47 protein-coding genes (2 of these 47 running past the window's edge) are annotated in these 56,706 nt (G+C 74.4%); 23 read left to right on the plus strand and 24 right to left on the minus strand.

The features are described from left to right. The 3 genes from ACFVU3_RS07505 to ACFVU3_RS07515 all read right to left on the minus strand — a co-directional run. Positions 1–407: the 5' portion of a GNAT family N-acetyltransferase gene (locus ACFVU3_RS07505; RefSeq protein ID WP_390064529.1), read on the minus strand. Its footprint begins 163 nt before the window's first position; only the first 407 of its 570 coding nucleotides appear in the window; it begins with the start codon at positions 405–407; the stop codon falls past the left edge of the window. A 252-nt stretch (positions 408–659) separates the two neighbouring features. Further along, positions 660–1,952: a GAF domain-containing protein gene (locus ACFVU3_RS07510; protein ID WP_390064530.1), complete on the minus strand. Its 1,293-nt coding sequence runs from the start codon at positions 1,950–1,952 to the stop codon at positions 660–662. A gap of 481 nt (positions 1,953–2,433) precedes the next feature. Continuing rightward, on the minus strand, positions 2,434–4,071 hold the full coding sequence (locus ACFVU3_RS07515; protein ID WP_390064532.1) for an acyl-CoA dehydrogenase family protein: 1,638 nt from the start codon (positions 4,069–4,071) through the stop codon (positions 2,434–2,436). 17 nt (positions 4,072–4,088) lie between these two features. Between ACFVU3_RS07515 and ACFVU3_RS07520 the strand changes: the two genes are divergently transcribed. Continuing rightward, positions 4,089–5,213: a YihY/virulence factor BrkB family protein gene (locus ACFVU3_RS07520; protein ID WP_390064533.1), complete on the plus strand. Its 1,125-nt coding sequence runs from the start codon at positions 4,089–4,091 to the stop codon at positions 5,211–5,213. 122 nt (positions 5,214–5,335) lie between these two features. Continuing rightward, on the plus strand, positions 5,336–6,091 hold the full coding sequence (locus ACFVU3_RS07525) for a helix-turn-helix domain-containing protein (RefSeq protein ID WP_390064534.1): 756 nt from the start codon (positions 5,336–5,338) through the stop codon (positions 6,089–6,091). Here ACFVU3_RS07525 and ACFVU3_RS07530 read toward each other — a convergent pair. Both ACFVU3_RS07530 and ACFVU3_RS07535 read right to left on the minus strand, forming a co-directional pair. After that, on the minus strand, positions 6,031–6,450 hold the full coding sequence (locus tag ACFVU3_RS07530; RefSeq protein ID WP_390064535.1) for a VOC family protein: 420 nt from the start codon (positions 6,448–6,450) through the stop codon (positions 6,031–6,033). The genes ACFVU3_RS07525 and ACFVU3_RS07530 overlap by 61 nt on opposite strands. An 18-nt stretch (positions 6,451–6,468) precedes the next feature. Further along, positions 6,469–8,409, minus strand: coding sequence for a BTAD domain-containing putative transcriptional regulator (locus tag ACFVU3_RS07535; RefSeq protein WP_390064536.1), 1,941 nt, complete (start codon positions 8,407–8,409; stop codon positions 6,469–6,471). A 241-nt stretch (positions 8,410–8,650) separates the two neighbouring features. Here ACFVU3_RS07535 and ACFVU3_RS07540 point away from each other — a divergent pair, with 241 nt between their 5' ends. The 3 genes from ACFVU3_RS07540 (at position 8,651) to ACFVU3_RS07550 (ending at position 11,930) form a co-directional block, all read left to right on the plus strand. Beyond that, a complete protein-coding gene (locus ACFVU3_RS07540; RefSeq protein WP_390064537.1) occupies positions 8,651–9,112 on the plus strand; it encodes a phospholipase in 462 nt (153 codons plus the stop codon). A 229-nt stretch (positions 9,113–9,341) separates the two neighbouring features. Further along, positions 9,342–10,499, plus strand: coding sequence for a ribosome small subunit-dependent GTPase A (gene rsgA / locus ACFVU3_RS07545; RefSeq protein WP_390064539.1), 1,158 nt, complete (start codon positions 9,342–9,344; stop codon positions 10,497–10,499). 66 nt (positions 10,500–10,565) lie between these two features. Continuing rightward, complete coding sequence (locus tag ACFVU3_RS07550; protein ID WP_390064541.1) at positions 10,566–11,930, plus strand: AlkA N-terminal domain-containing protein; 1,365 nt, start codon at positions 10,566–10,568, stop codon at positions 11,928–11,930. A 24-nt stretch (positions 11,931–11,954) separates the two neighbouring features. Here the strand turns inward: ACFVU3_RS07550 and ACFVU3_RS07555 are convergent, their stop codons facing one another. Both ACFVU3_RS07555 and ACFVU3_RS07560 read right to left on the minus strand, forming a co-directional pair. Beyond that, positions 11,955–12,437 (minus strand): DUF456 domain-containing protein, encoded by a 483-nt coding sequence (locus ACFVU3_RS07555; protein WP_390064542.1) that lies wholly within the window; start codon positions 12,435–12,437, stop codon positions 11,955–11,957. Positions 12,438–12,629: 192 nt separating this feature from the next. Then, entirely contained in the window at positions 12,630–13,610 is a 981-nt protein-coding gene (locus tag ACFVU3_RS07560; protein WP_390064544.1) for a helix-turn-helix domain-containing protein, read from the minus strand. A gap of 232 nt (positions 13,611–13,842) precedes the next feature. On the opposite strand from ACFVU3_RS07560, the gene ACFVU3_RS07565 reads away from it, so the two are divergent. The 4 genes from ACFVU3_RS07565 to ACFVU3_RS07580 all read left to right on the plus strand — a co-directional run bounded on the left by ACFVU3_RS07565 (position 13,843) and on the right by ACFVU3_RS07580 (position 21,591). Then, positions 13,843–17,613, plus strand: coding sequence for a S8 family serine peptidase (locus tag ACFVU3_RS07565; RefSeq protein ID WP_390064546.1), 3,771 nt, complete (start codon positions 13,843–13,845; stop codon positions 17,611–17,613). Between the two features lie 123 nt (positions 17,614–17,736). Next, positions 17,737–19,332 (plus strand): protein phosphatase 2C domain-containing protein, encoded by a 1,596-nt coding sequence (locus ACFVU3_RS07570; protein WP_390064548.1) that lies wholly within the window; start codon positions 17,737–17,739, stop codon positions 19,330–19,332. Between the two features lie 27 nt (positions 19,333–19,359). Then, positions 19,360–21,102 carry a pyruvate dehydrogenase gene (locus ACFVU3_RS07575; protein ID WP_390064550.1) on the plus strand — a complete coding sequence of 581 codons (1,743 nt, stop codon included), beginning with the start codon at positions 19,360–19,362 and terminating at the stop codon, positions 21,100–21,102. Positions 21,103–21,186: 84 nt separating this feature from the next. Then, positions 21,187–21,591: an ATP-binding protein gene (locus tag ACFVU3_RS07580; RefSeq protein WP_390064551.1), complete on the plus strand. Its 405-nt coding sequence runs from the start codon at positions 21,187–21,189 to the stop codon at positions 21,589–21,591. Between the two features lie 34 nt (positions 21,592–21,625). Here the strand turns inward: ACFVU3_RS07580 and ACFVU3_RS07585 are convergent, their stop codons facing one another. Together ACFVU3_RS07585 and ACFVU3_RS07590 are read right to left on the minus strand one after the other, a co-directional pair. After that, positions 21,626–22,717 (minus strand): DUF2637 domain-containing protein, encoded by a 1,092-nt coding sequence (locus ACFVU3_RS07585; protein WP_390064552.1) that lies wholly within the window; start codon positions 22,715–22,717, stop codon positions 21,626–21,628. A 213-nt stretch (positions 22,718–22,930) separates the two neighbouring features. Then, positions 22,931–23,800, minus strand: a complete 870-nt coding sequence (locus ACFVU3_RS07590; RefSeq protein ID WP_390064554.1) for a (2Fe-2S)-binding protein — start codon at positions 23,798–23,800, stop codon at positions 22,931–22,933. 194 nt (positions 23,801–23,994) lie between these two features. Here ACFVU3_RS07590 and ACFVU3_RS07595 point away from each other — a divergent pair, with 194 nt between their 5' ends. The 3 genes from ACFVU3_RS07595 to ACFVU3_RS07605 all read left to right on the plus strand — a co-directional run bounded on the left by ACFVU3_RS07595 (position 23,995) and on the right by ACFVU3_RS07605 (position 27,355). Next, positions 23,995–24,933 (plus strand): GntR family transcriptional regulator, encoded by a 939-nt coding sequence (locus ACFVU3_RS07595; protein WP_390064556.1) that lies wholly within the window; start codon positions 23,995–23,997, stop codon positions 24,931–24,933. A gap of 56 nt (positions 24,934–24,989) precedes the next feature. Further along, positions 24,990–25,619, plus strand: coding sequence for a hypothetical protein (locus ACFVU3_RS07600; RefSeq protein ID WP_390064558.1), 630 nt, complete (start codon positions 24,990–24,992; stop codon positions 25,617–25,619). Between the two features lie 107 nt (positions 25,620–25,726). Beyond that, positions 25,727–27,355 carry an AAA family ATPase gene (locus tag ACFVU3_RS07605; protein WP_390064560.1) on the plus strand — a complete coding sequence of 543 codons (1,629 nt, stop codon included), beginning with the start codon at positions 25,727–25,729 and terminating at the stop codon, positions 27,353–27,355. A 73-nt stretch (positions 27,356–27,428) separates the two neighbouring features. On the opposite strand, the gene ACFVU3_RS07610 is transcribed toward ACFVU3_RS07605, so the two are convergent. Both ACFVU3_RS07610 and ACFVU3_RS07615 read right to left on the minus strand, forming a co-directional pair. Beyond that, positions 27,429–28,232: a hypothetical protein gene (locus tag ACFVU3_RS07610; protein ID WP_390064562.1), complete on the minus strand. Its 804-nt coding sequence runs from the start codon at positions 28,230–28,232 to the stop codon at positions 27,429–27,431. A 307-nt stretch (positions 28,233–28,539) separates the two neighbouring features. After that, the gene (locus ACFVU3_RS07615; protein ID WP_390064564.1) at positions 28,540–30,234 is read right to left on the minus strand and encodes a PucR family transcriptional regulator; all 1,695 of its coding nucleotides are present in this window, start codon (positions 30,232–30,234) and stop codon (positions 28,540–28,542) included. A gap of 311 nt (positions 30,235–30,545) precedes the next feature. Between ACFVU3_RS07615 and ACFVU3_RS07620 the strand changes: the two genes are divergently transcribed. The 5 genes from ACFVU3_RS07620 to ACFVU3_RS07640 all read left to right on the plus strand — a co-directional run bounded on the left by ACFVU3_RS07620 (position 30,546) and on the right by ACFVU3_RS07640 (position 37,325). Beyond that, positions 30,546–31,436 carry an FAD binding domain-containing protein gene (locus ACFVU3_RS07620; RefSeq protein ID WP_390064566.1) on the plus strand — a complete coding sequence of 297 codons (891 nt, stop codon included), beginning with the start codon at positions 30,546–30,548 and terminating at the stop codon, positions 31,434–31,436. 2 nt (positions 31,437–31,438) lie between these two features. After that, on the plus strand, positions 31,439–32,026 hold the full coding sequence (locus ACFVU3_RS07625) for a (2Fe-2S)-binding protein (RefSeq protein ID WP_390064567.1): 588 nt from the start codon (positions 31,439–31,441) through the stop codon (positions 32,024–32,026). A gap of 2 nt (positions 32,027–32,028) precedes the next feature. Then, the gene (gene pucD, locus ACFVU3_RS07630; RefSeq protein WP_390064569.1) at positions 32,029–34,434 is read left to right on the plus strand and encodes a xanthine dehydrogenase subunit D; all 2,406 of its coding nucleotides are present in this window, start codon (positions 32,029–32,031) and stop codon (positions 34,432–34,434) included. A 240-nt stretch (positions 34,435–34,674) separates the two neighbouring features. Beyond that, positions 34,675–36,147, plus strand: a complete 1,473-nt coding sequence (locus ACFVU3_RS07635; RefSeq protein WP_390064571.1) for an NCS2 family permease — start codon at positions 34,675–34,677, stop codon at positions 36,145–36,147. Positions 36,148–36,185: 38 nt separating this feature from the next. Beyond that, entirely contained in the window at positions 36,186–37,325 is a 1,140-nt protein-coding gene (locus tag ACFVU3_RS07640) for an XdhC family protein (RefSeq protein WP_390064573.1), read from the plus strand. A 37-nt stretch (positions 37,326–37,362) separates the two neighbouring features. On the opposite strand, the gene ACFVU3_RS07645 is transcribed toward ACFVU3_RS07640, so the two are convergent. The 3 genes from ACFVU3_RS07645 to ACFVU3_RS07655 form a co-directional block, all read right to left on the minus strand. Continuing rightward, positions 37,363–38,430 carry an SCO7460 family lipoprotein gene (locus ACFVU3_RS07645; RefSeq protein ID WP_390064575.1) on the minus strand — a complete coding sequence of 356 codons (1,068 nt, stop codon included), beginning with the start codon at positions 38,428–38,430 and terminating at the stop codon, positions 37,363–37,365. A gap of 288 nt (positions 38,431–38,718) precedes the next feature. Next, the gene (locus ACFVU3_RS07650; RefSeq protein ID WP_390064577.1) at positions 38,719–40,032 is read right to left on the minus strand and encodes an ROK family protein; all 1,314 of its coding nucleotides are present in this window, start codon (positions 40,030–40,032) and stop codon (positions 38,719–38,721) included. A gap of 74 nt (positions 40,033–40,106) precedes the next feature. Beyond that, complete coding sequence (locus tag ACFVU3_RS07655) at positions 40,107–40,712, minus strand: TetR/AcrR family transcriptional regulator (protein WP_390064579.1); 606 nt, start codon at positions 40,710–40,712, stop codon at positions 40,107–40,109. A gap of 116 nt (positions 40,713–40,828) precedes the next feature. Between ACFVU3_RS07655 and ACFVU3_RS07660 the strand changes: the two genes are divergently transcribed. Further along, a complete protein-coding gene (locus tag ACFVU3_RS07660; protein WP_390064581.1) occupies positions 40,829–41,983 on the plus strand; it encodes an acyl-CoA dehydrogenase family protein in 1,155 nt (384 codons plus the stop codon). A 7-nt stretch (positions 41,984–41,990) separates the two neighbouring features. On the opposite strand, the gene ACFVU3_RS07665 is transcribed toward ACFVU3_RS07660, so the two are convergent. Further along, on the minus strand, positions 41,991–43,424 hold the full coding sequence (locus ACFVU3_RS07665) for a serine/threonine-protein kinase (RefSeq protein ID WP_390064583.1): 1,434 nt from the start codon (positions 43,422–43,424) through the stop codon (positions 41,991–41,993). 245 nt (positions 43,425–43,669) lie between these two features. Beyond that, positions 43,670–44,230 carry a heme-binding protein gene (locus ACFVU3_RS07670; RefSeq protein WP_390064585.1) on the minus strand — a complete coding sequence of 187 codons (561 nt, stop codon included), beginning with the start codon at positions 44,228–44,230 and terminating at the stop codon, positions 43,670–43,672. A gap of 330 nt (positions 44,231–44,560) precedes the next feature. Between ACFVU3_RS07670 and ACFVU3_RS07675 the strand changes: the two genes are divergently transcribed. The 3 genes from ACFVU3_RS07675 (at position 44,561) to ACFVU3_RS07685 (ending at position 46,661) form a co-directional block, all read left to right on the plus strand. After that, positions 44,561–45,322: an SDR family NAD(P)-dependent oxidoreductase gene (locus ACFVU3_RS07675; protein WP_390064586.1), complete on the plus strand. Its 762-nt coding sequence runs from the start codon at positions 44,561–44,563 to the stop codon at positions 45,320–45,322. A gap of 86 nt (positions 45,323–45,408) precedes the next feature. Further along, positions 45,409–46,137 carry a TetR family transcriptional regulator gene (locus tag ACFVU3_RS07680; protein ID WP_390064588.1) on the plus strand — a complete coding sequence of 243 codons (729 nt, stop codon included), beginning with the start codon at positions 45,409–45,411 and terminating at the stop codon, positions 46,135–46,137. A gap of 140 nt (positions 46,138–46,277) precedes the next feature. Further along, positions 46,278–46,661, plus strand: coding sequence for a hypothetical protein (locus ACFVU3_RS07685; protein ID WP_355739780.1), 384 nt, complete (start codon positions 46,278–46,280; stop codon positions 46,659–46,661). A 74-nt stretch (positions 46,662–46,735) separates the two neighbouring features. Here the strand turns inward: ACFVU3_RS07685 and ACFVU3_RS07690 are convergent, their stop codons facing one another. The 3 genes from ACFVU3_RS07690 to ACFVU3_RS07700 are packed head-to-tail and all read right to left on the minus strand — an operon-like array spanning position 46,736 to position 49,700. Then, positions 46,736–47,692 (minus strand): electron transfer flavoprotein subunit alpha/FixB family protein, encoded by a 957-nt coding sequence (locus tag ACFVU3_RS07690; RefSeq protein ID WP_390064590.1) that lies wholly within the window; start codon positions 47,690–47,692, stop codon positions 46,736–46,738. Between the two features lie 33 nt (positions 47,693–47,725). Further along, on the minus strand, positions 47,726–48,514 hold the full coding sequence (locus ACFVU3_RS07695) for an electron transfer flavoprotein subunit beta/FixA family protein (RefSeq protein ID WP_390064592.1): 789 nt from the start codon (positions 48,512–48,514) through the stop codon (positions 47,726–47,728). Positions 48,515–48,542: 28 nt separating this feature from the next. Beyond that, positions 48,543–49,700 carry an acyl-CoA dehydrogenase family protein gene (locus ACFVU3_RS07700; RefSeq protein WP_390064594.1) on the minus strand — a complete coding sequence of 386 codons (1,158 nt, stop codon included), beginning with the start codon at positions 49,698–49,700 and terminating at the stop codon, positions 48,543–48,545. 126 nt (positions 49,701–49,826) lie between these two features. On the opposite strand from ACFVU3_RS07700, the gene ACFVU3_RS07705 reads away from it, so the two are divergent. After that, a complete protein-coding gene (locus ACFVU3_RS07705; RefSeq protein WP_390064596.1) occupies positions 49,827–51,158 on the plus strand; it encodes a UDP-glucose dehydrogenase family protein in 1,332 nt (443 codons plus the stop codon). A 74-nt stretch (positions 51,159–51,232) separates the two neighbouring features. On the opposite strand, the gene ACFVU3_RS07710 is transcribed toward ACFVU3_RS07705, so the two are convergent. The 4 genes from ACFVU3_RS07710 to ACFVU3_RS07725 all read right to left on the minus strand — a co-directional run bounded on the left by ACFVU3_RS07710 (position 51,233) and on the right by ACFVU3_RS07725 (position 55,133). Then, positions 51,233–52,156 (minus strand): membrane dipeptidase, encoded by a 924-nt coding sequence (locus ACFVU3_RS07710; RefSeq protein WP_390064598.1) that lies wholly within the window; start codon positions 52,154–52,156, stop codon positions 51,233–51,235. Between the two features lie 127 nt (positions 52,157–52,283). After that, on the minus strand, positions 52,284–53,480 hold the full coding sequence (locus tag ACFVU3_RS07715; RefSeq protein WP_390064599.1) for a dipeptidase: 1,197 nt from the start codon (positions 53,478–53,480) through the stop codon (positions 52,284–52,286). Continuing rightward, positions 53,477–53,974, minus strand: coding sequence for a 5-(carboxyamino)imidazole ribonucleotide mutase (gene purE, locus ACFVU3_RS07720; RefSeq protein WP_390064903.1), 498 nt, complete (start codon positions 53,972–53,974; stop codon positions 53,477–53,479). The genes ACFVU3_RS07715 and purE overlap by 4 nt, the downstream gene beginning before the upstream one ends. Positions 53,975–53,993: 19 nt before the next feature. Further along, the gene (locus ACFVU3_RS07725) at positions 53,994–55,133 is read right to left on the minus strand and encodes a 5-(carboxyamino)imidazole ribonucleotide synthase (RefSeq protein WP_390064600.1); all 1,140 of its coding nucleotides are present in this window, start codon (positions 55,131–55,133) and stop codon (positions 53,994–53,996) included. A 184-nt stretch (positions 55,134–55,317) separates the two neighbouring features. Here ACFVU3_RS07725 and ACFVU3_RS07730 point away from each other — a divergent pair, with 184 nt between their 5' ends. After that, complete coding sequence (locus tag ACFVU3_RS07730) at positions 55,318–55,845, plus strand: GtrA family protein (RefSeq protein ID WP_390064601.1); 528 nt, start codon at positions 55,318–55,320, stop codon at positions 55,843–55,845. Positions 55,846–55,995: 150 nt separating this feature from the next. Here the strand turns inward: ACFVU3_RS07730 and ACFVU3_RS07735 are convergent, their stop codons facing one another. Beyond that, positions 55,996–56,706: the 3' portion of an ATP-binding protein gene (locus ACFVU3_RS07735; RefSeq protein ID WP_390064603.1), read on the minus strand. It continues 561 nt past the right edge of the window; the window shows 711 of its 1,272 coding nt (coding positions 562–1,272); its start codon lies beyond the right edge, outside the window; it ends in the stop codon at positions 55,996–55,998.

Raw genomic sequence — 56,706 nt, forward strand, 5'->3', positions numbered from 1 at the left:
GGCCAGCGCTCGGCCAGGTCCCAGGCGCGCCGGATGCCCTCGGAGAGCAGGTGGCCGCCGATGCCGCGGCCCCGGAAGGCGGCGATCAGGCCGAAGTAGATGATCTCGACGACCCCGTCGTCCTGCGGGTCGAACTCCACGTACCCGGCCGGCGTCCCCCGGTCGTACGCCACCCAGATCTCGGCGCCCGGCTTCTCCGCGATCTCCTTCCACTGCGCGTAGTCGAGCGGGAGCCGGTCGGCCCAGTGGATGTCGCCGCCGACCGCGGTGTAGAGGTAGCGGCTGAACTCGGGGGAGGGGACCTCGGCCCGGCGGACGACGATGTCGTCGCCCTCGGGGACCCGCGCCGGACGCAGGTCGTCGGGCGAGGTCTGTTCCAGGGACCAGGTGGTGAGAGTGATGCTCATGCTCTTATCGCATCATGCGGAGCGCCGGATTCCCAGGCCGGGCGGGGGTGGGCCCCGTCTCGCCGGGCCGGGGCGGACGCGGTGTCCGGCATGTGGACAGGCGGGGGGGGGCGGCCGGACCCGGGGGTGCGGGAACCGGCCGTCGGGCCTCGGACTCGGGAGCCGGTCGCCCGGGAGCCGGCCGCTCCGGACCCGGGAACCGTTCGCCCGGAGCCGGCCGCCCGGGGCATCGGCCCGCGCGGACCCGGACGGTCAGACCCGGCTGGCCGAGCGGATCGCCGGGGCCGTCGAGTGCGGGAGGAGGTCGCCCGGGCTCTTCGGGCGCCGTACCTCCACCGCGATCTCCTCACGGAAGCGGTACGGGCGGTGCGCCAGGACGCCGGCCAGGGTGCGGCGTACCCGGGACATCTCGGCGCGGACCGTCACCGTCCTCGTCCGGTCCCCGAACACGTCCTGCGCCAGATCGGCCGCCGTCCGCCCGTCCGGATGCAGCGCCAGGAGATAGAGGAGTTCCGCGTGGCGCGGGCTCAGCTCCTGCTGCCAGCTCCCGGCCGCTCCGGAGACCGCCACGGTCCAGCGGCGCGGCCGGCGCAGGTCGAGGACCACCCGGCTCGCCGCCCCCGACTCCGCACCGGCCGGCGCGGTGTCCTCCTCCACCCGCAGCAGCCAGCCGCCGGGCAGCGGCTCCACCGCGCACAGGCCCAGCGAGGGCAGCCACACCCGGCCGGCGCCGAACGACTTCGGCAGCGTGATCCGGTCCATCGGGGCGAGCCCGGTCACCGCGGCCGTCCACCCGTGGGCGTCGACCGCGACGGCCCGGCCGCCCACACGGCACAGGATCGGCGCGGCCACCGCCCGCAGCCGCTCGACCGTGCCCCGGTGCCGCTCGCGCATCTCGGCCTCGGCGAGCCGGGCGACCGAGCCCACCAGGGCCAGCATCGAGGGGTGGAAGGTGGAGGCCGGCCCGCTCACGTCCAGCACGCCGAGCAGCCGCTGGTCGCGCGGGTCGTGGACGGGCGCGGCGGCGCAGGTCCAGTTGTGCAGCGCGTGCACGTAGTGCTCGGCGGAGTGGACCTGCACCGCCCGGTGGGTGGCGAGCGCGGTGCCGACCGCGTTGGTGCCGGTGGTGTGCTCCGTCCAGGCCGCCCCCTCCTCCAGGCAGATCCCGTTCGCGTGCCGCATCACCGAGGGGTGGCCCTCCCGCCACAGCACCCGGCCGTGCTCGTCGGTGACCACCATGATCTGGAGCGAGGCGTCGGCGATCCCGGCCAGGCCGGAGCTCAGGGTCTGCATCACCTCGGCCAGCAGGGTGCTCCGCCGCCGCTGCTCCAGCTCGTCGCGGCGCAGCAGCACGCTGCTGGTGCCCTGGTCGGGGTCGAGGCCGAGCCGGGCCATCCGCCGCCAGGAGGCGTCGATCTCCGGGCGGGGCGCGATCGGGGGCGTCCGTCCGGCCAGCGTCTCCTCACGGACGCGGTGGAGCAGCCGGGCCGCCTGGACGGCGTCCATGGTGGCCAGCCGCTTCATGTCGAGCCGCGTGTTGTTCATCGGTCCCTCCCCGCCACCCGGTGTGCTGTATCGGTTCTGCAGTGTCCGGGCGGATGACCGGAGTGTCGTGAGCGCCGTCCGGCCCGTCCGAATTGTCGCCCCGGGCCGTGGGTCGCAGTGTCGCGGGTCCATCGTGCCGTCCGGAAGCCCTCCACGGAGCCCGGTTCGGGTAATCCTGCAACCCTTTGCAACTCTGGCCCCGCCCCGGCCCGGTGCGTGAGGGTGGTGACGGCGGGTGGTGGTGCCGTGTCGGCGCAGCACCACCCCCGCCTTCCGCGCGTGCCGACCCCGCGCCCCGCCCCGCGGGCCGCCGGGTCCACCCCTGGTACGCGCGGCACAGCCTCCCGCACCCACGTGCCCCCGCCGCCCGCCCGCGGCGAACACCGCCCGCGCCCGCGGCGAACACCGCCGTGACGCAGGGAATCCGCCCGCGGCGCGGCGCACACCTGACGCGCCGCCCCCGCCGCGGGACCCCCCGCCCTCACACCACCGGCCGGGCCCGCTCCACCACCGCGCGCAGGTCCAGGGTGTGCGGCAGGGTGCCGAAGGCCGAGCCCGCGTCGCCGCCCAGCCGCCCCGCGCAGAACGCGTCCGCGACCTCCGGCGGCGCCCAGCGCACCAGCAGCGCGCCCTGGAGGACCAGGGCCATCCGCTCCGCGAGCCGCCGGGCCCGCGCCTCGACGCCCTCCAGATCGGCCAGCTCCGTGAGCAGGCCCCGGATCGCCCGGTCGAGCCGCGGGTCCGCGCCGCGCGCCTCCCCGACCTCCCGCAGGTACGCGTCCAGCGCCGCCGGCTCCGTCCGCAGCGCCCGCAGCACGTCCAGCGCCTGGATGTTCCCCGCGCCCTCCCACACCGAGTTCAGCGGCGACTCGCGCAGCAGCCTCGGCAGCCCGGACTCCTCCACGTACCCGTTCCCGCCCAGGCACTCCAGCGCCTCGGCCACCAACGGCACGCACCGCTTCGTCACCCAGTACTTGGCCGCCGGGACCGCGATCCGCAGCAGCGCCAGGTCCCGCTCCGTACCGGAGTCGTACGCCGCCGCCAGCCGCATCCCGAGGACGGTCGCCGCCTCCGACTCCACGGCGAGGTCCGCCAGCACGTTCCGCATCAGCGGCTTGTCGGCGAGGAGACCGCCGAAGGCCGAGCGGTACGAGGCGTGGTGCACGGCCTGCGCCACCGCCTGCCGCATCAGCGCCGCCGACCCCAGCACGCAGTCCAGCCGGGTCGCCGCCACCATCCCCATGACCGTCCGCAGCCCGCGCCCCTCCTCGCCGACCCGGCGCGCCCACGTCGTCCCGTCGAACTCCACCTCCGCCGAGGCGTTCGACCGGTTCCCGAGCTTGTCCTTGAGCCGCTGGAGCGCGAACGCGTTGCGCGAGCCGTCGTCCAGGACCCGGGGCACCAGGAAACACGTCAGGCCGCCGGGCGCCTGCGCGAGCACCAGGAACGCGTCCGACATCGGCGCCGAACAGAACCACTTGTGCCCCGTCAGCACGTACTCGCCGGAGGCCGCCAGCGGCCGCGCGGACGTCGTGTTCGCCCGTACGTCGCTCCCGCCCTGCTTCTCCGTCATCCCCATCCCCAGCAGCACCCCCGCCTTCGAGGCGGCCGGCCGCAGCTCCCGCTCGTACACCCGGGAGACCGCCGGCGGCTCCCAGACCGCCGCCAGCTCCGGCTCGGCCCGCAGCGCCGGCACCGCCGCGTGGGTCATCGACAGCGGACAGCCGTGCCCGGCCTCCGCCTGCGTGGCCACCAGGAAGGCGGCCGCCCGCCGCACGTGCCCGCCCGGCCGCCCCCACGCGTCCGTCAGCCCCGCCGCCACGCCCTTGCCGAGCAGCCGGTGCCAGGCCGGATGGAACTCCACCTCGTCGATCCGGTGCCCGTACCGGTCGTGCGTCCGCAGCCGCGGCGGGAAGGCGTTCGCCTGCTCCCCCCACTCCCGCACCTGCTCCGAACCCGAGGCCCGGCCCAGCGCGCGCAGCTCCTCCGCGGCCCCGTCGAGGAGGCCGGCGGGCAGGTGGCGGCCGACCGCCTCGGCCAGGGCACGGTCGGACGTGAAGACGTCGTACCCCACCAGGGGCGGAGCCTGGTTGGTCACTGTGTGGGAGGCCGCTTCCATGCCGATACGGTAAGCAGGTGCAGGCAGCAAGCGAAACACCCGAACGGCCGGAGCGGCGACCCTGGAGCAGGCTCCACCGGGCCCGCGTCCTCTACCGCAACGTCTCCAAGCGGAAGATGGTCTGGCTGCTCCTCAAGGACACCGTGAACTCGTGCATCGAGTACCGGATCCTCGGGCTCGCCGCCGAGGCGGCCTTCTTCACCCTGCTCTCCCTGCCACCCCTGCTGCTCGGACTCATCGCCCTCCTCGGCTACGCCGACGACTGGACCAACACCGACACCGTCGCCAGCATCCAGGAGAACATCCTCCGCGCCGCCGGAACGGTCCTCTCCGACCGGGGCGTCGACGAGATCGCACAGCCGATCCTCGACGACATCACCCACGCGAAACGGCCCGAACTCGTCTCCCTCGGCTTCGCCATCGCCCTGTGGTCAGGCTCCCGCGCGGTGAACGTCTTCATCGACACCATCACCGTCATGTACGGCCTCGACGGGCACCGCGGCATCGTGAAGACCCGGCTGCTCGCCTTCCTGCTCTACATCGTGGCGCTGATCATCGGGGCGGTGGTGCTGCCCCTCGCGGTCGTCGGCCCCGACCGGGTCGTCGAACTCGTCACCTGGGGCACCGACGTCGTTGCCGTCCTCTACTGGCCGGCCGTCATCCTGCTCTCCGTCGCCTTCCTCACCACGCTCTACCACGTCTCCGTGCCCGTCAGATCGCCGTGGATCGAGGACATCCCGGGCGCGCTCGTCGCCCTCGCGATGTGGGCGTTCGGCAGCTTCCTGCTGCGGATCTACCTGACGAGCCAGGTCGAGGGACCGACCATCTACGGCTCGCTCGCCGCACCCATCGCCATCCTCCTCTGGATCGGCGTCTCCGCCTTCGCCGTCCTGGTCGGCGCCGCCGTGAACGCGGCCATCGACCGCGTCTGGCCGTCCGTCGCCACCGCCGCCGCCCGCGAGGCCAACGAACGCGCCCGCGCCGTCCAGGCCGCCGAGCTCGTCGCCCGGATCCGCGCGGAGGCCGAGGAGGTCGACGAGGACGACCCCGACATGCCGTCCGAGTTCCCCGAGCGCTGGTCCAGGTTCCTCCCCCCGGACGACGTGAAGGCCCGCCTCCACACGGGCTGGGAGAAGGAGTGAACGGCACCGGCGTCCGGCCCGCCCCGACGCACGGGCCCCGGAGGCCCGGCCCCGGGTCCCGCCCGGAAGGCCCCGTCCGGCGCGGACGGCGCCACGCCCCGCACAGGATCTAGCCTGGACGGGTGTACGAGGAACGCCCCGCCCGGCTCGACGGCGCCGTCCTGTGGACCCGGACGGCGCCCGCCCCCGTCGTCTCCGGCGCCCTCGTCGTCCCCGACGGCTGCATGGACCTGATCTGGGCCGACGGCCGGCTCCTCGTCGCGGGCGCCGACACGCGCGCGTACCGCTCGGAAGAGGCCGTCGCCCGGTACGCGGGGCTGCGCTTCGCGCCCGGCGACGCCCCGCACCTCCTCGGCGTCCCGGCCCGCGACCTGCGCGACCGCCGGGTCGACCTCGCCGACCTGTGGGGCGCGGGACCCGCCCGCCGCCTCGCCGCGCGGATCGGCGGGGCACCCGACCCGGCCGCCGCCCTGGAGGCGTACGCGCTCCACCGCGCGGCCGGCACCGGACCGCCCGACCCGCTGCTCCGCGCGGTCGCCGCCCGGCTCGGCGCGGGCCGCCCGGTCGGCGAGACCGCCGACGCCCTCGGCCTCGGCGTCCGCCGCCTCCACCGGCTCTCCCTGGACGCCTTCGGCTACGGCCCCCAGACCCTGGCCCGCGTCCTCCGCCTCCAGCGCGCCCTGGCCCTGCTCCGCGCCGGCCTCCGGCCCGCCGAGGCCGCCACCCGCGCCGGGTACACGGACCAGGCCCACCTCACCCGCGACACCCGCGCCCTGGCGGGCACGACACCGGGGGCCTACGCGCGCGTGGCGGCGGATCAGGAGCCGCCGGGGGCCCTGGAGTCGATCGAGACGTCGGCGAACAGCGAGATCCCGTAACCGTCCGGATCGGTCACGACCGCGTACCGCTGCCCCCACACCGCGTCCCACGGCTCCAGGTGTCCCGCGTACCCGGCCCCCGTGAGCTCCGCGTACACCGCGTCCACGTCCTCCGCCGCGTCGCACCGGAACGCCAGCTCGCCCCGGCTCCCCTCCGTCCGCCGGAACGACGGATCGAAGGACCGCACGGACTCCTCCGTGTCCCACGCGAGCCGCAGCCCCCCGGGCAGCACCGCCTCCACGTGCGGCGCCCCCTCCGCCCCCTCCGGGAAGTCGAGACCCAGCCGGCGGTAGAAGGCGAGCGAGGCGGCCATGTCGGCGACCACCAGTCCGATGAGATCGAGTCGAGGTGTCTTCATGCCCCCGACGCTAGAGGCTCACCAGGACCGCGTCTTGTACGGATCGGACACCGGGGGCAGCGGGGGAGGGCCGGAGCGGGAGGTCCGGGCGGGGCGCTGTATCGGCAGGGACTGGAGGTGGAGCAGAAGAAGGGGATGGAACCGGAAGGTCGTGACGGGCGGGCCGTCCAGCGCGACGGGCGGTGCGGGGAGCGGTTCCAGGAGACAGGCGTCGGCGAGACGCTCGACCAGGTCCTCGGCCCGGGGGACGGGCAGGCCGAGGGCCGCCGCGGCGGAGTCCGGGGTGAAGGGGCGCGGCCCGAGCGCGGTGAGACGGGTCAGCACCTCGCGGCTCTCGGTGTCGGTGCGCCGCAGCAGGCGCGCCAGGGCACCGGCCACGTCCAGGCGCCCGAAGGCGAGTTCGGCGAGCCGGGTCGGCTCCGCGGCCAGCCGCTGCGCGAGGCGGGCCACCGACCAGTGCGGGCGGGCGGCGAGACGGGCCCCGGCGATCCGCAGCGCGAGCGGCAGCCCGGCGCAGAGGTCCACGATCCGTTCCGCCGCGGCCGGCTCGGCGGTGGTGCGGGCCCGGCCGGCCGTCGCGGTCAGCAGCGCGAGCGACTCGGCGCGGTTCATGGGCGCGAGGGCGAGGACCGTGGGGCCGGTCTCCGCGGCGAGGTGGACGTGGCCCGTGACCAGCACCGCGCAGCGCGGCCCGGCCGGCAGGAGCGGAGCGAGCGCGGCGTGCTCGGAGGCGTTGTCCAGCAGGACCAGGAGCCGGCGGTCCGCCGTGCGGGTGCGGTAGATCCGGACGAGCTCCCCCAGGTCGTCGACGGCGGAGTCGGGCGGCTCGGTGCCGAGAGCGCGGAGGAACCGTACGAGGACGTCGCGCGGATCCTCGGGGGTTCCGTACGGCCCGGTGAGGTCGGCGTACAGCTGCCCGTCGGGGAAGGCGTCACGGGCCGCGTGCAGGGCGTGCACCGCGAGAGCCGTCTTGCCGACGCCCGCCATGCCGGTGATCAGACAGCGGCGCGGTCCCGCGGCGGCGGGGCGGGCGGCGAGCAGGCGGCCCAGCACGGCCCGCTCACGGGAGCGCCCCGTGAAGCAGGGGGTGTCGGGAGGCGGCATGAACGGCGGCGCGGCGCCGGGCGCCCCGCCGGCGGCCCGGCGGGGCGCCCGCGCGGCGGCCGGGGCGGGAACCGATGCCTTCGCCGCGCCCGCCGAGGCGCGCTCCGCGGGCGGCGGGGCGAGGTCCAGCGTGGCGCACAGCAGGGCCTGATGCGCGGCCTTCAGCCCATGGCCGGGGTCGACGCCCAGCTCGTCGGCGAGCACCGCCCGGCCCTCGTCGAAGACCTGGAGCGCCTCGGCCTGCCGCCCGCACCGGTAGAGGGCGGTCATCAGCTGGGCCCGCATCCGCTCGCGGAGCGGGAAGTCGGCGACCAGCCGGGTCAGCTCGGCGACGATCCGCTGATGCCGGCCCAGGGCGAGATCGGCCTCGATCCGGTTCTCCAGGGTGGCGGCGCGCTCCTCCTCCCAGTGCGGGACCTCCTCCTCCGCGAGGAACTCGGTGACGTTCACCAGCACGGGTCCCCGCCATAAGTCCAGCGCGTCACGCAGGAGGGTGGCGGCCTCCGCGTGCCGGTGCTCCTGGAGGGCCTGCCGGCCGAGGCGGTCGAGGCGTTCGTACTCCAGGACGTCGACGCGGCTGTCGCCGGTCCGGATGGCGTACCCCGGCGCACGCCGCTCCAGGGTGACCTCGGGGTCCAGCAGCTTGCGCAGCCGGGAGACGTACGTATAGATCTGCGCGCTCATCGTGGCCGGCGGCTCCGCTCCCCACAGCAGCCGGCTCAGCCGGGCGTCCGGGACGACCTGCCCGCGGGCCAGCAGCAGGGCGGCGAGGAGGGTGTGCGTCTTCGTGCCCGAGAGGGCGACACGCCGGCCGTCCCGGGTGGCCTCGACCGGGCCGAGCAGCTGGAAGTCCATGGGTTCCTCTCGACGGCGGACTCGGGGCTGTGGAAACCACCTTGGCCGAACGGCCCGCCCCTCCGACGCCGAACCGATCGGCATCCTCCCGGCAACCGGCACCGGCAACCGGCAACGCGGCGACCGGCCGCGGCGTAGAGATTCCGTACAGCTGCGTCAGGGATCCGCTATATCCCGGCCCACCAGTCTCGGGGCATCGGCGCCGGGAGATCCCCGGTCCGCTCTCCGGGGAGGACCCCTGATGCGCAGTCGACTCACCGCTGTGACGGCCACCGTCGTGGCCGGAATCGTCGCCCTTGCCACGCCGGCCGCCGCCGCGCCGGCCGACAAGCCGCAGGTGCTGAGCAGCTGGACGCAGACGAGCGCCACGAGCTACAACTCCTGGGCTTCCGCCCGCGCCAACCAGGGCAGCTGGTCCGCCTACGGGTTCGACTGGTCCACGGACTACTGCTCGTCCTCCCCGGACAACCCCTTCGGGTTCCCGTTCCAGATGTCCTGCGCCCGCCACGACTTCGGCTACCGCAACTACAAGCAGGCCGGGACCTTCAGCGCGAACAAGGCGCGGCTCGACGACGCCTTCTACGCCGACCTCAAGCGCGTGTGTACCCGCTACTCGGGCCTGACCCGCACGTCGTGCGACTCCACCGCCTGGACCTACTACCAGGCCGTGAAGGCGTTCGGGAGCAGCCCGGCCATCGGTTAATCCGGTGGTGCCGTCCTCGGGAGCGGGCTAGTGTGCTGCTCATCCGCTCCCGAGGGGCGGTGTCGGTTCGTCGAGAAGAAGCCGGAGGTGAGGACATTGATGACTGTCACGGTGACGGGCTCTGCCCGCATTCAGGAGTTCATCGTTCCCACTTCCGTGGTCTCCGGCTGACACCTTCCACCCTCGCGCGCCGCGCGCGCGGCCGGGGCCACCCTGTGAAGGGTTCCCCTTGTCTTTCTCGCGTTCCTCCGTTTCCCCCCGCTCCACTCTCTCCGCTCTCTCCACCTCCGCCGGCTCCGCCGGCCTCTCCGTCCTCGACGCCCATGGCTGGGACGCCGACTGGGCCGAGAGCTTCGCGCCGTACGCCGCCCAGGGGCTCGTCCCCGGTCGGGTCGTGCGGGTCGACCGCGGCCAGTGCGACGTGGCGACGCCCGACGGCACCGTCCGGGCCGACACCGCGTTCGTGACCCCGCACGATCCGCTGCGGGTCGTCTGCACCGGCGACTGGGTCGCCGTCGACGCCGAGGGCGTGAGCGACCCCCGGTACGTGCGGACGCTGCTGCCGCGGCGGACCGCGTTCGCCCGGTCCACCTCGTCCAAGCGGTCCGAGGGGCAGATCCTCGCGGCCAACGTCGACCACGCCGTCATCACCGTCTCGCTCGCCGTCGAGCTGGACCTCGGACGGATCGAGCGGTTCCTCGCCCTCGCGTGGGAGTCCGGCGCCCGGCCGACCGTCGTCCTGTCCAAGGCCGACCTGGTGCCCGACCCGGTCGTCCTCTCCCACCTGGTGGAGGACGTCCAGGGCGCCGCGCCCGGCGTCGAGGTGCTGCCGCTCAGCTCGGCCAGCGGGGACGGCGTCGACGTCCTCAAGGCCGTCGTCTCCGGCGGCACCACCGTCCTCCTCGGCGTCTCCGGCGCCGGGAAGTCCACCCTCGCCAACGCCCTCGTCGGCGAGGACGTCATGACCGTGCAGGCGGCCCGTGACGTGGACGGCAAGGGCCGGCACACCACCACCACCCGCAACCTCTTCGTGCTGCCCGGCGGCGGTGTCCTCATCGACACCCCCGGCCTGCGCGGCGTCGGGCTGTGGGACGCGGAGGCCGGCGTCGGCCAGACCTTCGCGGAGATCGAGGCGCTGGCCGCCGACTGCCGCTTCCACGACTGCTCCCACGAGTCCGAGCCGGGCTGCGCGGTCGTGGCGGCCCTCGACGAGGGCACGCTCTCGGTGCGCCGGCTGGAGAGCTACCGCAAGCTCCTCCGCGAGAACCAGCGCCTGGTCGCCAAGACCGACGCCCGGCTGCGCAACGAGATCCGCAAGGACTGGAAGCGCAAGGGCGCCGAGGGACGGGCGCAGATGGCCTTCAAGCGCGAGGGCCGGCTGCGGTAGCGGCACCGGCGGCGCCGTGTCCGAATCCCGCCAGTGCGCGGCGGTTCGCCGCCGCACACTGGAGACATGACGGACGACGAGGGGGACACCCTCTACCAGGCGGTGAGCAGCAGGGACGCGCGGTTCGACGGCGCGTTCTTCTTCGCCGTGCGGACCACCGGCATCTACTGCCGGCCCAGCTGCCCCGCCGTCACCCCCAAGCGGCGGAACGTCGCCTTCTTCCCGACGGCGGCCGCCGCCCAGGGGCACGGCTTCCGGGCCTGCCGCCGCTGCCGGCCCGACGCGGTGCCCGGATCCGCGGCGTGGAACGTCCGCGCCGACGTCGTCGGCCGGGCGGTGCGGATGATCGGCGACGGCGTCGTGGACCGTGAGGGCGTGCCCGGCCTCGCCGTCCGCCTCGGCTACAGCACCCGCCAGGTCCAGCGCCAGCTCACCGCCGAGCTGGGCGCGGGACCGGTGGCGCTGGCCCGCGCGCAGCGGGCCCACACCGCCCGCGTGCTGCTCCAGACCACCACGCTGCCGGTGACCGAGATCGGCTTCGCGGCCGGTTTCAGCAGCGTCCGGCAGTTCAACGACACCATCCGGGCCGTCTACGCCCGCACCCCGACCGAGCTGCGCGCCGAGGCGGACGGGCGGTCCGGACCGCGGGCCGCGCCGGCCACCGGCGTACCGCTGCGGCTCGCGTACCGGGGGCCGTACGCCGCCGCCGAGGTCTTCGACCTGCTGGCCGCCGAGGCCCTGCCGGGCGTCGAGGAGGTCACCGGGCCGCGCGGCGGCCGCACCTACCGGCGGACCCTGCGGCTGCCGTACGGACCCGGGGTCGTCGCCGTCCGCGAGCGGGCGCCCGGCCGCTGGCTGGAGGCCCGGTTGCACCTCGCCGAGCTGCGCGACCTCACCACCGCCGTGCACCGGCTGAGGCGCCTGTTCGACCTGGACGCCGACCCGTACGCGGTGGCGGAGCGGCTCGGCGCCGACCCCCGTCTCGCCGCCGGGGTCGCCGCCCGGCCGGGCGTCCGCTCGCCGGGCGCCGCCGACCCGGAGGAGTACGCCCTCCGGACCGTGCTGGGCCCGGAGGAGTCCGCCCGCGTCCTGGCCTCGGCCGGGACCCCGCTGGACACCCCCGACGGCACGCTCCGCGCGCTCTTCCCCGTCCCGGCGGACCTCACCGGCCACCCGGTCGCCGGGCCGTCGGCCCGTGCCCTCGCCGACGGCACCCTCCGCCTCGACCCGGGCGCCGACCGCGACGAGGCCGCCCGCGTCCTCGGGACCCTCCCCGGGGTCGACGCCCGGGCCGCCGCCCGGATCCGCGTCCGCTCCCTGGGCGACCCGGACGTGCCGGAGCCGGACGGCCCGGACGCGCCGGAGTGGGCGCCCTGGCGGTCGTACGCCGCGCACTACCGGAGGGTCCCGGTGACGGCGGTCCCGTCCTAGCTCGGCCGGAACGGGCCGCCGGCCTCACCCCAGGACGACCGCGCCCACCCACGCGCCCACGATCAGCAGGCAGGCGAAGAGCTCCACCAGCACGCTGGTGCCGGCCGCCCGCATGATGGTGCGGGTGGCGGCCCGGGCCTGGCCGTGGCCGCCGAGCCGGCGGCGCTCGGAGAGGTAGATCCCGCCGACGAAGCCGGGGACCGCGCCCACCACGGGGAGCAGGACGAAGCCGAGGAGGGCGCCCGCGCCCGCGTAACCGATCGTGCGGCGGGTGAGGCCCACGCCCCGGAAGCGGCGCGCGGGCAGCTGCCACACCACCACCTGGGTGAGCAGCAGCAGGGCGGTCGAGGAGACGAGCAGGATCCACGCGAGGCCGGTCTGCTCGTGCAGCGACCACCACAGCATGGCGGCCCACACCAGCCAACTGCCCGGCACACCGGGGGCGAGGACCCCGAACAGGCCGAGGAGCATGACCGCCGCGACCATCAGGAGCTGCCACACACCCACGCGCCCAGCCTCCCCCACGAAACCCGTTCCCGCAGGTCGCGAGGACCGAACGGGGCGGACGTCCGGACGGCCCGGGGGCACCGCCGGGGGCACGCCGGCGGGTCCGGGCCCGGGCGCCGCCCCCGCGTCCTCCGGCCCCCGGCGGTGCGCCGCCCCCGCGTCCTCCGGCCCGGTGGTGCGCCGCCTCCGTCCCTACCGGGCGACCCACCCCTTCTCGTACGCGTGCCAGCCCAGCTGGAGCCGGGTCGTCACCGCGGCCAGCTCCATCAGGCCCTTCACGCGGCGCTGGACCGTGCGCAGGCCCAGGTCCAGCTGCTTGGCCACGCTCGCGTCGGTCATCCCGGCGAGGAGCAGGGAGAGGATCTCCAGGTCGGTGCTGTCCGGGCCGGGGGCCTGCTCCTCGGTGATCTGCGCGCCCGCGCCCAGCCGGAGCGGCAGCGCCTCCCGCCACACCGCCTCGAAGAGGCCCATCAGGGACTCCAGGAGGCCGCTCGCGTGCACCACCAGCGCTGCGGGCTCCGCGCCCCGGCCGGTGAGCGGGACCATCGCGAGGCTGCGGTCGGCTACCACCAGCTTGGTCGGCACCCGGTCCACCACCCGGATCTGCTCCTCGCGGCCGAGCGCCGCGGACAGTTCCAGCAGGCCGCTGGGGAGGGTCAGCACCTCCCGCTCGACCACCACCCGGTAGCGCACGCCCCGCCCGGCGGCCAGCTCCTCGGCGTCGTTCTCCAGGCCCGAGACGGCGATCGGCTTGCCGGTGACGAGGGCGCAGACCTCCTCCGCCGCGCCGAGCTGGAGCTGGAGGAAGCGGTGGGTGACGGCGCTCGCGCCGGTCACCACCTCGACCAGGTCGTGCACGGCAGGCTCGGTCGCCTCGGCGCGGTACTCCTCGGCGAGCAGCGCCGCCGCGAGCTCCGCCTGTTCCAGCTCGTGCCGCTGCTGGGTGAGGAGCGCGCCGAGCGCGACCCCGGGCGGTGCCGCCACCCAGCGGCCGGTGCGCGCCGACGACTGGGCGGCGAGCCCCTGCGCCTCGAGGCGGCGCAGCGCCCGCTCGGTGTCCTGCTCGGGCAGCGAGAGCCGGTGTGCCAGGTCCGTGACCTCGGCCGCCCCGAGCGCGATCAGCGCCCGGTACGCCGACTCCTGCCGCTCGTCCAGTCCTATCGCTCCCAGCATCGGTTCCCGCCCCTCGCCGTGCGTCCGGGCGCCCGCGCGGGATGGTCCGCGCGCGTTCTCCGGAGGCATTCGTTCCGTTGGTGGCCTGGCGGGAATCGGCCACGGCGTATTCCCGCCTCGCCCATCATCCCTGTACCGCCCTCACCTCTGCCAATGTGGCGCCACCGCAGCACCAACCGCCTCCGGATACAGGTGACTTGCGCTTGTTGTCCGGATTCTGATGGGGAGAGCGATGCGCCCGATTTCGCGTACGGCCCTGGGGGCGGCGACCGCCGCCGTCCTGGCCGTTACCGCGGCCCTGCCGTCCGTCGCGGCCCAGCCGCCGGCCGGCGGCTCCGCCGAACGCCCGCCGGTCGGCAGCGAGGCCCACGCCCGCTCCGGGGAGCGGCCCGCCACGGTGACCCTGGTCACCGGCGACCGCGTCCTGGTCAGCCGCGACGAGCGGGGCAACCCCGCCGCCACCGTGCTGCCCCGCGAGGACGGCACCGTGCCGCTGGTCCAGACCCGCCGCTCCGGCGAGGACCTCTACGTGTACCCCGAGGGCGCCACCGCCGCGCTCGCCGCCGACCGGGTCGACGAGGAGCTCTTCAACGTCACCGGCCTGGTCCGCCAGGGCTACGACGACGCCTCCACCGCCACACTGCCGCTGATCGCCGTCTACGGCTCCGCCGCCACCGCCCGCACCACCCCCGCCGCCCCGCGCGGCGCCCGCCGCGGCCAGGTCCTCAGGACCATCGGCGGCGTCGCCCTCCAGGCCGACAAGAAGCAGGCCGCCACCTTCTGGTCCGAGGTCTCCGCCCCCACCGCCCGCTCCTCCTCCGCGGGCATCGCGAAGCTGTGGCTGGACCGCAAGGTCGAGGCCACCCTGGAGCGCTCCACCCAGCAGGTGCACGCCCCCGAGGCGTGGGCCGCCGGCTACGACGGCACCGGGACCAAGGTCGCCGTCCTCGACACCGGCGCCGACGCCGCGCACCCCGACCTCCAGGGCCGGATCGTCGCCTCGGAGAACTTCACCGACTCCGCCGGCGCCGGCGACCTCCAGGGCCACGGCACCCACACCATCTCCACCGTCGGCGGCTCCGGAGCGGCGAGCGGCGGCAAGAAGAAGGGCGTCGCCCCCGGCGCCCAGCTCCTCAACGGCAAGGTCCTCAACGACTCCGGCTCCGGCGCCACTTCGTGGATCATCGCCGGCATGGAGTGGGCCGTCGCCCAGGGCGCCGACGTCGTCTCGATGAGCCTCGGCAACCCCTCCGAGACCGACTGCGACGACCCGATGGCCGCCGCCGCCGAGGAACTCGCCCAGAACAAGGGCACGTTGTTCGTCGTCGCCGCAGGCAACTCCGGCCCGACGCTCAACTCCGTCTCCTCGCCCGGCTGCGCTCCCAGCGTCCTCACCGTCGGCGCCACCGACCGCGACGACTCCACCGCCTGGTTCTCCAGCCGCAGCCCGATCGCCAACGAGGCGCACACCCTCAAGCCGGAGATCGCCGCCCCCGGCGTCGAGATCTCCGCCGCCGCGGCCGGCGGCCGGGGCCTCTACGCGTACCAGGCGATGTCCGGTACGTCGATGGCCGCCCCGCACGTCGCCGGTGCCGCCGCGATCCTGAAGCAGCGTCACCCCGACTGGACCGCACAGCAGTTGAAGGCGGCCCTCGTCTCCTCCGCCGAGACCGGCATCCCCGGCGACGTCCGGGAGACCGGCGGCGGCCGGCTCGACGTCAAGGCCGCGATCGACCAGACGGTGCTCTCCGCCCCGGCCGTCCAGGGCGGCACCTTCCACTGGCCGCAGGACAAGAGCGACCGCACCACCGTGAGCGTCCCCTACACCAACACCTCCGGCGCCCCGGTCACCCTCGACCTGGCCGTCGAGAAGGTCACCGGCAACGACGGCTCCGCCGTCCGGTCCTCCGTCGCCCGCCTCGGCAGGCGCAGCGTGACCGTCCCGGCCGGCGCGACCGTCGAGGTCCCGCTCTCCCTCGACCCCACCGCCCGCCTGGAGCGCGCGCAGTACGGCGACGTCACGGGCAGGGTCGTCGCCACCGCCCGAGGCGGCGTGCACGTCTCCACCCCGTTCTCGCTCTACGTCGAGCCCGAGACCGTCACCCTCCGCGTCAAGCTGATCGACCGCCTGGGCAAGCCGGCCGACGGCCCCTCCTCGCTCGACGTCATCGGCACCGACACCGCCACCGGCGAGCGCCGGTTCAACGAGGGCGCCGCCGACCAGGTCTTCGAGGTCCGCCCCGGCAGCTACTTCCTCACCTCCTTCGTCACCACCCCCGACGCGGGCGAGGGCGCCACGCTGACCGACTCGCTCACCCACCTGGCCCGCCCGCAGCTGGAGGTCAGGAAGGACACCACCGTCGTCCTCGACGCCCGCGAGGCCGCCCGCCTCTCGGTCCGCACCGACCGCCCGTCCGAGGCCCGCGGCACCACCCTCGCGTTCGCCCGCTCCTGGGACGACGTCTGGATGCACTCCGGCACCGCCATCGGCCCGCGCACCATCCGCGCCTACTACGCCTCCGTCGAGGGCGAGGCCCGCGACGGCGCCTTCGAGTCCGGCAGCTACTGGCGCGCCGCCGCCCCGCAGCTCTCCTCGCTGCGCACCGGCGACGGCCTGGACCTGCACGCGGTGACCGCCTCCACCGGCTCGGACAACCTCGACGGCACCGGCTCCGCCCGGCTCGTCGACGCCGGCACCGGCACTCCGGAGGAGCTGAGGGCCGCCGGGGTCCAGGGCCGCCTCGCCCTGGTCCGCCTGCCCGACGACACCACCGGCGTCGGCACCCTCGCCCGCGACGCCAAGGCGGCCGGCGCGATCGGCGTCGTCGTCCACCACGAGTCGGCGCTCCGCTGGTACCCGACCGGCGGCTTCACCGGCGCCGGCCTGCCGGCCCTCGGGATCCCGGCCGCCGAGGCCGCCGCGCTCCGCGACCGGCTCGCCGCCGGCGAGGTCACCCTGCACTGGAAGGCCACGGCCAAGCCGTCCTACGTCTACAGCCTCGCCTTCCCGGAGACCGGCGAGGTCGACCGCGACCGCGTCTATCGCGCCCGCGACTCCCGCCTCGGCCGCTCCGAGGTCTCCTACGGCTCGGCCGGCGTCGCCGCGGACTTCATGAACTTCCCCGCCGCGTACCGCCCGAACGGCACCTCCGTCGGCTTCGCCGGCCTGGAGACCGTCCCCGCCCCCGGCAGCCGCACCGAGTACTACACGGCCGGCGACACCGCCTGGCGGCAGATGACCGGCAGCAGCTTCCCCTACGGCGAGCTGATGGTCGGCGACCGGCACACGTACACCCCCGGCGAGCGGCGCACCGAGCGCTGGTACGACGGCGTGATCGCCCCGACCGCCCCGCGCGACGCCTCCGGCGAGCCCGTCCTCGTCTCCGAGCGCCAGGGCAACCTGATCGGCTTCGCCGCGGCGATGTGGGGCGACGGCAGCCACTACGCCGAGCCCGGCTCCTTCGGTGACCTCGGCAATCTGAGGCTGCGCCGCGACGGCGAGCTCATCGGCGAGAACGCCTGGCCCTTCGGAGCCTTCGAGGTGCCCGCCGGGCGCGGCAGCTACGAGCTGGAACAGAACACCATGAAGATCGGCAATCGGAACTGGGCCCGCTCCACCTCCGTGCAGTCGATCTGGAAATTCACCTCCCAGCTCGACGAGACGGTCTATTCTCAGGGCATCCCGATTCTCTTCCCCCGGTACGACCTGCCGGTGGACGGACTCAAGACCCTCGCCGCCACCGACGGCCAGCGGATCCGCCTCGGCGTCACCGGTCACGCCGGGTACCAGCCGGGCACCCTCACCTCGGCCTCGCTCTCGTACTCCTACGACGGGGGCACCACCTGGACCGAGGCCCAGGTCGCCAAGGCGGGCGGCGAGTGGGTCGCGACCGTGAACCACGCGGGCGCGACGGGCAAGCCGGTCACCCTGAAGACCGAACTGACGGACGCCAACGGCGCCTCCGTCACCCAGACCGTGGTCCGCGCCTACGACGTGCGCTGACCACGACGGTCCGCCGGACGTCCTTCCCGTGGGGGGTGGGGTCGTCCGGCGGACCACCCATTCGCAGCAACGGTTTTTCTCGTGTCCCGTTTTCCCGGGCCGCCCGCGGTGGACAATAAGGGCATGACTCAGCAGGGGGACAACTGGTGGGACGCGCTCTACGACGAAGCGGCGGAGGACGGCGCACCGGCGTCCTCGGGTGACACCCTCGACGCCCGCTTCGCCTCCGCCACCCGGGCCACCGCGCCCGTACCCACCGCCCCACCGACGCCGCCGCCCGCCGCCGCGGCCCCGGAACCCCCGGAGCCTCCGGCCCGCCCCGCGGCCCCGCCCCCGCCGGCCCACCCGGCCCGCCCCGGCACCCCGCCGCCCGAGGCGCCCGCGGTCCCGCCCGCCCCGCCGCTCCCTCCGGCCGCGCAGCCCGTTCAGCCCGCCCCGCCGGACCCTCCGGCCGTCCCGCCCGCCCCGCCGGCCGTCCCGCACGCGCCCGCGGTGCTCGGGCCGGCGCCGTGGGAGGCGCCCGTCAGCAGCGGGCCCCGCACCTTCCCGTCCCCGCCCCCGCCCGCCGAGGAGCCCGCGCCGGCACCGGAGCCCGGACCGGAGCCCGCGCCGGAGTCCGGGCCGGCCTCGGCGGCGACGGCGCGGACGCAGGGGCAGGAGGACGTCACCGTCCAGGTGCACCTCCCCGCCGGACACGCGCCGACGGTCCAGGTGCCCGTGCCCCGGCCGCGCACCGGCTTCCTCGGCAGCCGGCCGCCCACCTACGAGGCCGAGCCCACCGCCCTGCCCACCGCCCGCCCCGGCGAGCTCGGCGACCTGGTCGCCGACACCGTCCTCGACGGCGCCCGCTACGGCACCGCCACCCTCCGCGCCGCCTCCGTGCGCGGCGACTCCGCCCGCTACCGGGGCGAACCCCGCAGGGACGCCCTGCTCACGGCCCGCTTCGGCCACGACGAGACCGCCCTCGTGCTGGTCGCCGTCGCCGCCGGCTCCCGCGCCGCCGACGAGGCCCACCTCGCCGCCGCCGACGCCTGCCGCTGGATCGGCGAGGCCGTCGGCCGCAGCCACGCCCGGCTCTCCGAGGACATCCGCTCCGGCCGCCGCGGCGACCTCAAATCCGGGCTGCACCGGCTCACCGACCGCGCCTACGGGCGGCTCCGGGCCCGCGCCGCCGAGCGGGGCCTGGCGCCCGACGCGTACACCGCGACCCTGCGCTGCCTGCTGATCCCGGCCGACCCCGACTGCCGCACCCGGGTCTTCTTCGGCATCGGCGGCGGCGGACTCTTCCGGCTCCGCGACGGCGCCTGGCAGGACATCGAACCGCTGCTGCCCGACCCGGCGTCGGTCACCGGCGAGCCCGTCGTCGGCTTCGGCTCGACCCCGCCGCGGGGGATCCCGGAGGCGACCGAGGAGGGCGACCGGCTCACCATGGACCTCGGCATCACCACCGCCCCCGGCCCGCTCGTCGAGGAGCCCGTCCCGCCGCCCGCCGAACCCTTCCGCTTCCGCGCCTCGGTGGCCCGGCCCGGCGACACCCTCCTCCTCGCCTCGCCCGGCCTCGCCGAGCCGATGCGCGGCGAGCCCGCACTCGCCCGCGAGCTGGCGGCCCGCTGGGCCGGAGCCGAGCCGCCCGGCCTCGCCGCCTTCCTCGCCGACACCCAGCTGAGGGTGACCGGGTACGCCGACGACCGTACGGGGGCGGCCGTCTGGGAGGCGTGAGACGCCGGGCCGTGTGTTGATGGACCCATGGCCAAACAGAACGTAGCGGAGCAGTTCGTCGACATCCTCGTCCGCGCCGGCGTGCAGCGGCTGTACGGGGTGGTCGGCGACAGCCTGAACCCGGTCGTCGACGCCATCCGGCGCAATCCCGCCATCGACTGGGTCCAGGTGCGCCACGAGGAGACCGCCGCCTTCGCCGCGGGCGCCGAGGCCCAGATCACCGGGAGCCTCGCCGCCTGCGCGGGCTCCTGCGGACCCGGCAACCTCCACCTCATCAACGGCCTGTACGACGCCCACCGCTCGATGGCCCCCGTCCTCGCCCTCGCCTCGCACATCCCGTCCAGCGAGATCGGGCTCGGGTACTTCCAGGAGACCCACCCCGACCAGCTGTTCCGCGAGTGCAGCCACTACAGCGAGCTGATCTCCAACCCGAAGCAGATGCCCCGGCTGCTGCACACCGCCGTCCAGCACGCCGTCGGCCGCCGCGGCGTCTCCGTGGTCGCGCTCCCCGGCGATGTCGCCGACCAGCCCGCTCCGGAGAAGGCCGCCGGCTCGGCCCTCGTCACCGCGCGTCCCACGGTCCGGCCCGGCGACGCGGAGATCGACGCCCTGGTCCGGATGATCGACGCGGCCGAACGGGTGACGCTCTTCTGCGGCAGCGGGACCGCCGGCGCCCACGCCGAGGTGATGCAGTTCGCCGAACGGCTCAAGGCCCCCGTCGGCCACGCCCTCCGGGGCAAGGAGTGGATCCAGTACGACAACCCCTTCGACGTCGGCATGAGCGGACTCCTCGGCTACGGCGCCGCCTACGAGGCCACCCACGAGTGCGACCTGCTGATCCTGCTCGGCACCGACTTCCCGTACAACGCCTTCCTCCCCGACGACGTCCGGATCGTGCAGGTCGACGTCCGTCCCGAACACCTCGGCCGCCGCTCCCGGCTCGACCTCGCCGTCTGGGGCGACGTCCGGGAGACCCTGCGCTGTGTGATCCCCCGGATCCGGGCCCGGGCCGACCGCCGCTTCCTCGACAAGATGCTGAAGAAGCACGCCGACGCCCTGGAGGGCGTGGTGAAGGCGTACACCCGCAAGGTGGAGAAGCACACCCCGATCCACCCCGAGTACGTCGCCTCCGTCCTCGACGAACTCGCCGACGACGACGCCGTCTTCACCGTCGACACCGGCATGTGCAACGTCTGGGCGGCCCGCTACCTCACCCCCAACGGGCGCCGCCGGATCATCGGCTCCTTCAGCCACGGCTCGATGGCCAACGCCCTGCCGCAGGCGATCGGCGCCCAGTTCACCGACCGGGGCCGGCAGGTCGTCTCGCTCTCCGGCGACGGCGGCTTCACCATGCTCATGGGTGACTTCCTCACCCTCGTCCAGTACGAACTCCCGGTGAAGATCGTGCTGTTCAACAACTCCTCGCTCGGCATGGTCGAGCTGGAGATGCTGGTCGCCGGCCTCCCCTCGTACGGAACGGGCAACCGCAACCCCGACTTCGCCGCCGTCGCCCGCGCCGCCGGCGCCTACGGGGTCCGCGTGGAGAAGCCCAGACAGCTCGCGGGCGCCCTCAAGGACGCCTTCAAGCACAAGGGCCCCGCCCTCGTCGACGTCGTCACCGACCCCAACGCCCTCTCCATCCCCCCGAAGATCAGCGCCGAGATGGTCACCGGCTTCGCCCTCTCCGCCAGCAAGATCGTCCTCGACGGGGGAGTGGGCCGGATGCTCCAGATGGCCCGCTCCAACCTGCGCAACGTCCCCCGCCCCTGAGGCGCCCGGAGGCCCGCGCATGCGGACCGGCTCGCGGGGCAGGCTTCTCCGTGAGCCTGTTCGACGCGATCGTGGGTGGGGGCTATGGCCGGGAAGGCACGACAGCCGACTCAACTGCTCAGAAAGGTGGGAGGGGCCGACCTGACCGCGGTGCCGGAGGTGCGGCACGCGTTACGCGAACTCCTCGGCGCCTGGGGCGGACCCGGCGCCGGTGACGTGGCCGAACTGCTCACCAGCGAGTTGGTCACCAACGCCCTCGTCCACACCGCGCACGGCGCGGTCGTCACCGCCACCGTCAACCCGGTCCAGCTCAGGGTCGAGGTCCGCGACTTCGAGCCCGGGCTCACCGCTCCGCCCGTACCGCCCGCCGACGACGGTACGCACGGACGGGGGCTCTTCCTCGTCAGGGAACTCGCCGACTCCTGGGGCATCGAGGAGCGCGGCACCGGCAAGGTCGTCTGGTTCGAACTGAACGGCGGGGCCGCCTGAGGGGTGGCCCCGCCGTGGGGGTGGAACGATCCCGCTAGCCGAGCATCCGCTCCATCTCGGAGAGCTTGGCCTCCAGGGAGTCGAGCCGGGGCAGCGCCTGGGTGTCGTCCTCGGCGGTGAGGTCCACCGTCCGCGACTCACTGCCCCTGACGGCTTGCAGGGAGGGCCGGGGCCTGAGCGGCAGTTGTCCCGGGTCCGCTATGGCGGGTTCCGCGACGGCGGCGGAGACCGCCGGTGTCGCGGAACCCGGCCCGGACCCCGGGGCCTGGCCCCCGACGGTCCCGGTGCCGGCGCTCAGCGCCGCCACCTCCACCTGACGCCCGCCGCCGCGCCCGAAGGCCCGGTGCTGGCGGTTGAGCGCCTTGATCTGCGCCCGGTCGAGCTTGGCCTGCTCGCGCCGGCGGATCCGGTTCTGCTCCTTCTCGCGCTGGTCCTCCCGGACCTCGTCCACGGCCTCGTCCAGGGTCCGCACGCCCTCCAGGAGCATCAGCGACCAGGCGGCGAAGGTCTCGCGGGGAGCCCGTATCCACCGCACGATGCGGATCTGCGGCAGCGGCCGGGGGACGAGCCCCTGCTCCCGCAGCGCCGCCCGGCGGGTCTGCTTCAGCGCCCGGTCGAAGAGGACCGCGGCCGACAGGGACATCCCCGCGAAGAACTGCGGGGCCCCGTCGTGGCCCAGGCCGCGCGGCGCGTGCACCCAGTTGAACCAGGCCGCCGCGCCGGCGAAGAGCCAGACCAGGAGGCGCGAGCCGAGGGCCGCGTCGCCGTGGCTGGCCTCGCGGACGGCGAGCACCGAGCAGAACATGGCGGCGCCGTCGAGGCCGAACGGGACCAGGTACTCCCAGCCACCGGTCAGGTTGAGGTTCTGCCGGCCGAAGCCGACGAGCCCGTGGAAGGAGAGCGCCGCCGCGACCGCGGCGCAGCAGAACAGCAGCCCGTACGAGGCGAATCCGTAGATGGCCTCCTTGCGTCTGCGCCGCTCCTCGCTGCGTTCCCAGGAGTCCTCGGCCGGGGCCTGGTCACCGGCGCGCTTCCCGCGCGCGAGCACCGCCACCGCCGTCAGGACCCCGGCCACCATCACGCCGCCCGGAAGCAGCCAGTCCAGCGATATGTCGGTCAGTCTCATGCGGTGTCCCTCGCATCGCAGTAGGGCGTTTGGCCGCCCATACTGTCCGACCGATCGGTGGGCACACGGTGTTTCGGGGCAAGAGCACGCCAACGGGGGCTCAGGGCATACGAATAGGTACCTTCTGGTCGAACGGTCGTCCGTGGGACTGGAGTTGCGTTCGATTCAGGTCACTCGTGAGAGTGGTGTGAGTCGCCAGGGGCGGAGGGCGGCTCAGGCGGTCGCGGCGAGCCGCCGGACCCGGTCCGCGTCACAGGTGCGCGGACAGGTGAGACAGGTGTCCTCGGGTCGCAGCGTGTAGAAGAAGCAGCAGGTGGCCCGGTCCCGGGTGGCGCGGGGGGTGCCGTCGGGCGCCTCGGCCCCGGGCAGCGGGCGGAAGGCGGCGCCGCCCGCGTACGGCTTCTCCGGCCGGCCGGTGGTCCCCGGCAGCAGCCGCTCCAGCTCGGCCATCGCCCGCTCCTCCTCGCCGAGCAGGGCGCCGATGTACCAGAGGCTCTCCACGATCTCGTCCGTCACCATGCCCCACAGGGCGCGGCGGCCGCGCCGCATCCGGGGGCCGAAGCCGGTGAGCAGGGCCTCGAAGTGCTCGGCGAGCGAGGCGCGCACCTCCGCGCGCAGCGCGTCCTCGTCGGCGACGACCCGGGCGCCGGGGAGGACGGCGGCGGGGTCGTCCGGCAGGCAGGCGAACTCCTCGACGCGGACCGCCATCCGGCCCAGGGCCCGCTGGAAGGAGACGGAGCCGACGGGGAGGCGGGGGACCCTGCGGTGGAGGAACCAGGGGACGGTCACCAGGAGGCAGGCGGGCCAGGCGTAGCGGTGGAGACCGAAGCTGGCGACGACGTCGGGGCGGGCCTGCTGTCCGTAGTCGCGGAGCACCTGCGCGTTGTCCCAGGCGAGGAAGGCGTCGAGCACGGCCCCGCCGGCCGCGAGCTCCTCGGCGCGGACCCAGCCGGCGCCGCCGGGCAGCCGTTCGTCCCCGGCCGTCTCCTCTATCCGCAGGCCGGAGAAGACCTCGGCGAGCCGGGCGTACGAGGCCGCGACGGGCGAGGCGAGGGGCGAGGGCAGCAGGGCGGGGACGGTCATGCGGACCACCGAATCGCGATCGTTAGCAGGTTAGCCTTACCTTACCCGAAACGACCTCGTGTCTCACCACCGGCGGACCCCCTCCCACCCGCGCCGCGTGGGCGCGGTCCCGCGGAACGGTCTGTTCGCCTATGGTGCACAGGGGACCCCGCCATCGCGAGCCGGGCCCGGCACGAGGCCGCAGGAGGACCCGGGTGGAGCAGGGCGCAGCGCGCGAGCGGGCGACGGAGGGACCGTCCGTGCGATGCGGCGACCCCGCGAACGGCCGGCGGGCCGAACCGTACGGAGCCGCGGACGCCGGGTACGGAGCGGCGCCGGACGCCGGGTACGGAGCGGCGCCGGACGCCGGGTACGCAGCCGCGCCCGGCCGTGGGGGATACGGAGCCGTGCCGGACGGCGGCGGGTACGGCGCCGCGCCGGACGCCGCCCGCGTCCCCGAGCAGGCCCGCGGCGAGCACACCCACGGCGAGGCCCCCCTCCCCTTCCCCGGCGACGGCCCGCGCACCGTCCGGCGCCACTCCGTCCGCGGCCAGATCCTCGACGCCCTCAGGACCGCCCTCGTCGCCGGCGAGCTGCGCCCCGGCGAGGTGTACTCCGCCCCCGCCCTCGGCGAGCGCTTCGGCGTCTCCGCCACCCCCGTCCGCGAGGCCATGCAGCGCCTCGCCGTCGAGGGCGCCGTCGAGGTCGTCCCCAACCGGGGCTTCCGCGTCGTCGTCCGCACCCCCCGCGAGCTGGCCGAGCTGGCCGAGATCCGGGCGCTCCTGGAGGTCCCCGTCATGCTCCGGCTGGCCCGCACCGTCCCGGCCGCCCGCTGGTCCGGACTGCGCCCGCTCGCCGAGGCCACCGGCGCCGCCGCGGCCCGCGGCGACCGCGCCCACTACGCCGAGACCGACCGCGCCTTCCACCGCGCCGTCCTGGCCCTCGCCGGGAACGAGCAGCTCCTGGTCGTCGCCGACGATCTGCACCGCCGCTCCCAGTGGCCCCTCCTCAGTGCCCCGGTCCCGCGCCACGCGGACCTCGTCGCGGACGCCGCCGAGCACTCCGCCCTGCTGGAGGCCCTGATCGCCCAGGACCTGCCGGTCGTCGAGTCCCTGGTGCGGGAGCACTTCACCGGCGCGGACGGCCGGGCGTGAGCCTCGGCTAGGGTGGGTTGATCATGTCAATCCACCGAGTCACAGGGGGACTTCGGATGAGGACTGGTTTACGTGCCACGGCCGTCGCGGCGGCGCTGCTGATCGGCCTGACGGGATGCGCGGGCGACGCCCTCGACGCCCTCGACGAGGCCACGGGCGAGGGCGACAACATCTCGCTCGACGCGACCGGACTGTCCCGCGCGCTGCCGCGCGACACCGACGTCGGTGACGCGTTCCAGGGCAGCGCGCCGGTCACGGCCCAGGGCGCCGAGGCGGTCGAGTTGTGCACCGGGCGGACGGACGCGCCCTGCGACGGCGTCACGCTCAGCGGACTGAGGGAGACCGTGGCGGGCGGCTCCTCCGACCAGCGGGTCGACTACCTGCTCTTCGTCTTCGGCTCGCAGGAGCAGGCCACCACCCACGTGGAGAAGATGACGGCCGGCTGGAAGAAGGCCGACGTCCAGAAGAAGCGCTCCGTGAAGCCGCTGACCTTCGACAGCGGCGCCGACAGCACCGAGGCGTTCACCTACAGCGACCCGGAGGGGACCAACGTCTACATGCGCGTCGGCTCGGTCGTCTCCTACGTCGCGGGCAGCCGCGTCTCCGCCGAGAAGGCGCAGGAGGCGGCGAAGATGCAGGCCGACCGCATCCGGACCATCGCGGCGGGCCACGACCCGAAGAAGTGACCCACCCCGGGGAGACCGGTCCCGTGACGGGCGGTCTCCCCGGGCCCCGTGGCCACTAAGGTCGTGGTCGACAGCCGCCCGTACCGCGCCGCCCGTGAGGTTGCCCCATGCCGTCCGCGACCCCGTCCCCGGCGGACGGACGCCGACCCTCCTCCAAGGCCCCGGCTCCGCTCGGCCAGGGCGGGACCCGCGCCACCGGTACGCAACCCGAGGCCGCCGCCCTGCTCGGCTGGCTCACCGACCCCGACGCGCCCCGCCTCTGCCTGGTCACCGGCGCCCCCGGCAGCGGCAAGACCGCCCTGCTCGGCTGGCTCGCGGCGCACGCGACCCGGGCCCGGCGCGGACGCTCACGGACCGAGCGGATCCTCGTCCCGCTCGCCGGGCAGAGCGCCCTCGGCGTCGCCTGGACGCTCGCGAACCGGCTGGGCGTGGTCGCCAGGACACCGGCCGACCTCGTCCACGCGCTCGCCACCAGCGAGGCCCGCCGCACCGGCCGGACCGTGCTGCTCCTCACCGATCTGCACGCCGCCGCCGAACCCGACGCCGTCGCCGAGCTGCTCGCCGGACTCGCCGAGGTCGGGCGGATCCGGCTCGTCGTGGAGGCCCGCACCGGCACCCGGCCGCCCAGGGCCGCCCGCACCACCGTGGTCGACCTCGACGGGGACGCGGGCCCGGAACCGCCGCCGCCGGTCCCGCCGCTCCCCGACCTCTCCGATCCCGCCGCCGTCTGCGCCGCCGACCCGCTCCTCGTCACCACCGGGTACGCGACGGCCTCCGCCGACGACCACGGCGGACTGCGCGACGCCTGGCTGCGGGCCGGGCAGGCGCTGTGCGCGGCGGACGGCCCGGCCGGCCGGGCGCTGGTGCTGCTCACCGCGCTCGGCGACGGCGCCGACCCCCGGCTGCGGCCCGCCCTCGCCGCCCGGGCGGCGCCGGCGCCGTGGCGGGTGCGGTGGGCCCGGCACCGGGGCGACGTCTCCCCGCCGTGGCCGGGGCCGGTCGCGGTGCTCGGGGCGACGGCCGGCGGACCCTCGGCCGATCTGGTGCTCGTCGGCGACCGCACGGGCACGGTCCGGCTGCTGCGGGAGGCGGACGCCTCCGGGGAGGGGCGGCTGGCCCACCGGGTCACGGGCCGGATCACCGCCCTGGCGCCGACCGCCGACGGGACGGTGCTGCTGCTCGACGAGCGCGGCCGGCTGCACACCGTACGGGGCACGGCGCCCCGCCCGCCCTATCTGGAGCGGCTCACCGAGGCCGTCTCCACCACCCTGTCCCGGCACCCCGGCACGGCGCTCGCGGCCATCGCGGGCTCGGTGGTGGTGGGGGACCGGCTCGGCTCGGTCCACGCCTTCGGGGTGACCGGCCTCCACCAGGCCGCCTCGCACAGCGGCCGGGTGACCGCCGTGACCGCCGTCGAGTCCGAGACCCCGTTCGTCTGCTCGGGCGGCGCCGACGGCACCGTACGGCTGTGGACCCCGGGTCGCGCTCCGGTGCCCGAACCGCTCGCGGAGCGCCGGGCGCCGGTCGTCGCCCTGCACGCGGCCCCGGCCCCCGGCGGCCCGCTCGTCGCGGCGGCGTGGGCCGACGGGCGGGTCGAGCTGATCCCCGCGGAGGGCGGCCGGCGCCGCGCCTTCCGGCCGGGTCCGGCGGTCCGCGCCGTCGCGGTCACGGCCACCGGAGCGCTCCTCGTCGGCACCGACGAGAGCCTGATCTGCCTGGAGCCACAAGGAAGGTGACGGAACGTCATGGACGAGGCCCGGCGGCGCGCGATAGGCCGCCGGCCGCTCGCCGGGCCCCCTTCCGCGGACGTCACATGGCCGTCCGGGGCGTCAACTGCCCCGCCAGCCATGTGGGTACGCCGCCGAGGAGGCGGAAGAGCCGGCGGGCCTCGGCGCGCAGCCGGCCCGCCTCCGCCTCCGTCTCCGTGTCGGCCAGCGCGGTCAGCGCCGGGGCCGTCCCCACCAGGTAGCCCAACTCCTCGCGGATGCGCAGCGATTCGGAGAAGCCGTGCCGCGCCTCCGCCAGTTCGCCCTCCCGCAGCGCCAGCCCGGCGAGGTGGCGCCAGGTGGAGGAGAGCAGCAGCGAGTCGCCCTGCGCGGTCGCGCCGGCGTGCGCGCGGCGGTACGCGGCACGGGCCGCCTGCGGGGAGTCGCCCAGGTTCTGGGCGATCAGCCCGCGCCGGTAGTCGAGCAGCGGACGGCCCGGTTCGGAGGGCGCGATCAGGGCCGCCGCCCGGCCCAGCGCCATCCGGGCCTCGTCGGCGCGGTCCCGGACACCGAGGAGGGTGGAGGCGTAGGCGAGGTAGCCGCGTTCGCAGGCCGCCGCCCCGCGCTCCTCGTCGCTGCCGGCGACCGCCTCGGCGGCGCGCAGCGCCTCCTCGGCCTCGGCCCAGCCCTGTTCGGTGTAGAGGCAGCGCTCGATCAGCAGCGCGGCCCGTTCGAGGGCGGCGGCCGGTTCGTGGGAGCGGGGGGCGAGCAGCGCCGCCGCGTCGGCCCAGCAGCCGCGGGAGCGGAGCCGCCATATGGCGGTCTCCACCGGAGTCTCCTTGCCGTAGGCGAGGGACGGACTTCCGCCGCCCCCTGATTCGGAACCAGACATGGCGGTGTCCGCCACATTGCCCTCCCCGAGCGCGCCATCGAGCTGTTGAGTAGGACGGCATCTCAGCACGAACGGACGTACCCGGCCAAGGGGTCGGGTGAAAAATTTCACAAAGCCGCGGGGCGTGCGTGACGCCCCGCCGGGACCGGGTCCGACGGGGCGTCAGAGGGCGCTGGGGCCCGTGATCACGGCGGTGATCAGGGAGGCAGGTGATCCGCGGGGGCGGCCGGGAGGGGTGGTCCCGAGGGCCTTCCGTCACTCCTCCGGACTCAACCGAAGGAGTGAATTCCGAAACCCGCCGGCCAACGCCGTCAGGCGCCCGTCAGCTCATCCGCAGGGCCAGGAAGAAGTCGAGCTTGTCCTCCAGACGGGACAGGTCGCGGCCCGTCAGCTGCTCGATCCGGCCGACCCGGTAGCGCAGCGTGTTCACGTGCAGGTGCAGCCGGGTCGCGCAGCGCGTCCAGGAGCCGTCGCAGTCCAGGAACGCCTCCAGGGTCGGGATCAGCTCCGCGCGGTGGCGCCGGTCGTAGTCCCGCAGAGGGTCGAGCAGCCGGGCCGTGAAGGCGCGCCGCACGTCGTCCGGGACGAAGGGCAGCAGCAGGACGTGCGAGGCCAGCTCGTGGTGGCCGGCCGCGCAGACCCGGCCCGGGCGGGCGGCGGCCACCCGGCGGGCGTGCCGGGCCTCCTCCAGGGCGCCGCGCAGCCCCTCCGCCGAGTGCACGGCGGCGCTGACGCCCAGCGTGAGGCGCCCGTCGTCGGCGAGGCCGGACGAGAGCGGAGCCCGTACCGCCGCGAGCAGGGCGTCGGCGTGCAGGCCCAGGGCGGTCGCCGGCCCGTCGTCCTCGCTCTCCGGCAGGGGGCCGGCGGCCAGCGGCACCAGGGCGATGGCCTCGTCGCCGGTGTGGGCCACGGCGATCCGGTCCGCGGACTCGGCGCCCACGGTCGCCGGGTCGACCAGGATCTCCTCCAGGAGCGCCTGGGTGACCGGCCCGGGCTCCACCGGCGGCTGCCCGCCCTCCTGGTCCCACTCGACGCGGGCGACGACGACCTGCCAGTGCGGGGCGGCGCCCAGGCCGGGCAGCAGCACGGGGGCGGCGACCCGCAGCCGGGCCGCGATCTCGGCGGGCGCGGCGCCCGTCTGGACCAGCTCCAGGACCTCCTGGGCGAGCCGGCGGCGCACCGTGCGGGCCGCGTCGCGCCGGTCGCGCTCGACGGAGATCAGCTGCGTGACGCCCTGGAGCAGGTCCAGGCGCGCGGCCGGCCAGTCCCCGGCGTCCGCCTCGACGGCGAGCAGCCAGTCGGACAGCACGGTCTCGCGGACGTCCCGGGAGGCGGGGCCCGCGGCCCGGCCGGTGTTCCGGATCGGGAAGAGCGAGTACGCGGTGCCGTGGGCGGTCAGCCGGTGCGGGCCGCGCCGGCCGGTCCGGGTGGCGGCCAGGTGCTCGCCCGCGAGGCCGGCCGCGAGGGCCGGGTCCAGCGGCTCGCCGGCGCCCGCGATCTGCCGTCCGGTGGGGGAGAGGACCCAGGCGCGCAGGTCCAGGTCGGAGCCGAGGAGGTCGAGGACGGCCTCCGGGCCGCCACCGGCCGGGCCGGAGGTCATCAGGCGTCTGTGGCGGTCGACGACGGCGGCCAGGTCGCCCGCCCGCTCGCCGGAGACCTGTCGAACGACGTGCTCGGTGATCGTCGCGAACGCAACGGATTCGTTGACCGCGAAGAGCGGCAGCCGGTGGCGCGAACACGCCTGTACGAGATCGTCGGGGATGTCGCCCAGCTCGGCCTCACCGGCCGCGAGCGCGGCGACCCCCGCCTGGCTGAGGATCCGGACGAAGGGCTCGGCGTCGGCCGGCTCCCGCAGCCAGGCCAGTCCGGTGAGGACCAGCTCGCCGCCGGAGAGGTACCGGCTGGGATCCTTGAGGTCCGTGGTCATCACGCCGCGGACCGAGCGGTCCAGCTCGTCCTCGCCGCCCAGCAGGCGCAGCCCGAGCGCGTCGTTCTCCAGCAGTGCGCGCAGCCGCATCGTGTCGCCGCCGTTCCTTCGAGTGGGTGGTGGGGTTGTCGCGTATTCGACGGTGGGGTCGGTCGGGTGATGTCGCTGTTTCCAGGGGGAAACGGCGAGGTATCCGTTCCCCGTCTTTCGTTCGAATCTACAAGACGTGCCGGGGCACCGGCCAACTCCTTCATGTTTTCGGTGACTGCACCCCGGCCATCGTGGCTTGTGTACTAGGCCACACACCGCGTGAACAGGACATGAACACCGAAGTCGAGGGCCGAACGTCCCCCAGGGCCCAGACGTCCGACCCCCACCAGAATCACTAGAAGAGAGCCACCATGGACTTCCTTCGCCCCGCCAGCTGGGAGGAGGCGCTCGCCGCCAAGGCCGAGCACCCCACAGCCGTGCCCATCGCCGGCGGTACCGACGTCATGGTCGAGATCAACTTCGACCACCGGCGCCCCGAGTACCTGCTGGACCTGAACCGCATCGAGCTGCTGCGCGAGTGGGAGGTCGGCGAGGAGAACGTCCGACTCGGCGCTTCCGTTCCGTACACGCAGATCATGGAGAACCTGCGGGCCGAGCTGCCGGGCCTGGCACTCGCCTCCCACACGGTCGCCTCCCCGCAGATCCGCAACCGCGGCGGCGTCGGCGGCAACCTCGGCACCGCTTCCCCGGCCGGTGACGCCCACCCCGCCCTCCTCGCCGCCGGCGCCGAGGTCGAGGTCGAGTCGGTCCGCGGCAGCCGCTTCATCCCGATCGACGAGTTCTACACCGGCGTGAAGCGCAACGCGCTCCAGCCCGACGAGCTCATCAAGACCGTCCACATCAAGAAGGCGGACGGCCCCCAGCAGTACTCCAAGGTCGGCACCCGCAACGCGATGGTCATCGCCGTCTGCGCCTTCGGTCTGGCGCTCCACCCGGAGACCCGGACCGTGCGCACCGGCATCGGCTCGGCCGCGCCGACCCCGATCCGCGCCAAGGAGGCCGAGGCGTTCCTGAACGCGGCCCTGGAGGAGGGCGGCTTCTGGGACAACGGGAAGATCATCACCCCGTCCGTCGCCAAGCAGTTCGCCGACCTCGTCTCGGCCGCCGCCAACCCCATCGACGACGTCCGCGGCACCGCGAAGTACCGCCGCCACGCCGTCGGCATCATGGCCCGCCGCCAGCTCGGCTGGACCTGGGAGCAGTACCGCGGCGCCGGCCGCACGCTTGAGGGAGCTGCCTGATCATGCGCGTCAATTTCACGGTCAACGGTCGTCCGCAGGAAGCCGACGACGTCTGGGAGGGCGAGTCCCTCCTCTACGTGCTCCGCGAGCGTCTGGGCCTGCCCGGCTCCAAGAACGCCTGCGAGCAGGGCGAGTGCGGCTCCTGCACGGTCCGCCTCGACGGCGTGCCGGTCTGCTCCTGTCTGGTCGCCGCCGGCCAGGTCGAGGGCCGCGAGGTCGTCACGGTCGAGGGTCTCGCCGAGTTCGCCAAGGACCGCGCCGAGCACGGCGGTTGCGCCTCCGGTGCCTGCGGCACCCCGCTCGACCGGGCCAAGCGCTGGGAGGCGAAGCCCACGCAGGACTCGCAGACCGGCGAGGGCGTCGAACTCTCCCCGATCCAGCAGGCGTTCATCGACGCCGGCGCCGTCCAGTGCGGTTTCTGCACCCCCGGGCTGCTGATCGCCGCGGACGAGCTCCTGGAGCGCAACACCACCCCGTCCGACCAGGACATCCGCGAGGCCCTCTCCGGCAACCTCTGCCGCTGCACGGGCTACGAGAAGATCCTCGACGCGGTCCGCCTCGCGGCCGCCCGTCAGGGAGAGGCGGTCTGACGATGGCTCAGAACACCCGTACCGCTCCGGCCGGCACGCCGACCGACGTCACCCAGGACCACGTCAAGGGCGGCATCGGCGAGTCCACCCTCCGCCCGGACGGCACCCTCAAGGTCACCGGCGAGTTCGCCTACTCCTCGGACATGTGGCACGAGGACATGCTGTGGGGCCAGACCCTGCGCTCCACCGTCGCCCACGCCGAGATCGTCTCCATCGACATCTCCGAGGCCGTCGCGATGTCCGGCGTCTACGCCGTGCTCACCTACGACGACCTCCCGGCCGAGATGAAGAACTACGGCCTGGAGATCCAGGACACCCCCGTCCTGGCCCACGGCAAGGTCCGCCACCACGGCGAGCCGGTGGCCCTGGTCGCCGCCGACCACCCGGAGACCGCCCGCCGCGCGGCCGCCAAGATCAAGATCGAGTACAGGGAACTGCCCGTCGTCACCGACGAGGCGTCCGCGCTCGCCCCCGACGCGCCCCTCATCCACGAGGGCCGCGACGACCACCACTCCGGCCACGTGCCGCACCCCAACATCGTCCACCGCCAGCCGATCGTCCGCGGCGACGTGGCGGCGGCCCGCGAGCGGGCCGACGTGATCGTCGAGGGCGAGTACGTCTTCGGCATGCAGGACCAGGCGTTCCTCGGCCCCGAGTCCGGCCTCGCCGTACCCTCCGAGGACGGCGGCGTCGACCTCTACGTCGCCACCCAGTGGCTGCACTCGGACCTCAAGCAGATCGCCCCCGTCCTCGGCCTGCCCGAGGAGAAGGTCCGCATGACGCTCTCCGGCGTCGGCGGCGCCTTCGGCGGCCGCGAGGACATCTCGATGCAGATCCACGCCTGCCTCCTGGCGCTGCGCACCGGCAAGCCGGTCAAGATCGTCTACAACCGCTTCGAGTCCTTCTTCGGCCACGTGCACCGCCACCCGGCGAAGCTCCACTACGAGCACGGCGCCACCAAGGACGGCAAGCTCACCCACCTCAAGGCCCGGATCGTCCTCGACGGCGGCGCCTACGCCTCGGCCTCCCCGGCCGTCGTCGGCAACGCCTCCTCGCTCGGCGCCGGCCCCTACGTGGTCGACGACGTCGAGATCGAGGCCGTCGCCCTCTACACCAACAACCCGCCCTGCGGCGCCATGCGCGGCTTCGGCGCGGTCCAGGCGTGCTTCGCCTACGAGGCGCAGATGGACAAGCTGGCCGCCAAGCTCGGCATGGACCCGGTGGAGTTCCGCCGGCTCAACGCCATGGAGCAGGGCACGCTGATGCCCACCGGCCAGGTCGTCGACTCCCCGGCCCCCGTCGCCGAGCTGCTGCGCCGGGTCAAGGCCCGCCCGCTGCCGCCGGAGCGCCAGTGGGAGACCGCCGGCCAGGGCGCGGACGTCCGCGCGCTGCCGGGCGGCCTCTCCAACACCACCCACGGCGAGGGCGTCGTCCGCGGCGTCGGCTACGCGGTCGGCATCAAGAACGTCGGCTTCTCCGAGGGCTTCGACGACTACTCGACCGCCCGGGTGGTCCTCCAGGTCATCAACGGCGAGCCCGTCGCCATGGTCCACACCGCCATGGCGGAGGTCGGCCAGGGCGGTGTCACCGTCCACGCGCAGATCGCCCGCACCGAGCTCGGCGTCACCCAGGTGACCATCCACCCGGCCGACACCCAGGTCGGCTCCGCCGGCTCGACGTCCGCCTCCCGGCAGACGTACATGACCGGCGGCGCGGTGAAGAACACCTGCGAGGCCGTCCGCGAGAAGGTCCTGGAGATCGGCCGCCGCAAGAACGGCTCCTACCACCCCGCCTGGGCGACCGCCGAACTCCTCCTGGAGGCCGGCAAGGTCGTCACCGACGGCGGCGAGGTCCTCGCGACGATCGCCGACGTCCTGGAGGGCGAGGACCCGGTCGACATCGAGCTGGAGTTCCGCCACCGTCCGACGGTCCCCTTCGACCTGCGCACGGGCCAGGGCGACGGCCACGTCCAGTACACCTTCGCCGCGCACCGCGCGGTGGTGGAGGTGGACACCGAGCTCGGCCTCGTCAAGGTCATCGAGCTCGCCACCGCCCAGGACGTCGGCAAGGCGCTCAACCCGCTCTCCGTGGTCGGCCAGATCCAGGGTGGCACCACCCAGGGCCTGGGCGTCGCGGTGATGGAGGAGATCATCGTCGACCCGAAGACCGCGAAGGTGCGCAACCCCTCCTTCACGGACTACCTCATCCCCACGATCCTCGACACCCCGACCATCCCGGTCGACGTGCTCGAACTCGCCGACCACAACGCCCCCTACGGGCTGCGCGGCATCGGCGAGGCTCCCACCCTGTCGTCCACGCCGGCCGTCCTCGCGGCGATCCGGAACGCGACCGGCCTGGAGCTGAACAAGACGCCGGTCCGCCCCGAGGCGCTCACCGGCACCCTGTAGGACCCTCCGGGCGGTGTGTGCCTCCCAGGACGTCACACCTCCTTCCCCGCCCGCACCGCCCGGAGTCGTACCACCCCCGCAGTGCCCGCAACACCCGCACCACCCCGTTCGTCTCGGGCCGTCCCCCGGGTCGTGCAGCCAACGAAATATCCCAAATCCCGCAGCTTCACCGTCAGCTTCCCTGTGAACGTGCTTCGAAGTCTGATGCGGGTGCCCCTTTGAACCTTGGGAGTAGGCCCCATGACCCAGTCGTCTGTGGAGCCCAAGACCGCCGCGGAGGACGCGGGCTCCGGCTCGCGCAACCCCGCCGGGCGTTCTTGGCTCGACCGGTACTTTCACATCTCGGAGAGAGGATCCTCCGTCAGCACGGAGATCCGCGGTGGCGTCACCACCTTCATGGCGATGGCGTACATCCTCCTGCTCAACCCGATCCTCCTCGGAGGCCCGGACGTCGAGAAGAACGTCCTCGCCTCCTCGGCCGTCATCACGGCGACCGCGCTCGCCGCGGCGGTCACCACCCTGCTGATGGGCTTCGTCGGCAAGGTGCCGCTCGTCCTCGCGGCCGGCCTCAGCGTCTCCGGTGTGCTCGCCACCCAGGTCGTGCCGCAGATGACCTGGCCGCAGGCCATGGGCATGTGCGTCGTCTACGGTCTGGTGATCTGTCTCCTGGTCGTCACCGGCCTCCGCGAGATGATCATGAACGCCATCCCGCTGCCGCTCAAGCACGGCATCACCATCGGCATCGGCCTCTTCATCGCCCTGATCGGCTTCAATAAGGCCGGCTTCGTCGGCGCCGGCCCGCAGTTCGGCCCGCCCGTCACCATGGGCTCCGGCGGCGAACTCGTCGGCTGGCCCGTCCTGATCTTCGCGGTCACCCTGCTCGCGATCTTCGCCCTCCAGGCCCGCAAGATCCCGGGCGCGATCCTCATCGGCATCGTCGGCGGCACGATCATCTCCCTGATCGTCAACGCCGTCGCCGACATCCCGGCCAAGGGCCCCGGCTCCTGGGCCAACGGCTCGCCCGAGCTCAAGGGCAGCGCGGTCTCCGCCCCGGACTTCACGCTCTTCGGCGACGTCTCCTTCGGCGGCTGGGGCGACGTCGGCTACATCACCGTCGGCGTGATCGTCTTCACCCTGGTGCTCGCCGGCTTCTTCGACGCCATGGCCACCATCATCGGCGTCGGCACCGAGGCCAACCTCGCCGACGACAAGGGCCGGATGCCCGGCCTGTCCAAGGCGCTGTTCATCGACGGCGCGGGCGGCGCGATCGGCGGCGTCTCCGGCGCCTCCGGCCAGACCGTCTTCGTGGAGTCCGCCACCGGCGTCGGCGAGGGCGCCCGCACCGGCTTCTCCTCGGTGATCACCGGCCTGTTCTTCGCGGCCTGCCTCTTCTTCACGCCGATCACCCAGATCGTGCCCCGCGAGGTCGGCTCCGCCGCCCTGGTCGTCATCGGCGCGATGATGATGATGAACGCCAAGCACGTGAACTGGGGCGACAGCTCCGTCGCGATCCCGGTCTTCCTGACCGTCGTCCTGATGCCGTTCACCTACAGCATCACCCCGGGCGTCGCGGCCGGCGTCATCGCCTACACGGTCATCAAGGTGGCCCAGGGCAAGGCGCGCGAGGTCGGCGCGTTCATGTGGTGCCTGACCGCGATATTCATCGTGTTCTTCGCCCTTCACCCGATCGAAGGCTGGCTGGGCGTCAGCTGACGCCCCCGCCCTCCACCCACACAGCCAAGGAGACCGACATGCTGGACATCGCCGAGGAGCTGCACCGGTGGGTCGAGCAGGGACGCGACTTCGCCGTGGCCACCGTGGTGGCCGTCGGCGGCAGCGCGCCCCGGCAGCCCGGCGCCGCCCTCGCCGTCGACAGCGAGGGCACGGCGATCGGCTCGGTCTCCGGCGGGTGCGTGGAGGGCGCGGTGTACGAGCTGTGCCAGACGGCGCTGGAGGACGGCAGGACCGTCGTCGAGCGCTTCGGCTACAGCGACGAGGACGCCTTCGCCGTCGGCCTGACCTGCGGCGGCATCATCGACATCCTCGTCACCCCGGTCCGCGGCGGGGTCTTCCCCGCCGCCCTGGCCGCCGCCGTCTCGGGGGAGGCGGCGGCCCTCGCCCGGATCGTGTCCGGCCCCGAGGAGCTGCTCGGCCAGGCGCTCCTGGTCCACCCGGACGGCTCGTACGCCGGGAAGCTCGGCGGCCACCCCGAGCTGGACCGCACCGCCGCCGCCGAGGCCCGCGCGCTCCTCGACGCCGGCCGCACCGGCACGGTGGAGATCGGCGAGGACGGCAGCCGCTGCGGACAGCCGCTGACGCTGCTCGTGGAGTCCTCCGTCCCGGCCCCCCGCATGATCGTCTTCGGTGCCATCGACTTCGCCTCGGCGCTCGTCCGGGTCGGCAAGTTCCTCGGCTACCACGTCACCGTCTGCGACGCCCGCCCCGTCTTCGCGACGGAGCTCCGCTTCCCCGAGGCCGACGAGATCGTCGTGGAATGGCCCCACCGCTACCTGGAGTCGACCGAGGTCGACGCCCGGACCGTGCTCTGCGTCCTCACCCACGACGCCAAGTTCGACGTCCCGCTCCTCCGGGCCGCCCTCAGGCTTCCCGTCGCCTACGTCGGCGCGATGGGCTCCCGCCGCACCCACGAGGACCGCAACAAGCGCCTCCGCGAGGTCGGCGTCACCGAACTCGAACTCGCCCGGCTGCGCTCCCCGATCGGCCTCGACCTCGGCGCCCGCACCCCCGAGGAGACCGCCCTGTCGATCGGCGCGGAGATCGTCGCCAACCGCCGCGGCGGCACCGGCGCCTCCCTCACCGGCGCCCACACCCCCATCCACCACGACGGCCCGGACACCCCGCTCGCGGGCCGCATAGGCTCCGTCGCGTAGCCCCGCTCCTTCCGGGGCGCGACCCCCGGCCTGACGCTCAGGAACGCTTCCAGGCGTACGACGGGGCCCCGTCCTCCACGGTCGGCAGACCGAGGGGGCCGTTGCCGTCGCGGATGCCGTGGTGGACGACGGGGTCGGCGGCGAGGGAGCCGTCGAGTCCGGCGGTGACCGCCAGGGCGTGCCGGCCGAGGCAGACCGGGCGCTCGCCCTCGGGGCGCTCGCAGTACAGGACCCAGCCGCCGACCCGGTCGACGCGGCCCGGCACCAGCTTCCACACCCCCGTGAACTCCGCGGTCACCGCCTCCGGCAGCCGCGGCGCGGCCTCCGTGCGGAGCCACGTCCGTGCGGCCGCCCGGACCGCCTCGCCGAAGCGCTGCCGCTCGTCGAACGGCTGGACGAGGTCGACCTCGCCGGAGTCCGGGTCGATCCCGCCGGGACCGGGCCCGAACCCCACCCGGTGGTAGGTCCCCCGGCCCAGCGCGCCCAGCCGCCGGTCGGCCGTGAGCCGCATCAGGGTGGGGCGCCCGGGGGAGTCGGGAAGGTCCGCGACCCGCTCCGGCGGCGCCACCTTCACCGAGGTGTACGGGGCCGGCGCGGTGCCCCGGGCCCGGGTCCAGCGCCGCAGGCACTCGCCGACGGACGCGACCACGCTCCGGGCGGTGTCCGCGTCGAAGCGGGCGGCGATCCACGGTCCGGTGCCGTCGGCGGACAGCCCGTGCACCTCGTACCCGCAGGCGGCGAACTCGCGCCGCAGCACCCGGAAGCCCTCGGCCTCGCGCCGGGCCTCGGCGAGCGCGGCGGTCAGCCGGTCGTCGCAGGACCGGCCCTCGCAGTCGTCCTTCTCCGCGTCCACCCGCAGCCGGACCACGGCGTCGGCGTCGCCCGCGATCCGGAAGCTCACCTCGGCGCCGCCGCTCTGCGGGAAGAGCCCGCGCACGTCGACGACCTCCAGGACGCCCGGGGCGACCCGTTCCGCGATCTCGACCGCGCGCTTCCGGTCGTCGTCGGTCGAGAAGGTCCCGCAGCCGGTGAGGCCGGCGCCCGCGAGGACCAGGGCGAGCGCTCCCGCCAGCCGCCGTGCCGTGCCCTGCCGTGACCGTGCCATGTGGCCCACCCCGCTGCCGTCCGCCGCCGTCCGCGTGTCCTGGGGCGACGGTAGGCGGGGAGCGGACCGGTCCGCGTGAGTAGGCGTACTCACGCGGTGCCGGACGCCGTACCCGGTGTGGCCGGCGCCGTGCCCGGTGCGCGGACGCGGTGCCTGACGCGCGGAGGCCGGTGCGCGGACGCCGTGCCCGGTGCGTGGACGCGGTGCCCGGTGCGCGGACGCGGTACGTGCCGTGCGGACGCCGTACCCGGTGCGCGGGCGCCGTACCTGGCGCGCGGCGGCGGGGGGTCAGTGCGCGGTGCGCTCCCGGACGGTCTCCGCCCAGGCCGGGGCCTCCTCGACGGGGCCGGGCTCCTCGCGGCGGCCGCCGCGGGCGAAGAAGTCCGCCAGGGGGAGGATCGCCGCGCCGACGGTGACCGCGTCCGGGCCGAGCGTGCCGAGGCCGAGGGTGACCCGGGCCGCCGGGTACGCCAGGGCGTACGCGCGCGCGTGCTCCTCGACGGCGGCGAGGAAGCGGGTGCCGAGCAGCAGTCCGGCCCAGCCGCCGACCAGGATCCGCTCCGGCTGGAAGAGGTTGATCAGGTCGGCGAAGCCGGCGCCCAGGTATTCGGCGGTCTCCGCCAGGACGGCGAGCGCCGCCGGGTCCGGCGCGCCGTCGTCGCCGGGGTACGCGGCGGCCGCCATCGCCGCGAGCGCGGCCTCCTCGCCGGCGCCGGCCGGGGGCTCGCCGCCCGCTTCCCGCCACCGTTCGAGCAGGGCCTCGGCACCGGCGTACGCCTCCAGGCAGCCCTGGGCGCCGCAGCGGCACCGGCGCCCCCTGACCTGCACCTTCAGGTGGCCCCATTCGAGGGCCCGGCCGGGGCCCAGGGGGTCGGTGGTGACGCAGGCGCCGACGCCGGAGCCGAAGAGGACGACGACCGCGCTGGTCGCGCCCCGGCCCGCGCCGAACCACATCTCGGCCTGGCCGAGGGTCTTGGCGCCGTTGTCGATCCGGTACGGGACCCCGTCCGGCAGCTCGACGGACTCGCGGAGCAGCCGCTCCAGCGGGACCGCGTCCCAGCCGACGGTCTGGCCGTGCACGACGGCCCCGCCGGCCGCGCCGTCGGCGGGATGCTCGACGATGCCGGGGACGCCGATGCCGACGCCGAGCAGCGCCTCGGCGGGGACGTCCGCCGTGCGCAGCACCTCGGCGATGCCCTCGCGGATGTGGTCGACGACGACCCCGACCTCGTACCGCTCGCCGTCCTTCGCGGCCGGGTCCAGCGGGCGTTCGGTGCGGGCGAGCTCGGTGAGGGTGAGGTCGAAGAGCTCGACCCGGATCCGGGTCTCGCCCACGTCCACGCCGATCATGCGGCCGCTGGCGGGGGCGACGCGCAGCAGGATGCGGGGGCGGCCGCCGGCCGAGTCGACGCTGCCGGCCTCCTCGACGAGCCCCTCGGCGACCAGCTCGGCGACCACGTTGCTGATGGAGCCGGAGCTGAGCCCGGTGGCCGGGCCGAGCGCGAAGCGGCTCATGGGGCCGTCGAAGTAGAGCCGCCGGAGGACCGCGGTGCGGTTCTCGCGCCGCAGGTCCCGCACGGTCCGGCCGTTCGGTCTGGTCACTGGGGCCCCTCGCGGTAGTGGTCCATCGGGCGGTGGCGGTCCGGCGGGCTCGGGCGGTTCATCGGGCGGCCGCCTCAGGCCCGGCGCAGCCCGCTGAGCAGCAGCTCGGCCAGCTGGTCGTACGCCTCGGCGTCCGCGAGGCCGGTGGACGCGGCCACCTGGCGCCGCTGGATGCGGACCATCACGGAGGCGATGACGTCGGCGGCGAAGGCCACGTGGACCTCCCGGAAGACGCCGGCGCTGACGCCCTCCTCGATGAGCTGCTGGACCCGTCCGGCGGCGGCGCGGGTGTTCCGCTCGTACACCTCGGCGGCCGGCTCGAAGGCGGCCACGTCGTCGAAGAACTGCGGGGAGACCGGCGCCAGCTCGGCGGAGACGGCCCGCAGATAGGCGGAGAGCCGCTCGGCGGGCCCGCTCGCGGCGGCGAGGCCCGACTCGACGCGGGCGGTGGCGCGCCGGAAGAAGTGCACGACGGCGGCCCTGACCAGCTGCTCCTTGCTGCCGGCCAGGCCGTACAGGGTGCGCTTGGAGCAGTGCAGGCGCGCGGCGAGGTCGTCCAGGGTCAGCCGGGCGAAGCCCTCGCCGACGAGCAGGGCGACGAGCTCCTCGAAGAGGGCGGAACGGCGCGCCGCTCCCCGCCCCGTGAGCTTCGGGGCGTCGGCGGCGGAGGTCTCGATCACTCGGACAGTATGACGGGCCACCCGGGCGGAGGGATCCGCTCCACTCACTCATGCGCTATTTTTAGCGGTACTGGAGTACCAGCCCTAGTACCACTTTGCGTGCCGATGGAGTCGCCATGGATGTCGACCGCCTGCTTCCCACCCCCGAGGCGGCGGACCTCATCGCCCTCACCCGCGAGATCGCCGACAACGAGCTCTCGCCCCGGGTGGACGAGCACGAGGCCGCCGAGACCTATCCCGAGGGTCTCTTCGCCACGCTCGGCCGGGCCGGCCTGCTCGGCCTCGCCTACCCCGAGGAGTACGGCGGCGGCGGCCAGCCGTACGAGGTCTACCTGCAGGTCCTGGAGGAGCTCGCCGCCCGCTGGGCGGCCGTCGCGGTCGCCACCAGCGTCCACACGCTCGCCTGCCACCCGCTGTACGCCTTCGGCACCGACGCGCAGAAGGAGCGCTGGCTCCCGTCGATGCTGGAGGGCCGGCTCGTCGGCGGCTACAGCCTCTCCGAGCCGCAGGCGGGCTCGGACGCCGCCGCCCTCGCCTGCAAGGCGGAGCGCCAGGAGGACGGCGGCGGCTACCGGATCACCGGCACCAAGGCGTGGATCACCCACGGCGGCAAGGCCGGCTTCTACGCCCTCTTCGCCCGCACCGCCCCCGGCGGCCACGGGATCTCCTGCTTCCTCGCCCCCGGCGAGACCGACGGCCTCTCCTTCGGCGCCCCGGAGCGCAAGATGGGCCTCCAGGCGGTCCCCACCACCTCCGCCTACTGGGACGGGGCCCTCATCGAGGAGGACCGGCTCATCGGCACCGAGGGCCAGGGCCTCCAGATCGCCTTCAGCGCCCTCGACAACGGCCGTCTCGGCATCGCCGCCTGCGCCACCGGCCTCGCCCAGGCCGCCCTGGACGCCGCCGTCGACTACGCCAACGAGCGCACCACCTTCGGCCGCCGGATCGTCGACCACCAGGGCCTCGGCTTCCTCCTCGCCGACATGGCCGCCGCCGTCGACGCGGCCCGCGCCACCTACCTCGACGCCGCCCGCCGCCGCGACCTCGGCCGCCCCTTCAGCCGCCAGGCCAGCGCCGCCAAGCTCATCGCCACCGACACGGCGATGAAGGTCACCACGGACGCGGTCCAGGTCCTCGGCGGCTACGGCTACACCCGCGACTTCCCGGTCGAGCGCTACATGCGCGAGGCGAAGATCATGCAGATCTTCGAGGGCACCAACCAGATCCAGCGGCTGGTCATCAGCCGGGGGCTGGCGCGCCCGGAGAAGTAGCGGCCGGTCAGGTCCGGTCCAGGTAGGCGGTGAGGGCCGGGTCGGGGGAGTAGCGCACCCCGGCGTGCCGGCGCAGGGCCTCGTCCAGGCGGCGGAGCGCCGGACGGGGGTCCTCCGAGGCGTCGAACACGAGCGCCATGGCGGCGCTGCCCCGGTCGCCCTCCCCGTCGAAGCCGGCGGGGACCCTCACGCCCGCGCGGAGGGTGGCGGCCAGCTGCCAGTGGCGCCTGCCCCGGGCGCCCTTCCTCGTGCGCCGGACGGTGACCCGGGTGACGTCCGGCCACGGCGAGGACCAGTGCCGGCGCTGGAACCGGCAGTCGAGGTGGCCGGCGGACAGCAGGACGGTCCGCCGGACGGGCGGTGCCGCATCGATGAAGGCACCCCAGAGCAGGAAGCCGAGCAGGAGGGCCGCGGACGTGGCGGCGGCGATCGGCCACGGAAAGAAGACGAGGACGACGGCCCCGCTGGGCACGACCGTGAGTGCGGAGCCGAGCTGGGCCCAGTACTCCTGGTCCTTCCGCCGGCTCGGCACGTCCAGCAGACCCGCGCTCACCTCCACCGTCTCCGGGGCCGTCACCGTCTCCGGGACCCACGCCGTCCTCGCGTCCGTGCGGTCGTCGGGACGGGGGCGGGGCGCGAGAGCCGGTGCGTCGGCGCCCAGCAGGGCCAGGATCCGCGAGGCGGACGGGCGCCGCTCCGGGGCCTTCTCCAGGCACGCGGCGACCAGGGCGCGCAGGGCGGGGGGCACCCCGTCCAGGGCCGGGGCGTCGTGGACGACCCGGTAGAGGAGCGCGGGGGCGGAGCCCTCGCCGAAGGGGGCCCGGCCGGTCGCGGCGTACGCCAGGACCGCGCCCAGCGAGAAGACGTCGCCCGGCGGGCCCACCGGCGTGCCCGTCGCCTGCTCCGGGCTCATGAAGCCCGGCGTGCCGACGACCAGACCGGTGGCCGTGAGGGCCGTCGAGTCCTCCACCGCCTTCGAGATGCCGAAGTCGATGACGCGCGGGCCGTCGGTGGTGACCAGGATGTTCGCCGGCTTCAGGTCGCGATGGACCAGGCCGGCCCGGTGCACGGCCTCCAGGGCCTCGGCGAGACCGGCGGCGAGGGAGCGCAGCTCCGGCTCGGGCAGCGGCCCCCGCTCCCGTACGAGCGCCGCCAGATCGGGCGCGTCGATGTAGTCGCTCGCCACCCACGGCACCGCCCCGTCCGGGTCGGCGTCCACGACCGGCGCGGTCCAGAAGCCGCCGACCGTCCGCGCGGCCGCCACCTCGCGGCGGAACCGCTCGCGGAAGCCGGGGTCGGCGGCGATCTGGGGGCGGATCACCTTCACCGCGAGCCGCCGGCCGCTGCGGGAGACGGCCAGGAACACCTGGCCCATGCCGCCCTCGCCGAGCCGTGCCGACAGACGGTACGGGCCGATCGCGTCCGGGTCGCCAGGCTGCAAGTCGTGCACGGTTCCCCCGAGTTCGCACTGCTGGAGGGGTGATCCTCCCAGAGCGGCCCGGTGCCGGGGGGCGCGATCACCACGGACCTGACATATCCGTGGTGATTTCGTGTTGAACAAGTTGAGGCGTATGCTCGGAACAGCCACCCCGGTTCGCCTGTGTTCCCCCGTTTCAGGCGGACCGGGGTCCGGCGTTTCCCGGGCTCCGCGGGTCCGACGCGGGATCCGCGGTGGCCTTTCCGGGCCTACTTCTCCAGCGCCGCCACGCCCGCCCGCGCGAACTTCTCGTCGAGGTCGCCCGAGGGCGCGCCCGCCACGCCGATGCCCGCGACCGGGGCGCCGCCGGCGGTGACCGGGGCGCCGCCGCCGAGGAAGAGCGTGCCGGGGATGTCCTTGAGGCGGGGGGCCTGGGCCAGCCGGCCGGCGAGCACCGAGGTGGGCGCGTTCCACGCCACCGCCGTGAACGCCTTCCGCTCCGCCGACCCGTAGGACTGCGGGCCCGCGCCGTCGCCGCGCAGGGTGACGATCGTGTTGCCGTCGCGGTCGACGACGGCGACGGTGACCCGCTGGTTCTCCGCCTCGGCCGCGTCCAGCGCCGCCCTGGCCGCCTTCGTCGCCGCGGCGACCGTCAGGCGGTCGGTGGAGGTCGTGTCGGCGGCCTCGGCCTCGGTGACGGCCGCCGCGGGGGCGGCGGCCTGCTCGCCGCCGGCGCTCGCGGAGTAGGCGCCGACCCCCGCCAGGCCGAGGGCGACGATCGCGCCACCGGTCGCCAGACGGGTCCGGTGGGCCTTCTTCACGTGCTTCATAGGGCTGTCGCTCCAGGGTCGGGGGTGGAAGATCGACTGACGCCTCATCCTCCGGCCGGTTCCGGCCCGCGACGGTCGGCGCACCGGCTGCGGGCGGCGGGCGGAACGGTGGACCCCGGGGTCCACCGATCGGATGACCCGGCCCGGGGCGCCGGTGCCCGCCCGTCCCGCGCCGCCCCGGCCGGTCCTGCGCTTCCGGGGGCGTGGCCTGGGGTTCTATGGTGAGCGGCGCAGATCGCGCAGACCGCGCGGTCCCCCGCGGGGACGCGCCCCCGGCCCGGCGGCCAACCCGCCGGCAGGGTCACCCGCACGACACGAACGAGGAGTTCCATGGACATCGCCGGCTCCGCCGCTCTCGTCACCGGCGCCGCTTCCGGGCTTGGCGCCGCCACCGCGGCCGCGCTCGCCGCCCGCGGCGCCACGGTCTACGGGCTGGACCTGGAGAAGGCCGTCGCCGCCGCGGGGGCCCTGCCCGAGGGCGTGCGGCTGATCGCCGCCGACGTGACCGACGAGGACCAGGTCCGCGCCGCGCTCGCGGAGATCGACGCCGACGGCGCCGAGCTGCGCCTCGCGGTGAACTGCGCCGGGATCGCCCCCTCGGCCCGCGTCCTGGGCCGCAAGGGCCCGCACGACCTCGACCTGTTCCGCGCCGTCGTGAACGTCAACCTCGTCGGCACCTTCAACGTGATGCGGCTCGCCGCCGAGGCCATCGCCCGGCACGAGCCCGACGCGCACGGCCAGCGCGGTCTCGTGGTCAACACCGCCTCCATCGCCGCCTTCGAGGGCCAGGTCGGGCAGATCGCCTACGCGGCCTCCAAGGCCGGCGTCGCCGGCATGACCATCACGGCCGCCCGTGACCTCGCCCAGTTCGGCATCCGGGTCGTCACGGTCGCCCCCGGCATCGTGGACACCCCGATGACGGCCGGCTTCAGCGAGGAGATCCGGGCCGGGCTCGCCGCGAGCGTCACCTTCCCGCAGCGCCTCGCCCAGCCGGAGGAGTACGCCCGCCTGGTCACGATGATCGCCGAGCACGACTACCTCAACGGCGAGACGATCCGGATGGACGGCGCGCTGCGGATGGCCGCCCGCTGACCCACACCCTCGCGCAGAGCACTCGGTGCCGGAGAATTCCGGCACCGAGTGCCGCACGGGAGCGTGCGCGGTGTTAGGTTCGTGGCATGGCAGCAGCGGCGACGAACCCCCGGACCACCCCGAAGCCCGCGATGCGGGACTCCCTCATCGCCGCGGCCTTCCAGCTCTTCCTGGAGCGGGGCTACGAGCAGACCACCGTCGACGACATCGTCACGCTCGCCGGCGTCGGACGGCGCTCCTTCTTCCGGTACTTCCCGTCGAAGGAGGACGTGGTCTTCCCCGACCACGAGCAGTGCCTCGACGACATGACCCGCTTCCTCGCCGCCAGCGCCGACACCGACGACCCCATGGTCCGGGTCTGCGACGCCGCCCGCCTGGTCATGCGGATGTACGCCGAGAACCCCACCTTCTCCGTCCAGCGCTACCGGCTGACCCGTGAGGTCGCCGGGCTGCGCACCTACGAACTCTCCGTCGTCTGGCGGTACGAGAAGACCCTCGGCGACTATCTGCGGGCGCGCTGGGCCGACCGCAGGGACGGCACCCTGCGGGCCAACGTGGCCGCCGCGGCCGTCGTCGCCGCCCACAACCACGCCCTGCGCCACTGGCTGCGCTCGGGCGGCGAGGGCGAGCCGCTGGAGGAGGTCGACCGCGCGCTGGAGTTCGTCCGCGCCACCTGGAGCCCCGACGCGGCCGCGGGCGCCCCCGGCGAGGCCGCCGCCGAAGGGGCCGACGACGTGGTCGTGGTCATCACCAAGCGGTCCACGCCGATGTGGCGCGTGGTGCGCGAGGTGGAATCGAGCCTCGGCGAGAGCTGAGGGGCGGGAGGTCACTCCCGGAACACAAAGGGGTCTCAGTATCTCGATTTGAGGGAACTCAGGTCTTTCTTTGCTGGCACTGAGTGCCATATCTTGGGCTCCATGCACGGTCGAGCCGCCGAGTGCGAGGAGAAGGCATCGTGTTCCACACGGGACTGAGGAACCCCGGCGCCGTCCGGACCGAGGAATCGGCCGAAGGCACCGATCTCTACTTCCAGCGCTGCGCCTGGTGCCACACCACCACCTTCCAGCGCCTGCTCTGTCCGACCTGCGGGTCCACCGACCTGGCCCCGCAGCTCAGCGACGGCGAGGGCGTCATCACCGTGCGCCGCGCCCACACCGCCGCGGAGGCGGACCTCTGGCCGGTGCACATGGCCGAGGGCTTCGTCGTCCGCTGCCGGGTCGACGGGCCGCCGCACGCCGTGCGCCCGGGCGTCCGGGTCAAGCTCGCGAGCGCCGCCGACACCGGGCGCCGTCCGGTCGTCCGGCTCTGCGAGGAGGTCCCGCTGGACGGCTGGATCTGAGCGGGCGCGCACGGCATTCGCGCGAGAAGGGGGGTGGCACAGAGTGCCACCCCCCTTCTCCGTGTCCGACGGCGTCAGCGGGCGCCGATCTCCTCGGTGAGCTGCGGGAGCACCTCGAAGAGGTCGCCGACCACGCCGTAGTCGACCAGGTCGAAGATCGGGGCCTCCGGGTCCTTGTTGACCGCGACGATCGTCTTCGAGGTCTGCATGCCGGCCCGGTGCTGGATCGCGCCGGAGATGCCCGCCGCGACGTACAGCTGCGGCGAGACCTGCTTGCCGGTCTGGCCGACCTGGTTGGAGTGCGGGTACCAGCCGGCGTCCACGGCGGCGCGGGAGGCGCCGACGGCCGCGCCGAGCGAGTCGGCCAGCTTCTCGACGACCTCGAAGCCCTCGGCGGCACCGACGCCGCGGCCGCCGGAGACCACGATCGCGGACTCGGTGAGCTCGGGGCGGCCGGTGGAGACGCGCGCGGTGCGGGAGACGACCTTCGCCGCGTTGCCGGTGAAGGCGACGGTGACGTTCTCGACCGTGCCGGCGGCCGGGGCGGCCTCCGGGGCGGCGGAGTTCGGCTTGACGGTGATGACCGGGACGCCGTGCGAGACGCGGGACTTCACCTGGTACGAGGCGGCGAAGACCGACTGCGTGGCGACCGGGCCCTCGGCGCCGGCCTCCAGCTCGACGGCGTCGGTGATGAGGCCGGAGCCGAGGCGGAGCGCGACGCGGGCGGCGATCTCCTTGCCCTCGCCGGAGGAGGTCACCAGGACGGCGGCCACCTCCTTCTCCTTCGCGATCTGGGTGAGCGCGTCGACCTTGGGGACGACGAGCTGGTCGGCGAACTCGGCGCCGTCCGCCACGTACACGGTGGCCGCGCCGTACTCGGCGGCGGTGGCGGCGACGGAGGCGGCGGCCTCGCCGGCGCCGAGGACGACCGCGGTCGGCTCGCCCAGGCGGCGGGCCAGGGTGAGCAGTTCGAGGGCCGGCTTGCGGACCGCACCGTCGGCGTGGTCCACGAGAACCAGGATCTCAGCCATGATTCCTTGCTCCTGATGTGGGGTGACGGTCGGTCAGATGAACTTCTGGGTGGCGAGGAAGGCGGCCAGCTGCTTGCCGCCGTCACCGTCCTCGTTCGTGACGATCGTGCCCTGGGTGCGGGCCGGGCGGGCGTCCGCCGACTCGACCAGGGTCCAGGAGCCGGCCAGGCCGACCGTGTCCTCGTCGATGTCCAGGTCGTCGAGCTCCAGCTCCTCGACCGGCTTCTTCTTGGCGGCCATGATCCCCTTGAAGGAGGGGTAGCGGGCCTCGCCGGACTGGTCGGTGACCGAGACGACGGCGGGCAGCGGGGCCTCCAGGAGCTCCGTGGCGGCGTCGCCGTCACGGCGGCCCTTCACGAGGCCGCCCTCCACCGAGACCTCGGACAGCAGCGTCGCCTGCGGCAGGTTCAGCCGCTCGGCGAGGAGCGCGGGCAGCACGCCCATGGTGCCGTCGGTCGAGGCCATGCCGCAGACGACCAGGTCGAAGCCGGTCTTCTCCAGGGCCTTGGCGAGGACGGCGGAGGTGGCGATGACGTCGGAGCCGTGGAGGGCCTCGTCGTTGACGTGGACGGCCTTGTCGGCGCCCATCGACAGGGCCTTGCGCAGGGCGTCCTTGGCGTCGTCCGGGCCGACGGTGACGACGGTCACCTCGGCGTCGTCGGCCTCCTCGGAGATCCGCAGGGCCTGCTCGACCGCGTACTCGTCGAGCTCCGAGAGGAGGCCGTCGACCTCGTCGCGGTCGACGGTCAGGTCGTCCGCGAATCCGCGGTCGCCGGTGGCGTCGGGCACGTACTTCACACAGACAGCGATCCTCAGGGTCACGGCCTGTCTCCTTTCGACGAGGGGTGGGTTACGGGAGGTTGCGGGCCATGACGATGCGCTGGACCTGGTTGGTGCCTTCGTAGATCTGGGTGATCTTGGCGTCGCGCATCATGCGCTCGACGGGGTAGTCGCGGGTGTAGCCGTAGCCGCCGAGGAGCTGGACGGCGTCGATGGTGACCTCCATGGCGACGTCGGAGGCGAAGCACTTGGCGGCGGCGCCGAAGAAGGTGAGGTCGCCGTCGACGCGCTCGGACTTGGCCGCGGCGGCGTAGGTGAGCTGGCGGGCGGCCTCCAGCTTCATGGCCATGTCGGCGAGCATGAACTGCACGCCCTGGAAGTCGGCGATGGGCTTGCCGAACTGCTTGCGCTCCTTGACGTAGCCCTTGGCGTAGTCGAGGGCGCCCTGGGCGATGCCGATGGCCTGGGCGGCGATGGTGACGCGGGTGTGGTCGAGGGTCTTCATCGCGGTGGCGAAGCCGGTGCCCTCGGCGCCGATCATGCGGTCGGCGGGGATGCGGACGTTGTCGAGGTAGACCTCGCGGGTCGGGGAGCCCTTGATGCCGAGCTTCTTCTCCGGGGCGCCGAAGGACACGCCCTCGTCGGACTTCTCGACCACGAACGCGGAGATGCCCCTGGAGCGCTTCTCCGGGTCGGTGACGGCCATCACCGTGTAGTACTCGGAGACGCCGGCGTTGGTGATCCACCGCTTGACGCCGTTAAGGACCCAGAAGTCGCCGTCGCGGACCGCGCGGGTCTTCATGCCGGCCGCGTCGGAGCCCGCGTCGGGCTCGGACAGGGCGTAGGAGAACATCGCGTCGCCCTTGGCCAGCGGGCCCAGGTACCTGCGCTTCAGCTCCTCCGAGCCCGACAGGACCACCGGGAGCGAGCCGAGCTTGTTGACCGCCGGGATCAGCGAGGACGAACCGCAGACACGGGCGACCTCCTCGATCACGATCACCGTCGCCAGCGCGTCCGCGCCCGCACCGCCGTAGGACTCCGGCACGTGCACCGCGTGCAGGTCGTTGGCGACCAGCGCGTCCAGGGCCTCCTGCGGGAAACGCCCCTCCTCGTCCACCGCCGCCGCGAACGGGGCGATCTTCGCCTCCGCCAGCGCACGCACCGACTCCCGGAGCATCTCGTGCTCCTCGGAGGTCCGGTACAGGTCGAAATCAGCAGATCCCGCCACGATCACTCACTCCCACGCTTGCTAACTACCGTTAAGTAACCCAAATGGTAGGGCGTGACCCGGGGCTCTGTCAGGGCCCGACTATGCTCGGGCAGGCAGTTTCGCCCGACGTCCCTGGAGTCCCGCATGGCCCTGAAGATCACCGTGATCGGCACCGGATACCTCGGCGCCACCCACGCCGCGGCCATGGCGGAGATGGGCTTCGAGGTCCTCGGCCTCGACGTCGTGCCCGAGAAGATCGAGCTGCTGGCCTCCGGCCGCGTCCCGATGTACGAGCCCGGCCTGGAGGACCTGCTCGCGCGGCACGTCGCCGGGATCGAGGGCTCCACCGGCCGGCTGCGCTTCACCACCTCCTGGGAGGAGGTGGGCGCCTTCGGCGACGTCCACTTCGTCTGCGTGAACACCCCGCAGAAGCACGGCGAGTACGGCTGCGACATGAGCTACGTCGACGCCGCCTTCACCTCCCTGGCCGCCGTCGTCCGCGAGGGCGCGCTGGTCGTCGGCAAGTCGACCGTGCCGGTCGGCTCGGCCGAGCGGCTCGCCGGAGTGCTGCCGGAGGGCGTGGACCTGGCCTGGAACCCCGAGTTCCTGCGCGAGGGCTTCGCCGTCCAGGACACCCTCCACCCGGACCGGATCGTCGTCGGCGTCCGCGGCGACGAAGGGCGGGCCGAGAAGCTGCTCCGCGAGGTGTACGCGACGCCGGTCGGCGAGGGCTCGCCCTTCGTCCTCACCGACTTCCCCACCGCCGAGCTGGTGAAGACGGCCGCGAACTCCTTCCTCGCCACCAAGATCTCCTTCATCAACGCGATGGCCGAGATCTGCGAGGCGGCCGGCGGCGACGTCGTGAAGCTGGCCGAGGCCATCGGCCACGACGAGCGGATCGGCAACAAGTTCCTGCGGGCCGGCGTCGGCTTCGGCGGCGGCTGCCTGCCCAAGGACATCCGGGCCTTCATGGCCCGCGCGGGCGAGCTCGGCGTCGACCAGGCGCTGACCTTCCTCCGCGAGATCGACTCCATCAACATGCGGCGGCGCGGCCAGATGGTCGAGATGGCCCGCGAGGCGGTCGGCGGGAACTCCTTCCTGGGCCGCCGGGTCGCCGTCCTCGGCGCCACCTTCAAGCCCGACTCGGACGACGTCCGCGACTCCCCCGCGCTCAACGTGGCCGGCCAGATACACCTCCAGGGCGGCCAGGTGACCGTCTACGACCCCAAGGGCATGGAGAACGCCCGCAAGGTCTTCCCCACGCTCGGCTACGCGGACTCGGCGCTGGAGGCCGTACGGGGCGCGGACGTGGTCCTGCACCTGACCGAGTGGCGCGAGTTCCGCGAGCTGGACCCGGCGGAGCTGGCCGCGGTCGTCACCTCGCCGGTCGTCCTCGACGGGCGCAACGCCCTGGACGGCGAGCGGTGGCGGGCGGCCGGCTGGACGTACCGGGCGATGGGCCGCCCGCGCGCGTGACGGCGTGAGACACGAGGAAGGGGCGCCCCGCGTGGACGGGACGCCCCTTCCCCCGTTTCCTCCGTGCGTACGGGTCAGGCGGCGACGGGCCTGATCCGGTTCGTACGGGACAGGAACTCGGTCTCGCGCAGGGCCCGGGTGGCGTTGCCGTGGGCCAGGCCGACCAGGTCCCGGGCCGGCCAGCCGCGCCGCAGCAGTTCCGCGAAGAGCGGGACGTAGCCGGCGGCGGGGGCGGCCAGGCGGGAGAGGCCCGTGGACCCGGGCCCGGCCCCGTCCCGCACCCGGTCGAGGAGGTCGGCCGTGGCGGCCGGGTCCTCCCCGACGGGGACCATGCAGACGGCGCCGTTCTCACCGAGCAGCCGCAGCACGTCGTCCGGAAGGGCGTCCGGGGCGGCCCGGGTGACCAGCGCGGGGGCGCGGGTGACGGCGAGGACCTTGCGGACGGCGTCCTGGTCGGCGCCGGAGAGATCCACGGCCAGGCCGATGCGGTTCATCTCCCGGACCGCCTCGCGGGCGAAGCGGTCGAAGCGGGTGATGTTCACGGCCCGGACGCCGAGGGCGTGGTAGGCCCGCAGGGTGGCGGCGGAGCCGCCGAGCGCGGTCCAGCCGACCGGTCCGAGGAGCGCGGCGACCCGGCCGCAGTTGCGGGCGTGGGCCATCTCCGCGGTGGAGTGGGCCAGACGCAGGTCGTCGGGGCAGGCCGCGATGAGCGCGCGGATGGTGTCGAGGCGCCGCAGGGTGCCGAAGGCGCCGTCGTCGGAGTCCACGTGCAGCGACCAGAACTGGGCGCCGGCCTCCCGGGCCCGGACGGGCGGCAGGTCCTCGGGGTCGAGGAGCACGGGAAGTTCGGTGTGGCCTTCGAGGACGGGCTGGGCGGCGAGGATCGCCCGGGCACGGGCGGTCTCGTCGAGCGGCGGGGGTGGTGGCTCCGGGGGTTCCAGCGCGCCGACGGCGCCGGAGGCGGCAGAGAAGGGGGGATGATCGTCGAGATCTGCCATGGCACTACTCACTACTCCGAACTCGGTGATGCAGTACTACCCCGCCAAAAGGGCGGGGCAGTACCGTCCACCGTGCCACCGGGCCCCCCGGGGAGCCCGCCGGACTGCGCCGTCCGGGTGAGGCGCGTCAGACGCCGTCGAGCCGGTCGATCGTGGCGTGGGAGGCGGGGGTGCGGGCGGTGAGGTCGCGGGCGGCGGACTCCGCGTCGCGCAGCACGCGGAGCGCGTTCGACCAGGTCAGCTTGGTCAGGTCGGCGCGGGACCAGCCGCGGTGCAGGAGCTCCGCGATCAGGTTGGGGTAGCCGGCGACGTCGTCCAGGCCGGCCGGGGTGAAGGCGGTGCCGTCGTAGTCGCCGCCGATGCCGACGTGGTCGATGCCGGCGGCCTCGCGCATGTGGTCGAGGTGGTCGGCGACCGTGGCGGCGGTGGCGATCGGGCGGGGGTGCTCCGCCTCGAAGGCGGCGTGGATCTCCTTCGCCCGGGGGGTGGTGTCGAGGTGGTGGAGGCCGTGGGCGCGCAGGTTGGCGTCGGCGCGCAGGGTCCACTCGACGGCCGCGGGGAGGATGAACTTCGGCACGAAGGTCGCCATCGCCACGCCGCCGTTGGCGGGCAGCCGCTCCAGGACGTCGTCCGGGACGTTCCGCGGGTGGTCGCAGACCGCGCGGGAGGAGGAGTGCGAGAAGATCACCGGCGCGACGGAGGCGTCGAGGGCGTCCCGCATGGTGGTGGCGGCGACGTGCGAGAGGTCGACGAGCATGCCGCAGCGGTTCATCTCGCGGACGACGGCGCGGCCGAAGGCGGTGAGACCGCCGTGCCGGGGCTCGTCGGTGGCGGAGTCGGCCCAGTCGTTGTTCTCGTTGTGCGTGAGGGTCATGTACCGCACGCCGAGCGTGTACAGGGCGCGCAGGGTGGCCAGCGAGTTGTCGATGGAGTGACCGCCCTCGGCTCCCTTGAGGGAGGCGATCCGGCCCTCCTCGCGGGCCTTGACGATGTCGTCGGCGGTCCGGGCGGGCGCGAGGTCGGCCGCGTACCGCTCGACCAGCCGGTCGACGGCGTCGATCTGCTCCAGGGTGGCGCTGACGGCGTGGTCGCCGGTGAGCCGGCCCGGCACGTAGACGGACCAGAACTGGGCACCGACCCCGCCGGCGCGGAGCCGGGCGAGGTCGGTGTGGAGGGTGGCCGAGCGGTCGCCCGCGATGTCGAGCTTGTCGAGGTCGTAGCCGCACTGCTGGCGCAGCGCCCACGGGAGGTCGTTGTGCCCGTCGACGACGGGGGCCTCCGCGAGGAGGGCGCGGGCCTCGGCGAGCCGCTCGGCCGCGCTCACCGGGCGAACCCGAAGGAGTCGGTTCCCTCGACCTTGGCGCGCAGCCGCTTGCCCTTCTCGGTGGCCTGGGCGTTGAGGTCCTGGAGGAACTCCTCCATGCGGGTCCGGAGCGCCGGGTCGGAGGCGGCGACGATCCGGGCGGCGAGCAGGCCCGCGTTCCGGGCGCCGGCGACGGAGACCGTGGCGACCGGGATGCCGGCCGGCATCTGCACGATGGAGAGCAGCGAGTCCATGCCGTCCAGGTACTTCAGCGGCACGGGGACGCCGACGACCGGGAGCGGGGTGACGGAGGCGAGCATGCCCGGGAGGTGGGCGGCGCCGCCGGCGCCGGCGACGATCGCCTTGAGGCCGCGGCCGGCCGCCTGCTCGCCGTAGGCGATCATCTCGCGCGGCATCCGGTGCGCGGAGAGGACGTTCACCTCGTACGGGATCTCGAACTCGTCCAGTGCCTGTGCGGCCGCCTCCATGACGGTCCAGTCGGAGTCGGACCCCATGGCGATGCCGATGACCGGGTTACTCAACGATCGTCCCTCGCAGGTAGTCGGCGGCGTGACGGGCGCGCTCCAGCGTCTCGTCGAGGTCGTCGCCGTAGGTGTTGACGTGGCCGACCTTGCGGCCGGGCTTCACGTCCTTGCCGTACATGTGGATCTTGAGCTGCGGGTCCCGGGCCATGCAGTGCAGGTAGCCCTGGTACATGTCCGGGTAGTCGCCGCCGAGGACGTTGCACATCACGGTCCACGGGGCGCGCGGGCGGGGGTCGCCGAGCGGCAGGTCGAGGACGGCGCGGACGTGGTTGGCGAACTGGCTGGTGATCGCGCCGTCCATCGTCCAGTGGCCGGAGTTGTGCGGGCGCATCGCCAGTTCGTTGACGAGGATCCGGCCGTCGGTGGTCTGGAAGAGCTCCACCGCGAGGTGGCCGACGACGCCGAGCTCCTTGGCGATCCGCAGGGCCAGCTCCTGGGCCTGCCCGGCCAGCTCCTCGTCGAGGTCGGGGGCGGGCGCGATCACGGTGTCGCAGACGCCGTCGACCTGGCGGGACTCGACCACCGGGTAGGCGACGGCCTGGCCGTGCGGGGAGCGGACGATGTTCGCCGCGAGCTCGCGGACGAAGTCGACCTTCTCCTCGGCGAGCACGGGCACGCCGGCGAGGAAGGGGTCGCGGGCGTCGTCGGCGGTGCGGACGAACCACACGCCCTTGCCGTCGTAGCCGCCGCGCACGGTCTTGAGGATGACCGGGAAGCCGCCGACCTCCTCGGCGAAGGCGACCGCGTCGGCCGGGTCGGCCACGATGCGGTGGCGGGGGCTGGGCGCGCCGATCTCGTCGAGCTTCGCCCGCATCACCCCCTTGTCCTGCGCGTGCACGAGCGCGTCGGGCCCGGGGCGGACGGGGATGCCGTCGGCCTCCAGGGCGCGCAGGTGCTCGGTGGGCACGTGCTCGTGGTCGAAGGTGATCACGTCGCAGCCGCGTGCGAACGCGCGGAGCGTGTCCAGGTCGCGGTAGTCGCCGACGACGACCTCGCCGGCCACCTGCGCCGCCGAGTCCTGCGGGGTGTCACTGAGGAGCTTGAACTTGATGCCGAGGGGGATGCCCGCCTCGTGGGTCATACGGGCGAGCTGACCGCCGCCGACCATGCCTACTACCGGGAACGTCACCCTCTTAGGGTATCCGCACCATCCGTGAACACGTTTCCGGCTGTGGATTGACACAAGGCGTGACGGGGCGGTGATGGGTTTTCCACAGGTTTCCCGGCTACCCGGGCGGGTGACAGGGGAGGCTGGTTAGCATGAGTGGGTTGACGTCACCCGGGCGTCACCCGACGGACGGACCGACCCCACCATGAGCGAACCCGGCGCGCTGCGCATGCGACTCGCCCTGCTCGGCCGCGAGGTCGCCAAGTTCGGCGTGGTCGGCGGGCTCGGAGTCCTGGTCAACCTGGCCGTCTTCAACCTGGTCCGGCACACCACGGAGCTTCCGGTGGTGCGGGCCAGCCTGGTCGCCACCGTCGTCGCCATCGCCTTCAACTACGTGGGGTTCCGCTACTTCACGTACCGCGACCGCGACAAGTCGGGCCGCACCAAGGAGATGACCCTCTTCCTGCTGTTCAGCCTGGTCGGGCTGGTCATCGAGAACGGCATCCTCTACGCGGCGACCTACGGCCTCGGCTGGAACTCGCCGCTGGCGAGCAACTTCTTCAAGTTCTTCGGCATCGGCGTGGCGACGCTGTTCCGCTTCTGGTCGTACCGCACGTGGGTGTTCCGGGCGCTGCCGGCGAAGGAGGCCGTGCAGACCGCGGAGTCCTTCCTGGAGCAGGCCGAGCCGGTGCCGCCGCGGCAGGCCCGCCGCCGGCAGCCCGACCACGTCTGACCCGCGCCCTCCCGAGACCCGCGCCCTCCCGAGACCCGGGCCCGCTGAGGCCCGGGTCTTCGCGTGCCCGGGCCCGGTTCCCGCATGCCCGGGCCGGACCGTTCCCTTGCCTCCAGGACAGGACCGTTCCCGCGGGTCCCGGGCGCGCGCCTACCGTACGGGGCGCTCCCGGGGCTCGTCGTCGGTGCCGCGGGCCTCCCGGCTGAGGAAGAGGGCGAAGACCGGGGGGTGCTGCTGGAGGAGTTCCAGGCGGCCCCCGTCTGCCTCGGCGAGGTCCCGGGCGACGGCGAGGCCGATGCCGGTGGAGCTGCGGCCGCTGACCGCCCGCTCGAAGATCCGCGCGCCGAGGTCGGCGGGGACGCCGGGGCCCTCGTCGGTGACCTCGATCACCGACTGGTTGCCGATGACCCGGGTGCGCAGGGCGACGGTGCCGCCGCCGTGCATGAGCGAGTTCTCGATGAGCGCGGCGAGGACCTGGGCGACCGCGCCGGGGGTGCCGATGGCCCGCATGCCCTGCTTGCCGGAGCGGACGATGGCGCGGCCGGCGCTGCGGTAGGCGGGGCGCCACTCCTCGATCTGCTGCTTGACGACCTCGTCGAGGTCGAAGGCGACGGCGGAGCCGGAACGGGGGTCGCGGGAGTTGGTGAGCAGCCGTTCGACGACGTCGGTGAGCCGCTCGACCTGGGTGAGCGCGATCGTCGCCTCCTCCTTGACGGTGTCGAGGTCGTCGGCGAGGGCGACCTCCTCCAGGCGCATGGAGAGCGCGGTCAGCGGGGTGCGCAGCTGGTGGGAGGCGTCGGCGGCGAGCCGGCGCTCGGCGGTGAGCATCCGGGCGATCCGCTCGGCGGAGGCGTCGAGCAC

The organism is Streptomyces sp. NPDC058052 (assembly GCF_042885515.1).
In the GTDB taxonomy this organism is placed as follows: Bacteria; Actinomycetota; Actinomycetes; order Streptomycetales; family Streptomycetaceae; genus Streptomyces.

What these genes read in the sequence shown, in the direction of transcription:
- ACFVU3_RS07510 (WP_390064530.1), bottom strand. Translation starts at nt 1,952, where the DNA reads ATGAACAACACGCGGCTCGACATGAAGCGGCTGGCCACCATGGACGCC.
- ACFVU3_RS07515 (WP_390064532.1), bottom strand. Translation starts at nt 4,071, where the DNA reads ATGGAAGCGGCCTCCCACACAGTGACCAACCAGGCTCCGCCCCTGGTG.
- ACFVU3_RS07530 (WP_390064535.1), bottom strand. Translation starts at nt 6,450, where the DNA reads ATGAAGACACCTCGACTCGATCTCATCGGACTGGTGGTCGCCGACATG.
- ACFVU3_RS07535 (WP_390064536.1), bottom strand. Translation starts at nt 8,409, where the DNA reads ATGGACTTCCAGCTGCTCGGCCCGGTCGAGGCCACCCGGGACGGCCGG.
- ACFVU3_RS07540 (WP_390064537.1), top strand. Translation starts at nt 8,651, where the DNA reads ATGCGCAGTCGACTCACCGCTGTGACGGCCACCGTCGTGGCCGGAATC.
- ACFVU3_RS07550 (WP_390064541.1), top strand. Translation starts at nt 10,566, where the DNA reads ATGACGGACGACGAGGGGGACACCCTCTACCAGGCGGTGAGCAGCAGG.
- ACFVU3_RS07560 (WP_390064544.1), bottom strand. Translation starts at nt 13,610, where the DNA reads ATGCTGGGAGCGATAGGACTGGACGAGCGGCAGGAGTCGGCGTACCGG.
- ACFVU3_RS07565 (WP_390064546.1), top strand. Translation starts at nt 13,843, where the DNA reads ATGCGCCCGATTTCGCGTACGGCCCTGGGGGCGGCGACCGCCGCCGTC.
- ACFVU3_RS07570 (WP_390064548.1), top strand. Translation starts at nt 17,737, where the DNA reads ATGACTCAGCAGGGGGACAACTGGTGGGACGCGCTCTACGACGAAGCG.
- ACFVU3_RS07575 (WP_390064550.1), top strand. Translation starts at nt 19,360, where the DNA reads ATGGCCAAACAGAACGTAGCGGAGCAGTTCGTCGACATCCTCGTCCGC.
- ACFVU3_RS07580 (WP_390064551.1), top strand. Translation starts at nt 21,187, where the DNA reads ATGGCCGGGAAGGCACGACAGCCGACTCAACTGCTCAGAAAGGTGGGA.
- ACFVU3_RS07585 (WP_390064552.1), bottom strand. Translation starts at nt 22,717, where the DNA reads ATGAGACTGACCGACATATCGCTGGACTGGCTGCTTCCGGGCGGCGTG.
- ACFVU3_RS07590 (WP_390064554.1), bottom strand. Translation starts at nt 23,800, where the DNA reads ATGACCGTCCCCGCCCTGCTGCCCTCGCCCCTCGCCTCGCCCGTCGCG.
- ACFVU3_RS07600 (WP_390064558.1), top strand. Translation starts at nt 24,990, where the DNA reads ATGAGGACTGGTTTACGTGCCACGGCCGTCGCGGCGGCGCTGCTGATC.
- ACFVU3_RS07605 (WP_390064560.1), top strand. Translation starts at nt 25,727, where the DNA reads ATGCCGTCCGCGACCCCGTCCCCGGCGGACGGACGCCGACCCTCCTCC.
- ACFVU3_RS07615 (WP_390064564.1), bottom strand. Translation starts at nt 30,234, where the DNA reads ATGCGGCTGCGCGCACTGCTGGAGAACGACGCGCTCGGGCTGCGCCTG.
- ACFVU3_RS07620 (WP_390064566.1), top strand. Translation starts at nt 30,546, where the DNA reads ATGGACTTCCTTCGCCCCGCCAGCTGGGAGGAGGCGCTCGCCGCCAAG.
- ACFVU3_RS07625 (WP_390064567.1), top strand. Translation starts at nt 31,439, where the DNA reads ATGCGCGTCAATTTCACGGTCAACGGTCGTCCGCAGGAAGCCGACGAC.
- pucD (WP_390064569.1), top strand. Translation starts at nt 32,029, where the DNA reads ATGGCTCAGAACACCCGTACCGCTCCGGCCGGCACGCCGACCGACGTC.
- ACFVU3_RS07635 (WP_390064571.1), top strand. Translation starts at nt 34,675, where the DNA reads ATGACCCAGTCGTCTGTGGAGCCCAAGACCGCCGCGGAGGACGCGGGC.
- ACFVU3_RS07640 (WP_390064573.1), top strand. Translation starts at nt 36,186, where the DNA reads ATGCTGGACATCGCCGAGGAGCTGCACCGGTGGGTCGAGCAGGGACGC.
- ACFVU3_RS07645 (WP_390064575.1), bottom strand. Translation starts at nt 38,430, where the DNA reads ATGGCACGGTCACGGCAGGGCACGGCACGGCGGCTGGCGGGAGCGCTC.
- ACFVU3_RS07660 (WP_390064581.1), top strand. Translation starts at nt 40,829, where the DNA reads ATGGATGTCGACCGCCTGCTTCCCACCCCCGAGGCGGCGGACCTCATC.
- ACFVU3_RS07670 (WP_390064585.1), bottom strand. Translation starts at nt 44,230, where the DNA reads ATGAAGCACGTGAAGAAGGCCCACCGGACCCGTCTGGCGACCGGTGGC.
- ACFVU3_RS07675 (WP_390064586.1), top strand. Translation starts at nt 44,561, where the DNA reads ATGGACATCGCCGGCTCCGCCGCTCTCGTCACCGGCGCCGCTTCCGGG.
- ACFVU3_RS07680 (WP_390064588.1), top strand. Translation starts at nt 45,409, where the DNA reads ATGGCAGCAGCGGCGACGAACCCCCGGACCACCCCGAAGCCCGCGATG.
- ACFVU3_RS07690 (WP_390064590.1), bottom strand. Translation starts at nt 47,692, where the DNA reads ATGGCTGAGATCCTGGTTCTCGTGGACCACGCCGACGGTGCGGTCCGC.
- ACFVU3_RS07705 (WP_390064596.1), top strand. Translation starts at nt 49,827, where the DNA reads ATGGCCCTGAAGATCACCGTGATCGGCACCGGATACCTCGGCGCCACC.
- ACFVU3_RS07710 (WP_390064598.1), bottom strand. Translation starts at nt 52,156, where the DNA reads ATGGCAGATCTCGACGATCATCCCCCCTTCTCTGCCGCCTCCGGCGCC.
- purE (WP_390064903.1), bottom strand. Translation starts at nt 53,974, where the DNA reads ATGGGGTCCGACTCCGACTGGACCGTCATGGAGGCGGCCGCACAGGCA.
- ACFVU3_RS07730 (WP_390064601.1), top strand. Translation starts at nt 55,318, where the DNA reads ATGAGCGAACCCGGCGCGCTGCGCATGCGACTCGCCCTGCTCGGCCGC.